A 52,641-nucleotide genomic window follows, 5' to 3' on the forward strand; every position below is an offset into this window, starting at 1 on the left:
ACGCGTTCATCATGGTGTTCCCGCCACCGCCAGTCAACGGCTTGGGTACCATCGGCGGCTTCAAGATGATGATCGAAGACCGCGGCAACCTCGGTTACGACGCGCTGTACAACGCCACCCAGTCGCTGGCCGCCAAGGCTTACCAGACGCCGGAACTGGCAGGCGTGTTCTCGGGCTACCAGATCAACGTGCCGCAGCTGTTCGCCGATGTCGACCGCGTCAAGGCCAAGCAGCTGGGCGTGCCGCTGGCCACCATCTACCAGACCTTGCAGATCAACCTCGGTTCGCTGTACGTGAATGACTTCAACCAGTTTGGCCGTACCTACCAGGTGCGCGTGCAGGCCGATGCCAACTTCCGTTCGCACGCCAGCGACATTGCGCAGCTGAAGGTGCGCAACGACAAGGGCGAAATGATTCCGCTGTCCTCGCTGATGCGCGTGAAAGACAGCTATGGCCCGGACCGCGTGCAGCGCTACAACGCGTATGCCGCAGCCGACTTCAACGGCGGCGCTGCGCCTGGCGTGTCGAGTGGCCAGGCGCAAGCCGCGCTGGAACGCATCGCGAAAGAAGTGCTGCCGCAGGGGATCTCGTACGAGTGGACCGAGCTGACCTACCAGGACATTCTGTCCGGTAACACGATGATCTATGTGTTCCCGCTGTGCGTGCTGCTGGTGTTCCTGGTGCTCGCTGCCCAGTACGAAAGCTGGACCCTGCCGCTGGCCGTGATCCTGATCGTGCCGATGTCGATCCTGTGCGCCTTGCTGGGCGTGAAACTGACCGGTGGCGACAACAACGTGTTTACCCAGATCGCGCTGTTCGTGCTGGTGGGGCTGGCGTCGAAAAATGCGATTCTGATCGTCGAGTTTGCCCGCGAACTGGAAGAGCATGGCCGCACCGTGGTGCAGGCCGCGCTGGAAGCGTGCCGCCTGCGCCTGCGTCCGATCCTGATGACGTCGATCGCGTTCATCATGGGCGTGGTACCCCTCGTGTTCTCGCACGGCGCCGGTTCGGAAATGCGCCATGCGATGGGTGTGGCGGTGTTTGCCGGCATGCTGGGCGTGACCTTCTTCGGCCTGTTCCTGACGCCTTTGTTTTATGTATTGCTGCGCACCCTGGCGCAGCGTTTCGAGAAAAAACCAGCCGTCATTGTCGCCAAGCGTCCCGCTGCGCCAGTGCTGGACCTGGAAGGAGATCTGTCGTGAAAAACACTATGATGATGCGTCATGCAAAACCGTTGTTGAGCGCCATGGCCGCCGCCGTGCTGCTGGCAGCGTGCGCCGCGCCCGACTTCAGGCAGCCGCAGATCGATACGCCGGCCGCCTTCAAGGAGACGCAAGTATCCACCGCCGTGCAGACGGCGCAGGACGGCACGCGCTGGACCCAGGCGCAGGTCAACTACGCCGAGCGCCAGGCGCGCGGCCAGTGGTGGCTGGCGTTCAATGACAGCACGCTGACCGGCCTGATCGACGAAGCCACGCAGGCCAACGCCAACCTGGCCGTGGCCGCTGCCCGCGTCAGGCAGGCCAGGGCGATCGCCGGCATTGCCGAAGCGGACCGCATCCCGCAAGTGGGCGTGAACGTCGGCGGCCAGCGCAGCCGCGCTTCCGCCGCCTCGCTCGGCCTGCCGAACGGCGCGCCGGTATCGGCCACGAATATTTACCAGGCCAACCTGACCGCCAGCTATGAAGTCGACCTGTTCGGCCGCGTGTCGTCGAATGTCAGCGCCTCGCGCAGCGATGCCCTGGCAGTGGAGGCGACGTACCGCTCGGTGCTGCTGTCGCTGCAGGCCGACGTGGCGCAGACCTACTTCCAGCTGCGCGCCACCGACGCCGAACTGGCGACGCTGGCAGAGACGGTGCGCCTGCGCGAAGAAAGCGTGCATGTCAACCAGAGGCGGTATGACCTGGGCGACATCGGCGAATTCGACCTGGCCCGTGCCCGCACCGAACTGTCGACGGCGCGCGCCGAAGCGATCGGCCTGCAGCGCCAGCGCGCCACCGGCGAGCATGCGCTGGCCGTGTTGCTGGGCAAGCCGGCGGCCAGTTTCACGGCGGTGGTCAACCCGCTGCAGGACAGCGCCTTTTTGCCGGCGATCCCCGCCGGCCTGCCATCGACGCTGCTCGAGCGCCGTCCCGATATCGCCTCGGCACAGCGCACCATGGAAGCGTCGAATGCCCGCATCGGCGTGGCAAAGTCGGCGATGTTCCCGTCGCTGGTCCTGAATGCCTCGGGTGGCGGCGCGGCCGATACGGTGTCCGACATCTTCAAGTGGAGCAGCCGCTCGTGGCTCCTGGGCGCCCTGATGTCGATGCCGATCATCGACGGCGGCCGCAACAAGTCGCTGGTGACGCGCAGCGAAGCGCAGCTGGAAGAATCGGTGGCCAGCTATCGCCAGAGCGTGCTGGTGGCGTTTGCCGAAGTCGAGGACAACCTGGCCGGCCTGCGCATCCTGTCGGGCCAGACGCAGCAGATCGACGAAGCGGTCGTTTCCGCGCGCCGTTCGGCCGACCTGGCGCAAAAGCTGTATGACGCGGGCCGTTCCAGCTACCTGGACCTGCTCGACGCGCAGCGCAACCTGTCGGCCATCGAACGCAGCGCGGTGCAGCTGCGCGGCAACCGCGCCGTCACCACCGTGGCGCTGATCCGCGCCCTGGGCGGCGGCTGGGGCGAGCCGGAGCAGGTGGCGGCCAACTGATGTTCAACTGATCCCGGCACTGCGGGCTGGCACAGGCCGGCCCGCAGCAAGGGATAGTCATTACCAAACGGCGCATTGCGCCGTTTTTCTTTTATCACATCAGACCGTAGGTCGGATTAGCGGCGGAACGCCGCGTAATCCGACATCACCACCAACGCGGATTTTTTGTTCGCTATAAGTTGAATCCAATCGCGCAATGGCTGCGTAAAACTTTCTGCAATCATGCACACGCAGTCCAAACCAGGAGATCACCATGCGCACCTTCGTTCCCGCAGTCTTGTTTGCCACCTCCATGCTGGCCACCGGCGCCAGCTTCGCCGCCGACATGAACACCATGGTGGGCGGCCAGAGCATGCTGCCATCCAAAGACATCGTCGACAACGCCGTCAACTCGGCCGACCACACCACGCTGGTCGCCGCCGTCAAGGCGGCCGGCCTGGTCGATACCTTGAAAGGCAAGGGGCCGTTCACGGTCTTCGCGCCAACCAATGCGGCCTTCTCCAAGCTGCCTGCCGGCACCGTCGACACGCTGGTCAAGCCGGAGAGCAAGGACACGCTGACCAAGATCCTCACCTACCACGTGGTCCCCGGCAAATACGACTTCAAGGCGCTGGCCAGGGAGATCAAAATGCACAACGGTAAAGCCACCCTGCCAACAGCCAGCGGCGGCAAGCTGATGTTCGCCATGAACGGCATGCACAATATCGTGGTGATGGACGAGAAGGGCGCCACCGCCAATATCAGCACCTATGATGTCTACCAGTCGAATGGCGTGATCAATGTGATCGATAGCGTGCTGATGCCGTAAGCCGGTACCGCTGTCGAAGCCAACAATGTTGTCGGGTTACGCGCGAAGCGCTAACCCGACCTGCGGCCTCGATGCCAGCGTAGGTCGGATTAGCGGCAAAGCCGCGTAATCCGACACCACCACCGCCCACAACCACATCGCCGCTGTCACTCCGCCGCCAGCAGTGCCTTGAGAATGTCCTCCGAGCGCCGCTGACCATATGGCTTGCCGTAAGCGCTTGAGGCCACCGCCACCACCATCCTGCGCGCCGCAATGACATAGATCTTGTTGCCGCCATTACCCGAGGCAAAAGACACGCCGATCTTTTTGCCGGCGACGTCATACGTTTTCCCGTACCAGAAATAGCCATACTGATCGGCATAACGGTCCACGTCGCCGATCGCCACGCGCGGCGCCAGCGCGGCAGTGATCCAGTCGGCAGCAATTACGCGCTGGTCGCGCACCATTCCTTTGTCCAGCACCAGTTGCCCGATCTTCGCCATGTCGCGCGGCGTCAGCGACAGGTTGCCCTGTCCCTTGGCGCGTCCGTCCACGTCGCGGCCCCAGTGCCAGCGCGTGATGTCCAGCGGCGCAAACAAGGCCATGGAAGCGTAGGCATCAAGATCGCGTCCGCTGGCGCTTTCCACGACTCGCCCGGCGATATACGAGCCCAGCGAGTTGTAGCGGTAGACCGTGCCGGGCGCTGTTGCCGCAGGTACGCCGCGCACGAACGCAGCCGGATCGGCCGCTTCATCAAGCTTGTCTTCATTGCCGGGCGATGCGGCATCTTCATCAAAGGCTGCCAGGCCCGAACGCATGGTCAGCAGGTCGTCAAGCACCACCTTGCCCGCTGCGCTGCCGGCTGCGTCTGGCCAGTACTGTCCTACTGTGCCGGTAACCTTCAGCTTGCCCTGCGCCACGGCCGCGCCCACCAGCAGCGCGGTGACGCTCTTGCCGGCCGAGCGCATATCGTGCAGGCCATCGTGCGCCTGTCCGTTGTAATAGCGTTCGGCCACCAGCGCGCCATCGCGCAGTATGACCACGGCGCGCAGGTCGCCGTGGCCATCGCTGTCGAGTTTTTGAAGTACCTGCTCCAGGGACGCGGCGAGAGCGCAGGGAGCATAAAGGGAAACGAGCAAGAGAAACGGCTGGGACAGACGGCGCATGGCGGACTTTCAAAGCGATGGACAGGATTGCAGTGTCGCTTATTTACGCCGCCGTAACGAAAAAAAGACAGCCGAAGCTGTCTTTTGGTTTGGTGCATGGGCTGATTATTTTGCGGCCACTGGTTCAGCCGGTGCGGCTTCCACGGCTTTTTCGTTCGCTTTTGCCTTGGCTTTGCTGGCCTTGTGATGGGCCTTGGCTTTCTTGACCTTGGCGTCGGCTTTGGCGCCGGCGACATCGGCCTTGGCATCGGCGACGACGGCGGCTTCCTTGGCGTCGGCTTTCACGACAGCCTTGGTTTCCTTCGCATCGGCTTTCGCCACTTCCTTGGTGTGGGTGGCTTCGGCTTTGGCGGCAGCCGGCGCGGCTGGGGTCTGGGCGAAAGCGGCGGTGGCGAAAACGGTGGCGATCAGGGCGGCGATAGTGTTTTTCATGTCAGTTCCTCGGTAAGTGGTATGCGGTAAAAGCGATGGTTTTTGTACGTGCGTGATTACTTGGCTGGTGCCGCTTCGGCGCTGGCCGAGGCCAGTTTTTCATCGGCCTTGGCCTTGGCTTTCTTGGCTTTGTGATGCGCCTTGGCCTTGGTGGTGGCGGCATCTGCCTTGGCTTCTGCCACGTCGGTTTTCGCGCCCATTTCGGCCTTGGTTTCTTTCGTGTCGGCTTTCACGACAGCGGCGGTTTCCTTGGCATCGGCCTTGGCGACGGCTTTGGTGTGGGCCGCTTCGGCTTTCGCTGGTGCTGAGGCCGCAGGAGCAGCAGGAGTCTGGGCAAAAGCTGCGGTAGCGAACAGGCCGGCGATCAGGGTAGCAATTACTTTTTTCATGGTGCAGTCCTCGGTGGTGGTTGTCTTTGGTGCCGGGATGATTCCCGTGTCACTGAGGAGAAAACGCGCCCCGAGGCCTGCCCGTTGACGAGCATTACAATCACTTACAACTGGATCGCCTTTACCACGCGCGCGCGCCGCTTGCGCAGCCAGATAATCAGGCCCGTTGCGCTCAGCATCGCTACCAGCAAGCCCATCACGGAGATCATGATGCGTCCCGGCAGGCCCAGGATGCGGCCCGAATGCAGCGGAAACTGCGCCTGCAAAAAGATGTCGCCGGCGCTGCCGGTGCCGGGAATCACGCCGCCGGCCGCACTGCCGTCGCGGCCATCGAAATACAGCCAGGCGTTGCCCAGGCCGCCGTCGCCATGGTCGTTGTCCGCTTCGAAAAAACCCACGCCATACAGGCCGTAGCTGGACGAGTAGAACACGCCGCCGGCCGGCAGCGTCCAGCCCCGTTTTGCCGCTTCGGCCTTTGCCAGCACGACCGCCTGTTCGCGCGTGAGCAATGGCTGCACCGGCTTTTCCGGCGGCTGCGGGGTGCGGCTGTCAAAGGCGTTCGGACTCAAGGTGGAGAACTTGGCCACCAGCGGCCGCATCACCTGCGTCTGCAGATTCATCGAAACCGATGTCACGGCCAGGATCAGCAGCAGCAGCCAGACCCACACGCCGCCCGAGCGGTGCAGGTCGAAATTGAGCTTGTGGCCTTTCTCTTTCCAGCGGAAGGCCAGCGACTTGCGCCAGCTGCGCAGGTTCGGAAACGACAGATACAGCGCGATAAAGCAGTCGACAAACCACACGATGCCGATAATGCCCATCAGCCAGACACCGAACTCGATGCCCCAGCCGTCGGGGATATGCATGGTGTAGTGGAGCTTGTACAGGAACGGCAGCAGGTTTTCGCGCGCCAGCGAGACTTCGCCCCACTGGCGCGTGCCTTGCAGCTTGCCGCTGACGGGATCGACGGCCACCTGGTTGTAGCCCAGTTCATATGGCTTGCCGATGGCGGGATCGATCTTGCCTTCGACCGACATCAGCGCCGTGTGGCCCGGCTCCAGCGCGGTCAGCGTGTAGTTGACGCGCACGCGCGGGTCGCGCGCCTCGACCTGCGCGGCCAGCTCCAGGCCGGACCTGGCCGCGCCCGTGTCAGGCGCGCTGGCGGCATGGAACAGCTGCGGATTGAGCCAGGCGTCAAGCTCGTGGTCCCACGAGATCACGGCACCCGTCAGGCCGGAGATGAACAGGAACAGCGCCACCGCCAGGCCGAACCAGCGGTGCAGCAGTACCAGCGGTGGACGCAGCCGCATCGCTTAGTACTTCCAGCTCAGGGTCGCGCTGCCGTTGCGGCCGGCCGCATACAGCGACTGGTCCCAGTACAGGCTGGTCAGGTGCTTCTTGTCCGTCACATTGTTCAGGTTCAGCGACAGGCTGACGTTTTTCGTCAGGTCGTAGCTGGCCATCAGGCCCAGTTGCGCATACGCGCCCTGGCGCAGGGTGACCGCATCGCTGACCGTCAGGTGGATCTCGTCCTGCCAGGTCAGGTTGGCACCCACCTTCAGTTTCGGCACGGCCGGCACCAGATAGGTGGTCGACACATGGAACTGCTTGCGCGGAATGAAGGTGCGCGCGTCATTGCCGTCATTGCCCTTGATGCGCAGTTGCGCGTAGCCGGCGCTGGCCTGCCAGCCGCGCGCCAGCTCGCCCGACGCTTCCAGTTCATAGCCTTTCGACTCCGAATCGACGCCCTGGTAGATGGTCTTGAAGTCGGCCGTGGTGCCGGCCGCTTCGGCCACGTTCTGCTGGCGGATCTTGAAGACGGCGCCGGACAGGTTCAGGCGCCCGTCGAACAGCTCGCCCTTGACGCCCAGTTCCATGCTCTTGCCGGTGGCCGCATCCAGCGTCTGGCGGTTGGCGTCGGTTTCGCTTTGCGGATTGAAGATCTCTGCGTAGCTGCCGTAGGCCGATACGTAGCGGTTGATGTCGTACACCAGGCCGACATACGGCGTGGTGTCGCTTTGCGACTTCGACTTGGCCACGCCATACGACTCGCCCGTGCCATCGACCTTGGCGGCATTGACGCCGGCTAGCAGCTTGGTGTTGTCGGCTAGGTTGAAGCGGGCCGCAACGAACGCGTTCTTGCGCTTGTCGCTGTAGGCGCTGCCGTCGGTCGAGGCGTCGAACGTCGGCAGCGGGTAGGAGCCGTCAAACGCGGTGCCGTTCGGCAGCGCGGTGCCGATGCCCTGGCCGTAGTAGGACACGTCGTGCAGTTTCGATTCGGACCAGCTGGCGCCGAACGTCAGGTCGTGCTGGCGCCCGCCCAGCGTGAACTTGCCCTTGGCCGAGATGTCGGCCAGGCTTTGCTCATTGGACGAATTGTATTTCGACGGGTAGCTGAACAGGCCGTCGCCGGTGGCGCGGTCGGGCGAGCCATAGACATAGAACAGCTGCGAGTTGGAGTTGGCCTTGGTGTAGGTCAGTGTCGATTTGACGCTCCAGTCGGCGTTGAAACGGTGTTCCAGTTCGGCGAAGGTGCTGTTGGTCTCCGTGTTCCAGCGCGACCAGTCGGCCGAGGTGGAAGTCGAGATCGGATAGCTGGTCTGCGTGCCGTCGCTGTAGTACATCGGCAGCGCGCCCCACATGCCGCCCTTGGCGCGGGTCTTCTGGTAGGTATGGCCGGCGGTGAGCGTAGTGTCATTGGTCAGTTTGGCTTCCACCACCGCATAGGCGATATCCTTCGATGGCGAATAGCGGTCGAGGTAGGAGTCGCCCTCCTGGTGCGCCGCCACGAAGCGCGCCGAGACCTTGCCATCGGCGGACAGCGGCGTCGACACGTCCGCGTCCAGGCGGCGGTTGCTCCACGAGCCGAGCGTCAGCGCGGCCGACGCGGCCAGGCCTTCGGTGGGGCGCTTGCGCACGAAGTTGATGGTGGCCGACGGGTTGCCGGTCGACGAGATCAGGCCGTTGGCGCCGCGCACCACGTCGACGCGGTCGTAGATCGCCGTATCGAGGTCGCCCATCACGTTGCCGAAGATGAATGGGATGCCCACGCCGTCGTACTGGAAATTGGTGATGTCATAGCCGCGCGCCGTGTAATAGGTGCGGTCGGTTTCCACCGCTTCGACCGTCACGCCGGTGGTCTGCGCCAGTACCTTGTTCACATTGTCGAGCCGGAAGTCGTCCATCTGCGCGCGCGTGACCACCGACACTGACTGCGGCGTTTCGCGCAGCGACAGATCGAGCTTGCTGGCCGAGGCGCTCTTGCGCGTGGTGTAGGCGTCTTCATGGGCGCCGGTGACGGTGATGACGGGCAGGGTGCTGTCTTCGTCAGGCGCGTCGGCGGCATGCGCCAGGCCGGCGCCCAGCATCAGCGAAATGGCCAGGGCCAGGGGGCGTAACTGCAGCGCGGAACGGTGGGATGGAATGGTTGGTGCGGATGAGGCGGACATTGAAACGGCTCCTGAAACTGAATGAGAATGATAATGGTTCTCACTATAAAGGAGCAGCACCTGATATGGCAATGACATCAGTAGTATGAAATCCACATTTTTTGCCGGATTTACCTTCTTTTACGTACGAGCTTGCCAATGCGAAAAGACAGCCGCAGCTGCCTTTCCGTCCCTGCAAAAAATCGTGATTACTTCGCTGGCGCTTCAGCCACGGCGGAGGCCTTGGCTTCGTCAGCCTTGGCCTTGGTTTTCTTGGCCTTGTGATGGGCTTTGGCCTTGGCGACATCGGCGTCGGCCTTGGCGCTGGCGACATCGGCTTTCGCATCGGCAGCAGCAGCGGCTTCCTTGGCATCGGCTTTGGCAACGGCCTTGGTTTCTTTCGCTTCCGCTTTCACCACTTCCTTGGTGTGCTTGGCTTCGGCCTTGGCTGGCGCAGGGGCGGCCGGGGTTTGAGCAAAAGCAGCGGTAGCGAACAAGCCGGCGATCAGAGTAGCGATTACTTTAGTCATGGTGCAGTTCCTCGAGAAGTGGGTGATGTGCAGAAGATGTTTCCCCTGTCACTGAGGCAAAAACGCGCCGTACGGCAACTTGGTTGACCGCCATACAAACTGTTACATATGCAGAAAAAGCTTGTCGGTTTGTTAGCTGGCGTACTGCGCGGCTTCGGCTGGCGGCCCACACTGGCGTTCACGATCACAGCATGGGCCCGCCATGAAAGACGCTCTGAAGACCTATCAAGCCAAGCGCAATTTCACCATCACGCCCGAGCCTGCCGGCGGCGACGAAGCCGAAGGCGAGCAGCTGACCTTCGTCATCCAGAAACACTGGGCCAGCCGCCTGCATTACGATTTCCGGCTGGAACTCGACGGCACCATGAAAAGCTGGGCCGTGCCGAAAGGCCCCAGCTACGACAGCAAGGACAAGCGCATGGCGGTGCAGGTCGAGGATCACCCGATCTCGTATTCGAGCTTCGAGGGCACCATCCCGGAAAAGCAATACGGCGCCGGCAAGGTGATTATCTGGGACAAGGGCACCTGGGAGCCGCAGCCGGCCACGCCGGACGCGCGCAAGGCGCTGGCAGCCGGCAACCTGAAATTTACTTTGCACGGCCATAAAATGCACGGCAACTGGGTGCTGGTGCGCATGAAAGGCAAGGGCGAAAAACAGCCTGCCTGGCTGCTGATCAAGGAAAAGGACGAGTACACGCGCCCGGCGCTCGAATACTCGGTGGTCGACGAATTGCCCGACAGCGTCAAGAACAAGGCCATGCCGAAGCGCAAGGCGGCTGCGAAGAAGGTGCAGGCAGAGGCGCCCGAATCCGCCTTGCCAGACTCCCTGGCGCCGCAGCTGGCCACGCTGGTCGAGGACCCGCCCGGCGACCCGAAAAACTGGATCTTCGAATTGAAATTCGACGGCTACCGCATCCTGGCGCGCAGCACTGGCAAGCAGATCGCCCTGATTACCCGCAACGGCAACGACTGGACCCGCAAGCTGCCCAAGCTGCACCAGGCGCTGGAAAAAATGCAGCTGCCGCCAGGCTGGTATGACGGCGAAATCGTCGTCAATGGCGCCGATGGCCAGCCCGACTTCGGCGCGCTGCAGCTGGCGTTCGACAAGGAAGCCACCAGCGAGATCGTGTATTACCTGTTCGACGTGCCGTATTTCGACGGCCACGACCTGCGCGGCCAGCCGGTGGAAGCGCGCCGCGCGCTGCTGCAGCAGTTGCTGGAAAAGTTGCCTGACTCTCCGCTGGTGCGTTTTTCCGCCGAGCTGGACGCTGCGCCAAAGCAATTGCTGGCCACTGCCTGCAAGCTGGGCCTGGAAGGCGTGATCGGCAAGCGGCGCGGCTCGGCGTATACGGCGCGCCGCAGCCAGGAGTGGATCAAGCTCAAGTGCGGTCACCGCCAGGAGTTCGTGATCGGCGGCTATACCGACCCGCAGGGCGCGCGCAGCGGCATCGGCTCGCTGCTGCTGGGCACGTACGATGAAGACGGCAAGCTGCGCTATGCGGGCAATGTGGGCAGCGGCTTCGACCAGGACATCTTGCTCGACCTGCGCCGCCAGCTCGACGCGCTGGCGGTCGAGACCAGTCCGTTTGCGAGCAAGGCCGGCGGCGTAAGGCGGCCGCACTGGGTCAAGCCCAAGCTGGTGGCGGAAGTGAGCTTTGCGCAATGGACCAGCGGCGGCTCGATCCGCCATGCCGTCTTCCATGCCCTGCGCAGCGACAAGCCGGCCAGCGCCATCGTGCGCGAGCGGGCGCAGGCGGTGACAGCCAAAAAGGAGAAAACGATGCCAGCAACACAGTCATCGGCAGCGGACAGCATTCTGCCGGCCGGCCTGAAAATCACCAATGCCGACCGCGTGATCGACAAGGACAGCGGCGCCACCAAGATCGACGTGGTGCGCTACTACGCGCTGGTTGGCCAGCTGATGCTGACGCATTTGCGCGGCCGGCCCGTGTCGCTGGTGCGCGCGCCGGCCGGCGTCGGTGGCGAGCTGTTTTTCCAGAAACATGCCGAGGTGTCGAAGATGCCTGGCGTCAAGCAGCTCGATGCCAGGCTCGACCCCGACCATCCGCCGATGCTGGCAGTGGCCAGCGCGCAAGGCCTGCTGTCGGCCGCGCAGTGGAACGTGGTCGAGTTCCATACGCAGAATGCGCTGGCCAGCAACTATGAACTACCCAATCGCATGGTGTTCGACCTCGATCCCGGCAAGGGCGTGGGCTGGCCCGCGATCCGGGAGTCGGCCGTGCTGCTGCGCGCGTTCCTGACGGAGCTGGGCCTGCCGGCGTTCCTGAAAACCAGCGGCGGCAAGGGCCTGCACGTGGTGGTGCCGATCCGGCCCAAACACGACTGGGATACCGTCAAGGCGTTTTCGCAGGCCATCGTCGCGCACATGGCCGAGCTGATCCCGAAACGCTTCGTGGTGAAAAGCGGACCGGCCAACCGGGTCGGCAAGATCTTTATCGACTACCTGCGCAATGGGCGCGGCGCCACCACCGTTGCCGCCTGGTCGGTGCGCACGCGGCCCGGTCTCGGCATCTCCGTGCCGCTGGCGTGGGAGGAACTCGACAAGCTGAAGGCGGCCGACCAGTGGAACGTCGCCAATGTGCACAGCCGGCTTGATGTGGGCAATACGCCGTGGGAGGGCTATGCGCGCAGTGCGAAGGGGATCGATGCGGCCATGAAGAAGCTGGGGTTTCGGATCAGCAGGTCGGATTAGCGCTTCGCGCGTAATCCGACAACATTGTTGGCAACGTCCCGTGTGTTGTCGGGTTACGCGCTTGCACGCTAACCCGACCTACGCCCGACCTACGCCCCAGTTGCGATCAGGCCGCCTTGCGTTTTGCGGCCGGTTTGCGAGCCGCTGCCTTTGCTGGCGCTTTCCTGGCCGGCGCCTTCTTGCCCAGACTCTGCTGCAGCAGCGCCACCAGGTCGATCACGTTATCCGGCTTTTCCTGTTCCTCGCTCTCGGGTTCGGGCGCGGTAATGGTCTTGGTCTGCTTGGCCTTGATCTTTTTCTTGACCAGCGCCAACACGTCGTTGCGGTAGGTATCCTTGTACTGCTCGGGCTTCCATTCCTCGCTCATGCCTTCGACCAGCGACATGGCCATTTTCAGTTCCTTGTCGCTGATGCCGGCCGCCTTCAGCGTGCTGCCGGGCAGTTCGAGGTCGTCCATCTCGCGGATCTCGTCGGCAAAGCGCAAGGTATTGAGCACGATGGCGTCGCCGATGCAGACCAGCGCGCACAGGTGCTGGCGCGTGCGTATCACCACATTGGCGATGCCGATCTTGTCCGTCTTGCGCAAGGTTTCGCGCAGCAGCGCATAGACCTTGTCGCCGCCCTTGCCGGGAATCAGGTAATACGGATGTTCGTAGAACGTCAGCGGCACGTCGCCGGCGTCGACAAAGGCCTGGATATCGATGGTCTGCGTGGCTTTCACGTTGGCGCGTTTCAGGTCCTCGTCGGACAGCACCACATATTCGTCAGGCTTGTATTCGTAGCCCTTGATGATGTCGTCCCACACAACCTCCTTGCCGGTCTGCTTGTTGTAGCGCTTGAAGCCGATCGGCGCAAAATCGCGCCGGTCCAGCATCGACAGGTCCAGCTCGTGATCCTTGCTGCCCGAAATCAGTTCGACGGGGATGTGCACGAGGCCGAAGCTGATCGCGCCTTTCCATAAGGCTCTTGGCATAAGTTGCTTTCCTATTCGCCGACGCTGCCGGTCACGGGCAGCACGATGCCGGTGATGTAGCTGGAGCAGGCAGGGGAAGCCAGGAACACATAGGCCGGCGACAGTTCCTCGGGCTGGGCAGGACGGCGCATGTCGGTGTCGGCGCCGAACTTGGCGATGTCCTCGGCGGACTTGTCGGCCGGATTCAGCGGCGTCCAGACCGGGCCGGGCGCAATCGCATTGACGCGGATGCCCTTTTCCAGCAGGTTGCCGGCCAGCGCCATGGTAAATGCGTGGATCGCGCCCTTGGTGGTGGAATAGTCGAGCAGGTTTTTCGAGCCCTTCAGGCCAGTCACGGAGCCCGTGTTGATAATGGATGCGCCTTTTTTCAGGTGCGGCAGCACCGCCTTGGCCATATGGAAGTAGCCATACACATTGGTCTTCATGGTCAGGTCAAAACGTTCTTCGGTCAGGTCCAGCAGGGACTCCGCATGTTCCTGGAACGCTGCGTTATTGACCAGCACATCGATATGGTTGAACTTGGCCATCACCTGGCTCACGGCTTCCTCGCAGAAACGCTGTTCGCGCACGTCGCCCGGGATCAACAGGCAGCTCTGCCCTTCGGCTTCCACATAGCGCATGGTTTCGTTGGCGTCTTCGTGCTCGTTGAGGTAGATGATGGCCACGTCGGCGCCTTCGCGCGCATACAGCACGGCCACGGCGCGGCCAATGCCCGAGTCGCCGCCGGTGATCACGGCCACCATGCCGGCCAGCTTGCCGCTGCCGCAGTAGTCGGGCGCCAGGAAACGCGGTTTGAGCTGCATCTGCGCTTCGATGCCCGGTTTGTCCAGGTGCTGCGAGGGCAGCGGCGTGCCGGGCTGCGTACGCTGGCCCGTCTGCACGGCTTCCTTGTTCTCCGGCGCGTCGGGCTTGGCGGCGTCGCGCGCATCCTGCTCCTGCTGTATGCTGCGCTGCAAGTTGCCGGCCGATTGGTTCAGGTTCTGTTTCTGATGATCGCTCATGCTGGCCTCCATAATAAGTGGCATCCAGTATCGAGCCGGTAGCCACGCGATACGGTGCGCTTCTTAACAGAGTGGAAAAATCCGCCGCAAAGATATATGATGGATGTCATTATTGTGGGAGGCAGCATGAAGGTGAGCAGAGAACAGGCGGCGCTGAACCGCGAGCGCATCGTCGAGGTGGCGGCCAAGTTGTTTCGCGAAAAGGGCTATGACGGCATCGGCGTGGCCGACCTGATGAAGAACGCGGGACTGACGCATGGCGGCTTCTACGGTCATTTTGCTTCCAAGGAAGATCTGATGATCGAGGCGAGCGAACTGGCGTTGAAGAAATCGCTGGAAGGGTGGCGCGGCAAGGTCGAGCAGCATGGCGCGGCAGCGTTGCCGGCCATCATCGAGAACTACCTGAGCCCGCGCCATTGCGATAACCCCGGCAACGGCTGCCCGGCTGCCGCCATGGGCACCGACGTGGCGCGCATGTCGCCCGGCGCCCAGTCCGCCTTTACGCAGGCGTCGCGCCAGCAGTTCGACCTGCTGGCCGGACTGATGTCCGAGGGTACCCCGGCGCAGCGGCGCCAGCAGGCAATCAGCACCTTTGCGTCCATGGTGGGCGCCATCGTGCTGGCCCGTTCGGTCGATGACGAGGCGCTCTCGGCCGAAATCCTGGCAGCCGTCAAGGCGCAGCTGCTTGGCTGATTGAGGGCTTTCCCCTGTCGGCCGGGCTCGCCGCATGATAGGCTTCGGTTTTCAGATTTTTGGGATCGCATCATGCTGCTCTGGCTCAGGCAATACCGGCGTCCTCTGTTGGCCGGGGACATTACTGCCGGTATCGTGGTGGCCATGATGATGGTGCCGCAAGGCATGGCCTACGCGCTGGTGGCCGGCCTGCCGCCCGTGGTCGGCATCTACGCCAGCATCCTGCCGCCCGTGCTGTATGCCTTGTTTGGCAGCAGCATGACCCAATCGGTGGGGCCGATGGCGATAGTCTCGCTGATGACGGCCGCCGCGCTGGCGCCGCTGGCCGATCCCGGCTCCACCCTGTATATCGTGCTGGCCGCGCAACTGGCCTTTATCAGCGGCATCGTGCTGCTGCTGTGCGGCGTGCTGCGCCTGGGTTTCATGGCCAATTTCTTGTCGCGTCCGGTGATCAGCGGTTTCAGCAATGGCGCCTCCATCCTTATCATGTGGGGCCAGGTCACGCCGCTGATGGGCGCCACCTGGCCGCATTGGCACGGCCCCAGCCTGGCGCTGGGCCTGGCCAGCCTGGGTTGCCTGTGGCTGGCCAAGCGCTATCTGTCGGGCCTGCTGCAGCGCTGCGGCCTGGGCAAGACCGCCGCCGACGTGGGCGCACGCCTGGCGCCGATGCTGCTGGTGCTGACCGGCATCGTGCTGGTCACCTATGGCGGCCTGGACCGCATGGGGGTGCAGGTCACGGGCCACGTGCCGAGCGGCTTGCCGAGGCTTAACCTGGCCACCTCCGGCGCCCACTGGCGCACCTTGCTGTCGCCGGCGCTGCTGATCGCCTTCATCATCTTCCTGATGAGCATGTCCGCCGCGCAGACGCTGGCGCAAAAGCGCGGCGAAAAGCTGCACACCAACCGCGAGCTGCTGGGCCTGGGTGCGGCCAACCTGGCCAGCGCGTTTTCCGGCGGCTTTCCCGTTACCGGCTCCATCTCGCGCTCGGCCGTCAATTTCCAGGCCGGCGCCAACACCCCGCTGGCCAGCATCATCACGGCCGGCCTGCTGGCGCTGGCGCTGGTGGCGCCCACCGGCTGGCTGGCGCTGCTGCCACTGCCGGTGCTGGCGGCCACCATCATCTTTGCCGTGGCCAACCTGATCGACTGGGATACGCTGCGCATGGCCTGGCGCTACGACCGCAGCGATGCGCTGGCGCTGCTGGCCACCACGGCCGGCGTGCTGGTGCTGGGCGTGGAGGCGGGCGTGGTGATCGGCGTGCTGCTGTCGATGGGTACGCTGATCTGGCGCGCCAGCCGCCCGCATATCGCGGTGCTGGGCCGTATCCCGAATAGCGAGCACTTCCGTAACGTCGAACGCTATGAAGCGCAGACCCTGCCCGCTATCCTGCTGCTGCGCATCGACGCCGGCCTGTTCTTCGGCAATGTCGAAGCGGTGACGGAACGTATTGAAGAAGAACTGCGCGGCCACCCGACAGCGCGCCACTTGGTGCTGGTGCTGTCCGCCGTCAACCAGATCGACAGCACGGCCCTGCTGGGCCTGATCGAGCTGAACAGCGCGCTGGCCAAGCGCGATATCAGCCTGAACCTGGCCGAAGTGAAAGGCCCGGTGATGGACCGGTTGCGCCAGAGCAGCCTGTTGAAGGACCTGAGCGGCAAGCTGTACCTGAGCACGGCGCTGGCCACGGCCGACCTGGGCGGAGGCAAGGCATGATGATGGAATTGAATCTGCACGGCGAACCTTGCGCGGTGGCGTCGCTATCTGACCTGCAGCAGGCGTTGACGCGCGCTCGTTCGTTAGCGCAATGCGAGCTGTGGCTGACCATGGCCGAGCATGCCGAGCAGGGGCCGGCCCTGTGCATGCTGCGCAACGGCGGCAGCGCCTGGCTGATGTACCTGCCAGGACAGGATGATGCGAGCTGTCACTCGCTGGGCGACGAGGAAGAAGAGGGCGACTGCAGCTACTGGCTGGCGAACGGCCAGGTCGATGAATATCCGGCAGCGTGGTGCGTGGAGGTGGAGCACTGCCAGCGTGCTTTTGTCGAGTTTTTCAGCACCGGCGGCGCGCGGCCGGACGCTATCGCGTGGCAGGCGGATTGAGATGGCGCAAACGATCAGCACCAATATCGACAGAGACCTGCTCGCCGCGCTCGATGCCAGGGCAGGCCTGCTCACCTTGCATGCCATCCTGCTGCGCTACAAGGCCAGCGGCGTGACGGCCGAACAAGTGGAAAGCTTGCTGCAGGAACTGCGCGGCGCCACCCACGATGAAGCGCTGGAAGACGCGATACTGGACGCGCTCGACATGGTGACGGGCTGGTGCGCGCCGCAGTTGAGAGTGTGGGGCTGAGCCTGAGCCATTGCGGCAAACCAAGCTGATTAATCAACTTTCAGCATCTTGACCATCGCCATGCACTCCAGCTTGAGTCCGCTGGGATGCGCATAGATATCTTCCCGCAAGGAGACAAAGCCAGCTGCCCGGTAGAACGGCTCGGCATTGAGCGACGCGGATAATGTCAAGCTGCTCATGCCGCGCGCGTGCGCCAGGTCCTCCAGCGCCGCCAGCAGCAGCTTGCCGATACCGAGCCCGCCATGGCCAGGATCGACAAAGACGGCGTCCACTTCCTGCTGGTCGATGTCCAATATGGCATAGCCGGCAATGGCGTCCCCGCGCATGGCAACCATACCGCCTCCGGCGGCAATCTTGCCTGCATAGCTCGCCGGCACGGGCGTGGCGCTCCAGGCAGCGATCTGTTCCGCCGAATAGTGCGTGGCGCAACTGACGCGCACGGCCAGCGTGCGCAGCGCCCACAGCGTGGCGATATCGGAGGAGAGGGCAGGGCGCAGGTGGATCATGATTGAATCCTCGGCAAATAATCATGCTAGCGCAATGGCGCGGGATGCGCCAGCATGCCAGGCCGTTACTGCGCCGGCTTGTCCGGATCGATATAGTAGGAGCCGGGCGGCGCCCCGGGCACCTTGACGCGGAATTTCAGGCCGGAGAGCAGCTTGTCCCACAGGGCGATGGCTTCGTCGTCGGTAATGGATGCGGCCTCGGCTGCGCCGACCATCTTATGGGCGACCTTGGTGTACATCTGACCTCCAGAACAGAGGGATTTGCGATGTCCTTAGGCTTGCCGACCAGGGCCCACTCGAAATCATGCGCGCCATCGGCTCGTCGTATCAGCGCTTCTTCCCTTTTCCAGTGCTGTACCGTGCGCTTGCCTTCGCGTAGCAAGGTACGTTCGGGATAGCTGCTGCCTTGTATATCTTTCGCACCTTGGATGCGATTAAGCAAGGACAATTCCTTGCGCATTTCTGTTTCAAACTCCGCAGGCGAATAGTCGCCGCAGGCATCCTTGTTTGAACTGATGGAAAAAGTCACATCTGGAAAACTTGCTAGGAACAGCCCCGCATTGTCAATTTCCTGACTTTTATATATTTGTTCCGCTAAAAATCCATGTTCCAGGCAGAGGCCGGCATCTGAAGGGACTTCATCAATATGACGGAGGCGAATATTTTTTGCAGTTAAATATTGTTGATGAGAGAGCCGTGGTGCCTGAATGTCATGCTGATCGCGCCAGTGGCACCCGGTGGCAGGCGCACGCCGGGCGGCGTGCCGGGCCGGCTGTCAAACATGGCGGCCTCCAGCGTCACGTCACCCACCGCCATGTCATAGACGCTGGTGAAGCGGCAGCGCACGCCGCGCACCGGCGCCGAATCCATCTGCGTGCCCCGGGCCACGCGGACAACCGTGCCGTCCAGCGCGGGGGCGGGCAGGCGCACGATGGCGCATGACGGAAACGGCCGCAGATAATGCGGCAGCAGGGTCTCGAACAGCGCTTCCGTAAATTGCGGGTAGTTGTCGTCGAGCCTCTTGGCTATGCGTGCCGCCAGCAAGGCCACCGATTCGATCAGATGCGCGACATGCGGATCTTCACACGATTCGCCGGACATCTGCAGCTTGCCGGCGATGCGCGGATAGCGCTCGGCAAATTCGCGGCAATCGCGCCGCAACAGCAGCAGTTCGCGTTCGAAATACGGCAGCAAGGTGTCCATGCCTGTCATGCGCCGCTCGGCGACGCCTTGCCCGGCGCGGTCAACCTGTCGCGCCTGCCGCCCGACGTACACAGTTTCACCTTTTATGCCGCGCTGCCCGCCATCAAGGCGCCTGGCGGCAACCTGGCGCCTGGCGCGCGCTATCTGCAGGCGGATATGGACACGCCGGATCTGTACGGCGAAGCGGTCAGCGTTGCCGTGGCCTGTCTGCACAAACGGGTCTGCCTGCTGTCGCAGCTCGATCCGCTGCGCGACTACCTGGCCATTCCGCTGGTGCGCCTGCGCCGTGGCGGCCGCGGCGGCTTCGAAATCGACGGCTCGTATCTGCCGCCGTGCCTGTCGATCCGGGCCGACCCGGCGCTGCGCAAGATGCTCGATGCGCTGATCGAACGCCTGGGCGCAAAAATCGAGTCGCTGTACAGCCGCCACCGGCAACCGGGCCAGCATGCGGTGGAATTTCACAGCGGCGACATGTCCTCGTTCCGGATGCTCAATACCCTCTGCACGGCGAGCGCCACGCTCGGCCACTGCGCCAGCTACGCAAGGCAGCATCCCGAGCAGTTGTTCCAGGCGCTGACGGCACTGGCCGGCGGCCTGATGACGTTCTCGCGCAAGTTTGCGCTGGCCGACCTGCCGGCCTACTGTCACGACGATCCCGCGCCCGGCTTTGGCAAGCTCGACTACATCATCCGCGACCTGGTCGATACCGTGCTGCTGTCGCGCTACTTTCCGATCGCGCTCGAGACCGATCCGTACAAGAGCATGCACTATCGCGGTACGCTCGACGCGGCGCGGGTCGACATGCAGACGGCGCTGTGCCTGGCGGTCAACGCCGACATGCCGGCGCTGGAACTGGTGGCCGTGGTGCCGCTGCAATTCAAGATTTCCTCGCCCGACCAGATCGACCAGCTGGTGGCGCGCGCCTTGCCGGGCGCGGGAGTGCGGCATATGGCGCAGGTGCCGGCCGAAGTGCCGGTGCGGCCCAATACCTATTATTTTGCGATCGAGAACAAGGGCGCCCTCCACCAGGCCATGATCAGGGCGCAGGCGATTGCAATCTATGTGCCGTCAGGCATCCGGGGGTTGAAACTGGAGCTGTTCGGTATTAGCGCTGCTGAAGCCGCTTGGGGCCTTGTGCGGGAATTGTTGATGAGTTGATACAAATCTGTTTCTTTAAGCAATGGACTTGCCTGCATTCTTGACGTTATCATGTTTTTGCAAGTGCCGCTGGCGGCAGCGCGGCACGGATGATGATGAACGGTATAGGCATGGACATGGGCGTAGCAGGCAATGCGCCGCGTGGGCTGATGCCTGGCGGTGGTATGAAACGGGCGGCGCTGGGGCGTTGCTGCCGCGCATGGCTGCTGGTGTTCGCCGGCGCCATCACTGTCGCCACCGCCGCGCCTGCCGCTCCCGCCGCTTCTCCTCCCGATAACCACGCTGCCTTGCACGGCAAGCGCGTGCTGTTTCTCAGTTCGTATGACTACGGCCGCGCCGGCATCGAATCGTACACGCGCACCTACATGAAGGCGATGATGGAAGGCGGCCTGGCCGGCGAGGACGTGGTGGTGGAGTTCCTGAATCTGAACACGCTGGGCGAGCCGGCGCTGCGCGCCAAGATGCGCGAACTGTTGCTTTTAAGGTACAGCGAGACCTCCGGGCACCAGACCGACCTGATCGTCACCCTGCAGCAGCCGGCGCTCGAGTATCTGCTGTCCGAGCTGGCGCCGCTGGCGCAAGCGACGCCGGTACTGGCGATCAATACCTCCGGCAAGCCGCTGCCGGCCGGCAGTCCGGCCGCCATCTGGCAGCAAAAGGCCAATGTCGATTTCGCCGGCACGCTGTCGCAGGCGATGGCGCTGTTCCCCGAAACGAAGCAGATCGTGATGGCGGTCGGCGTCAGCGAGGCCGACCAGAATCTCAAGCGCAGCATGCAGCAGGCGGCGCAGGCCTGGCAGGGCAGGGTGAGCATGCGCTATCTCGACGGCTTGACGCTGGCGCAGATGCGCCTGGAAGTGGCGCAGCTGCCGCCCGATGCACTGCTGGTGGCCGGCAATGTCAACCGCGATGTGGCAGGCAATCTCGCCACGCCGGTGCAGTTTGCGGCCCAGCTGGCGCGCCTGTCCAGCGTGCCGGCCTTTGGCCTGTACAACGCCAGCGTGGGCCAGGGCGTCCTCGGCGGCTCGATCCTCAATATCGAGAAGGCGGCGCAGCAGGTGGCGCAGTGGTCGCTGGCGCAGCTGGCAGGCAAGGCGCCGGCCGCGCCGGGCGCCTTGCTGCCGGCGTCGCCGCCGGTGCCCATGTATGACTGGCAGCAGATACAGCGCTGGGACGCCGATATCGGCCGCCTGCCGCCGCATGCCTTGTTCCTGAACCGGCCGCCGAATATCTGGCAGCAGCACCGGGTTGCGGTGGTGCTGGTCGGTGGCGTGTTCATGATGATGGCGTGTCTGCTGTCCGCCTTGCTGCTGCAGCAGCGCCGTCTGCGGCAGGCCGAACGCGAGGCACGCGACAGCGAGCAGCGCTTCCGCATCCTGGTCGAGCACGCGCCCGAAGCCATCCTGGTGTACGACCTGGACCTGGACCGCTTTGTCGACGCCAATACCAGCGCGCAGCAGATGCTGGGCATGTCGCGCGAAGCTTTGCTGTGCTGCGGCCCATTTGACCTGTACAGCAGCGAGCAGCCGGATCGCATGCCGCTGGCGCTGATGGTGGAAGAGCACTTGCGGCGCGTAATGCTGGGCGAGCCGATCCTGGTCGAACGCAATGTGCGGCGCTCCGACGGCAGCGTGTTTCCGTGCGAAGTGCGGCTGGTGCGCCTGCCGATGGAAGGGCGGCGCCTGGTGCGCAGCGGCATCGTCGACATCAGTGCGCGCAAGCACAGCGAGCAGGAGCTGCTCGGCTACCGCGATCACCTCGAAGAACTGGTGCAGCAGCGCACGGCCGCATTGTCCGTGGCCGTGACGCAAGCGCAGTCGGCGAACCGCGCCAAGAGCGCGTTTTTGGCCAATATGAGCCACGAGTTGCGCACGCCCTTGAATTCCGTGATCGGCTTTTCGCAGATGATGGTCGATTCGAGCAGCATGTTCGAGGAAGAAAAACATAACCTGGCGATCATCAACCGCGCCGGCCACCACCTGCTGACCCTGATCAACGATATCCTCGAACTGTCGAAGATCGAGGCCGGCCGCATGCAGCTGCAGGCAGGGCCGGTGGATCTGAACGGCCTGCTCGACGAAGTGCTGGAAATGGTGCGCATGCGCGCCAGCGACAAGGGCATCGCGCTGTGCCTGGAGCGCAGCGGGGTGCCGGCGCAGGTGCTGCTCGATGGCGCCAAGCTGCGCCAGGTGCTGCTCAATCTGCTGTCGAACGCCCTGAAATTCATCGAGCGCGGCAGCGTCACGCTGGCGCTCGACTGCCAGTTGCCGGGCGACGGACAGGCGCTGATGGCATTTGCCGTCAGCGATACCGGCAGCGGCATCGCCGAAGCCGATCTCGAACGCATCTTCGAGCCGTTCGTGCAGGCCGACAGCAGTGCCGCGCATGCGGGCACGGGGCTGGGGCTGACGATTTCGCGCGAATTCGTGCACCTGATGCAGGGCGAACTGCGCGTCGAATCGACCCTGGGGCAGGGCTCGACATTCAGTTTTGCGCTGCATGCGCCGCTGGTGCAGGCGCCCGCCGCCGCGGCCTCGCCGCTGGGCCGCGTGTGCCGCCTGCCGCCGTCCCAGCGCGGGCGCGCCGTGCTGGTGGTCGACGATGACGGCAATTGCCGCAAGCTGCTGGCCGGCTTGCTAACGCCGCTCGGCTTCGAGCTGCAGGAAGCGTCGGGCGGCGAACAGGCGCAGGCGATGCTGACGGCGCAGCGTTTTGACCTGGTGCTGAGCGACTGGCGCATGCCGCAGATGGACGGGCTGGCGCTCACGCGCTGGCTGCGCGCGCAGGAACAACTGGTGCAGCCACGGCTGGTGATCATGACGGCGTCCGCGTTCGAGGAGGAAAAGCAGGAAGCGCTGGCCGCCGGCGCGGACGATTTCCTGCGCAAGCCGATCGAGCAGGAACACCTGTACACCATGCTCGAGCGGCAGCTGGGCCTGCGCTTTGGGCGCGCCGAGGCCAGCACCGCGCGGGCCGTGGCGCTGGACGGCGGCGAGGCGGCTCCGCTGCTGCACGCCGAACTGGCGCTGCTCGATATGGGTGAACGCACGGCGCTGCTCGAGTCGGTGCGCGCGCTCGACCTGCGGCGCAGCAGCATCGTGCTGGCCAGCCTGGCCACGCGCCTGCCGCAGCTGGCCGCGCGCATCGGCGCCATGCTCGAAAGCCACCAGTACAGGCAGCTGCATCAGCTGCTGGCGCAACCCGAAGAACAAGGGCAGCCATGAGCGGCGAAGCAGGCAAGACCAGCGCGCCGCGCCTGGGCGGGGTCTCCATCGTGCTGGCCGTCAGCGTGGCGCTGACCTTTGTGGTGACTCTGCTGCTGCTGGTGTTTGCCGTGCTGTTCTACCAGTCCGAGCGCGCCCAGCGCTGGCAGCAGCTGCACCGCACCGTGTCGGTCAGCGCCGACCAGCTGGCCGTGGCGGTCGAACTGCCGCTGTGGAACCTCGATGACAAGCAGATGCAGGCCATCATGCGCAGCATCCTCGGCAACCGCGAACTGCATGCGATTGCGCTCACGCCGGCGATCGGCAAGGATCTCATCATCCTGCGCCGCGGCGCCGGCGGTTCCATCGAGAGCCTGGCTGCGGAACCGGAAGATGCATCGCTGCTGGCCGAGCGGCGCATGGTCACGCTGGGCGGGCAGATCATCGGCGCCGTCGCCGTGTTTGCCGAACCGTCGGTGCTGCATGCACAGCTGCGCCAGCGCGCACTGGCCATTGGCGCCATCATCATCGCGCTCGACGTGATCCTGGTGGCCAGCATCTGGCTGCTGATGTGGTGGCTGATGCTGCGCCCATTGAAGGCGATCGGCCAGTATGCGGCAGCCGTGCGCGCGGGCCAGCCGGTGGCGGCCGGCATGCCGCCCAAGACCTGGTTCCTGGGCGAACTGCGCACCTTGTACCGCTCGATCCGCGACATGGTGGCGCTGCTCGACAGCCGCTACCGCGCCCTGCAGCGCAGCGAGGAGCGCGTGCAGATGGCAACCGGCGCGGCCAGCATCGGCATCTGGGACTGGAACGTGGCAAGCGGCGAACTGGAATGGGATGACCAGATGTATGCGCAGTTCAAGGCCGATCCGGCCGACGGCCTGGCGCCGCCGGCGATCTGGCGCGCCGCGCTGCTGGCGCAGGACGTCGCCGTCACCAAGCAGGTGCTGCGCGCCGCGCTGCGCGAGGGGCACGCGTTTACGCACGAATACCGCATCGTGTGGCCCGACGGCACGATCCGCCATATCAAGGTCGACGCGGTGCTGTTCCGCGACAGCGGCGGCAAGCCGATGCGCATGGTCGGCTCGAACTATGACATCACGGCGCACCGCGCGGCCGAACTCGAATTGCTGCGCCACCGCCATCACCTGGAAGAACTGGTGGCCGAGCGCACCGGCGCGCTGTCGGTCGCCGTCAGCCAGGCGCAGGCGGCCAACCGCGCCAAGAGCGTGTTCCTGGCCAACATGAGCCATGAACTGCGCACGCCCTTGAATTCCGTGATCGGTTTTTCGCGCCTGATGGCCGCCTCGCCGCACATGCAGGCCGATGAAAAACGCAACCTGGCCATCATCCACCGTTCCGGCAACCATCTGCTGGCCCTGATTAACGAGATCCTCGAACTGTCGAAGGGCGAAGCGGGCAAGCTGCTGGCGCAAAGCGAGGTGGTGGCGCTGGCGCCGCTGCTGCAGGAAGTGATGGACATGCTGGAAATGCGCGCCGAGCAGCATGGCCTGCAGCTGCGCCTTGACTGCGCCGGCTTGCCGGCGGCGGCGCGGCTCGACGCCACGCGCCTGCGCCAGGTACTGCTGAACCTGATGTCGAACGCGGTCAAGTTCGCCGGCCACGGCACCGTCACGCTGCGCGTGCGCGGCGAGCATCTGGGCGGCGACCAGTGGCGGCTCGATTTTGCCGTCAGCGATATGGGCATCGGCATTGCCATCGAGGATCAGGAACGCATTTTCGAGCCCTTCGTGCAGGCCGACAGCGATGGTCCCAAGGACGGCACGGGCCTGGGCCTGGCGATCTCGCGCGAATTCGTGCGCCTGATGAAAGGCGCGCTGACAGTCGAATCGGCGCCAGGGCAGGGCGCCACCTTCCGCTTTGCGATACCGGCGCAGTGCGCGCAGCTACCGTTGCCGCCGCCAGCGCCGGCTGTGCCGGCAACGCTGGCGGCCTTGCCGCTGCCGGCTGCTGCCGGCACGCTGTCGGCGCACGACCTGGCCGTGCTGGCGCCGGGCGAGCGTACGGCGCTGCTGGCGGCGCTGCGCGAACTGAATCTGACGCGCGTGGCGCTGCTGCTCGGCGCCTTGCCGGCCGGCGCGCAGGCGCTGGTGGCGCCGCTGCAGGCGATGCTGGAACAGCACCAGTACCCGCAGCTGTGCGCGCTCCTGGACGAGGCGGCGCAAGTGGCATCGGCGTGATTGTGGACTGACAACATCGGATCGCATCAAAAAAATCGCGAAATACCGGCTATGGAGTGGTGCTAATTTGCAATGAAGATTATGATGATGGTACGTAGTTCACTGCAAAACGAGTCTTGTCCAGCGCGCAAGCTTCCGCTGCGCCTTATCCAGAGCTGAGAGAACTGCTACATGCATCGCGATTTTCCGGAATTGAATACCAAGGGCGAAGTACTGATCGTCGAAGATACCCCGGCGTCGCTCAAACTGTTGAGCGATCTGCTTGGCGGGGCTGGCTATGCCGTGCGCCAGGCGCCGAATGGCGAACTGGCCCTGTGGACGGCGCAGGCGCGTCCGCCCGACCTGATCCTGCTCGACGTGCGCATGCCCGGCCTCGACGGCTTCGAGGTCTGCCGGCGCCTGAAGGAGTCGCCCGAATTGTGCCAGGTGCCCGTGATCTTCCTGTCGGCCCAGCACGACACCGACGACAAGGTGCGCGGCTTTGCGCTGGGCGCCGTCGACTTCATCGCCAAGCCGTTCCAGGCCGAAGAGATCCTGGCCCGCACCGACGCCCATGTGCGGCTGCGCCGCGCGCAGCTGCAGCTGGCGCAGGAGCGCGCCACGCTGGAACAGCGCGTGGCCGAGCGTACGGCCGAACTGGAGCAGGTGGCCAGCACGCTGGCGCGCGAAGTCCAGATCCGGCGCGCCAATGAAGAACTGCTGCGCCTGTCGGGCCAGGTGTTCGAAGCGACCCAGGATGCGATCCTGATTACCGATGCGCGCGGCATTATCGTCGCCTCGAATCCTGCTTTCACGCGCATCAGCGGCTACACGGCGGCGGAGGTGCGCGGCCTCGACATCATGGACCTGCATGCCGCAGGCGAGAGCGACCTGCCTTGCCAGGCGATGCACCAGGGCCTGCGCAGCAGCGGCTGCTGGTCGGGCGAGGTGCAGACCCGGCGCAAGAGCGGCGACAGCTATCCCTGCCTGCTCAGCGCGACCACCGTCAATGGCCCGGATGGCGCCATCATCAACTACATCGGCGTGTTCCTCGACATCAGCGAGCGCAAGGCCGAGCAGCACCTGATCGATTTCCTGTCCTGGCATGACGCGCTGACGGGCTTGCCGAACCGCGCGCTGGTGCGCGAGCGCTTCGAGCAGCAGCGCCTGGCGGCTGCGCGCGACGGCCAGCAGATGGTGCTGATGTGCCTGGACCTGGACCGCTTCAAGAACATCAATGATTCGCACGGCCAGGCGGTCGGCGACAAGGCGCTGCAGGTGGTGGCACGCTTTCTCTCCAGCTGCGTGGGCGAAGGCGACACCGTGGCGCGCCAGGGCGGCGACGAATTCCAGATCCTGCTGCAGGACGACGCGCTGCTGGGCCGCACCATGGCGCTGGCGCAAACCATCCTGGCCGGCCTGCGCGAAGAACTGAACGTGGGCGGCGAGCACCTGGCGCTGACCACCAGCATCGGCATCGCCCTGTGCCCGGCCGATGGCGACACGCTTGACGACCTGCTGCGCCATGCCGATACGGCCCTGGTGCGCGCCAAGGAGATGGGCCGCGACCACTATGCGTTTTTCACCGAGCGCATGGGCAGCGATATCCGCGCCCGGCTGGCGATGCAGCAGCAGCTGCGCGGCGCGATCGCGCGCGGCGAATTCGAAGTCCATTACCAGCCGCAGATGTGCCTGAGCACGGGCGCCATGCTGGGCGCGGAAGCCTTGCTGCGCTGGGACAATCCGGTGCTGGGCAAGGTGCCGCCCAACCTGTTCATCGCGCTGGCCGAGGAATATGGCCTGATCACGGCGATCGGCGAATGGGTGCTCGACACTGTCTGTGCGCAGATCCGCGCCTGGCAGGGTGCGGGCCTGGGCAGCATCAAGGTGGCCGTCAACCTGTCGGGCAAGCAGTTCGCGCAGGACCGCACGGTGCCGTTTGTCGAGGCCACCCTGCGCAAATACGACCTGGCGCCGGGCTGCCTCGGCATCGAAATCACCGAAAGCACGGTGATGGGCGACCCGGACAAGGCGGTCGCCGCCTTGACCTGCCTGAAGGACATTGGCGTGAGCATCTCGCTCGACGACTTCGGCACCGGTTATTCCAGCCTGGGCTACCTGAAGCGTTTTCCGATCGACGTGCTGAAAATCGACAAATCGTTTGTCGACGATGTCACCACCAGCAGCAGCGACGCGGCGATCGCGCTGTCGGTCATCTCGCTGGCGCACAACCTGCACATGCGGGTGATCGCCGAGGGGGTGGAAACGCGCGAGCAGGTCGATTTCCTGCGCCGCCACGGTTGCGACGAAATGCAGGGTTATTATTTCAGCCGGCCGCTGGCGGTCGAGGCCTTCACGGCGCTGCTGCGTGAACACGGCCCGCTCTGCGCGACGTAAGCGCGGCTATGCTCAAGGGCTGCCGGCCGGCCCTTTGAAACCCATCGCGGCGCTGATGTCGCGCGCTTCCCTGACGACTGCCAGCCGGGCTTTGCCGCCCGGACGGATATCGAACATGCTGGCCGGATTGAGCGCCGTCAGCACTGCGCAGACGCGTCCCGCGTGGTCGAAGATGGGGGCGGACACGGCGCTGATACCCCGCAGCAGGGTATCGGTGATGCCCGCGCTGCCCTCGGCGCGTACTGTTGCCTGAAGGCGGGCGATGGGATCGCTGCCGCTCAGCGAGGCACGCTGTTCCGGCGTTGCACTGGCCAGTTCGGCTTCGGCCTGCCGGCGCATGCGCGCATCGTCCAGGTAGCCGAGGAATACCTGGCCGGTGGCCGACCACAGCACCGGCAGCACCGAGCCCTCCCTGACGTTGACCGTGACCGGCAAGCCCGGCTCTTCGAAACGCAGGATGGTCGGCCCCTTGTTGCCCATCACCGCCAGGAAACAGGTCACTTGCAGGGTTTCCCTGAGCCGCAGCAACGACCCTTCGCCCAGCCTGATCGGATGGCATTGGCGCAATGCCGCCAGTCCGATCTGGATCGCTTCCCTGGCCAGGTAATAGCGCTGGGTGGCAGGGTCCTGGGCAACCAGGCCTTCCTGGCTCAGGCTGGACATGTAGCGGTGCACCTTGGCCGTGCTTTCGCCGACTTCGGCCGCAATCGCCGTCAGGCTGGCCATGCCGTCGAGGCGCGCCAGCGCCTTCAGCACGCTCATGCCCATCTCGGCCGATTGCACCCGCTGGCGCCGTTCCGGTGTCTCGGACAAGGGATACTCGTTCTTCATGTATGTGCCGTGGCGCGAAGTCATAAAACCGCATTATGCCCGATCCGCAGCGCCAGTCGGAGCATGGCGGCCGCTGCGGCGCAGCAAAAAAAGCCATGTCAATATTACGGATAGCGTAGTACGATTACGCATTAAGGAGTAATTTGGACGACAAGGAGATCAATCTTGAGCAACGCTACTGTCAGCCCCAGTGCGGCGGTCTGCCCTTTCGGCCACGGCCCGGGCGCCGCCGGACAAACTCCCAACGGCGATCCGGTCAGCCCGCGGGCGGCGAACTTCGACCCGTTCTCGGACGGTTACCAGCAGGATCCGCCCGAATACGTGCGCTGGGCGCGCGAACAGGAACCGGTGTTCTACAATCCGGCCATGGGCTACTGGGTGGTCACCCGGTACGACAGCATCAAGGCCATCTTTCGCGACAATATCGCCTTCAGTGCGTCGATCGCGCTGGAGAAAATCACGCCGACCGGCGACGAGGCGAACGCGGTGCTGGCCTCCTACAGCTATGGCATGGGCCGCACCCTGGTCAACGAGGACGAGCCGACGCACATGGCGCGCCGCCGCGTGCTGATGGACCCGTTTACTCCCGGGGAACTGGCGCAGCATGAACCGCTGGTGCGCAAGCTCGCGCGCGAGTATGTCGACCGTTTCATCGACGACGGCAAGGCGGACCTGGTCGACCAGATGCTGTGGGAAGTGCCGCTTACCGTCGCCCTGCATTTCCTCGGCGTGCCCGAAGAGGACATGGATACCCTGCGCGAGTATTCGATCGCCCACACCGTCAATACGTGGGGCCGCCCCAGGCCGGACGAGCAGGTGGCGGTGGCGCATGCGGTAGGCAAGTTCTGGCAGTTCGCCGGCAAGGTGCTCGCCAAGATGCGCCTCGATCCTTCCGGTCCCGGCTGGATGAAATATGGCATCCGCAAGCAGGCCGGGTACCCGGACGTGGTGACCGACTCCTACCTGCACTCGATGATGATGGCCGGTATCGTGGCGGCGCACGAAACCACCGCCAATGCGACCGCCAATGCGTTGAAGCTGCTGCTGCAGCATCCACGCGCATGGCGCGAGATCTGCGACGACCCGGGCCTGATTCCGAACGCGGTCGACGAGTGCTTGCGGCACAACGGCTCGGTGGCGGCCTGGCGGCGCCTGGCCACCAGGGACGTGACCATCGAGGGCGTCGACATCCCGGCCGGCGCCAGGCTGCTGATCGTCACCTCGTCGGCCAACCACGACGAGCGCCACTTCCCGGACGCCGACCTGTTCGACATCCGGCGCGACAACGCCGGCGAACACCTGACCTTCGGCTACGGTTCGCATCAATGCATGGGCAAGAACCTGGCGCGCATGGAAATGCAGATCTTCCTGGAGGAGTTCACGCGCCGCCTGCCGCACATGACGCTGAGCGAGCAGACGTTTTCCTACGTGCCCAATACCTCGTTCCGCGGCCCGGAGCACTTGCATGTGCAATGGGATCCGGCGCGCAATCCGGAACGCGCGAACCGGGCCCTGCTCGACGTGCGGGTGCCGGTCCGTATCGGCGAGCCGTCGCGCCACGCGATCACGCGCCCGGTGCGGGTGGCCAGCGTGACGCCGGTTGCCGAAGGCGTCGTCAAGCTGCGTTTCACCGCGCTCGATGGCGCGGCGCTGCCACGCTGGACACCGGGCGCGCATATCGATATCGAGTGCGGCGCGCCGGGATTGACACGCCAGTATTCCCTTTGTGGCGACCCGGACGATACCTCGGCGCTCGAGATCGCGGTCCTGTGCGAGCCGGAGGGGCGCGGCGGCTCGGCCTGGGTCCACGCCAAGCTGCGCGCCGGCGATACGGTCCATATCCGCAGCCCGCGCAATCACTTTCGGATGGACGAATCGGCGTCCAAGGCGATCTTTATCGCCGGCGGCATCGGCATCACGCCGATCGGCGCAATGGCGCGCAGGGCCCGGACGCTCGGCATGGATTACGAGCTGCATTACAGCGGCCGCAGCCGCAAGAGCATGGCCTTTCTGGCCGAACTGGCGCAGTTGCATGGCGAACGGCTGCACGTCCATGCCGGCGATGAAGGGCGGCGCAACGACTTGCCGGCATTGCTGGCCAAGCCCGAACCGGGCACGCAGATCTATGCCTGCGGCCCGGCGGGCATGCTGCAGGCACTGCAGGACTGCTGCGCGGCCTGGCCTGGCGACGCCCTGAGAACCGAGCATTTCGTCGCCACCGCGACGGCGCTCGATCCCGCGCAAGAGCATGCCTTCGAGCTTGAACTGCGCGACTCGGGCAGGATCGTCGGCGTCAGGGCCGACCAGACCGTGCTGGCGGCGCTGCGCGCGGCCGGTGTCGCGGTGCGCAGCGACTGCGAAGAGGGGCTGTGCGGCTCGTGCGAAGTGCCGGTGCTGGCAGGCCAGGTCGACCACCGCGACGTGGTCCTGACACACTCCGAGCGGCAAGCCAGCGTGAAGATGATGGCTTGCTGTTCGCGCGCGGCGGGAAAAAAGCTGGTGCTGGCGCTTTGATGAGGCCCCTCTACGGCACTGCGATTGCTTCGCCTTGCAGCTTGCCTTCGGCGAGCAGGGCCCGGGTGCGGTTCAGGGTCGACAGCAGGGCGGTTTTGTAGCCCTGCTCGCTGTCCATCCAGGCCTGTTCCGCCTGCTCTTCCGGGCCGTTCGGCTGCTTGCCGCGCAAGCCGGTGTAGCAATAGAACTTCAGTTGCAGCGCGCCGGCGGCGTCCTCGAACAACTCATTGACGATCACGCCTTCGCTCGGTCCCGCCGCCTGGAAGAAGGACACCTTGCTGCCGGCGTCGAAACTGATGATTTCACGCAGGTCGGCACCGCCGATGGTGGCTTCCCGCACGATATGGCTTGCGCTTTCCTCGACAACGTCGCAGCGCGTGCACAGCCCGGGCGGCAGGAACAGGCGGGCATCGCGCGCTTTCCAGACCAGCCCGGCCCATGCCTGGGCGCGTGTCAGGGGAACTTCGCCTGCCGGATTGACCGGCACCGTAGCTGTCGAACAGATCATGATGGCACTCCTTCTCGTCAAATGGCTGGTGTCGTTTGGGTGGCAATCGCGGCGACGTAATCGCGGTAGTTGCGCAGCGGCCGACCCAGCATGGTTGTCAGGCGCGCCACGTCGCCGGCTTCCGGCAGCATGCCGTCGCTGAGGAAGCGTTCGGCCATCAGGCGCATGTCGTAGGCCATCCAGCCTGGCATGACGTTGCGCAGGTTTTGCTCGAAGCCGGCCGTGTCGTCGCCGGCATACGCGATCGGGCGCCCCAGCACCGCGGACCAGATGGCGGCCGCATCGGTGCCGGTCAGCGTGTCCGGGCCGACCAGGTTGATGCGTTCGATTGCCTGCGGGCCGTCCGCGTTGGCGCGGCGGAGCAGTTCGATGGCGGCGATTTCGCCGATGTCGCGCGGATCGACCATGGCCAGCCCTCTGGCGCCGATCGGCATCGGGTAGACACCGCAGGCCAGCACGGTGTCCCGTATCGTCAGCTCGTTGTTCATGAAGTAGGCCGGGCGCAGAATGGTGGCGGAAAAGCCCATCTGTTCGAGCATGCGTTCGACGCCGAACTTGCCGGCGAAGTGGGGCACGTTCAGGTAGCGGTCGCTGTGGAGGACGGACAGGTAGACGACGTGTTCGATTCCCGCTTCCCTTGCAAGGTTCAGCGCAATCAGCGCCTGGGTGAATTCGTCCGGTGTCACGGCATTGAGCAGAAACAGGGCGGAGGTGCCGGCGAACGCGCCGCGCAGTGAATCCGGATCCATCAGGTCGCCTTTGACGACGTCGACGCCGGCCGGAAAATCCGCCCTGGCCGGATCGCGCACGAGGGCGCGTACGCTGGCGCCGCGCTGGACGAGCTGGTCGATCACGTGGCGGCCGATGGTGCCGGTGGCACCGGTTACAAGCATGGTCATGATATTGCTCCTGGGGGGGTTGAAAAAGCAGATTCATCATAATCATTCCACCAAAGAGCCGAAAGCCAGTATATTTGGACATACTGTCTCGGAGGTGGAACATATGGATTTGCTGGCATTGGTCGATTTCAATCTGGTGGCCCGGCACGGCGGCGTGGGGCGCGCGGCGCGTGCCACCGGACGGCCCAAGGCGACGCTGTCGCGCCGCGTGGTCGAGCTTGAAAGCAGCCTGGGTCTGCGCCTGTTCGAGCGCGGCGCGCGCGTGCTGAAACTCACCGAGGAGGGCAAGGCCCTGCACCAACGCACCAGTGTCCTGCTCAATGAGATCGACGAGACGGCCGGCGCCATTGCCCAGGGCGGCACCCGTCCGCGCGGCCGGCTGCGGATCAGCGCGCCAATGCTGTTCTCGCAGGCAGCGATGGGCAAACTGGCGGCGGGCTTTGCGCTGCAATATCCCGAGGTCAGGCTGGAGGTGACGACCGAAGACCGGCCGGTCGACATGGTCGAGGAGGCTTACGACCTGGTGATCAGAGTCAATCCCGCAGCCGATGAAAACCTGGTCGGCCGCATCTTCCTGCGTGACCGGCTGCTGGTGGTGGCGCCGCCCGGCCTGGCAGCACCCGGCGCCGGGCATGCCGTGCCGGCCGTCATGCGTGGCACACGCCGTGAGCGCGCCGCCTGGAATGTGCTGACGCCAGCCGGCAAGGCGGTCATCGAGGTCGAGCCGGTGCTGTGCCTGGCGTCGCTGTTCATGGTGCGCGATGCGGTGCGGCTGGGCGTCGGCGCCGCGCAGCTGCCCTTGTCGCTGGTCAGCCATGACCTGGCCGCCGGCACCCTGGTCAGCTGGGGCGACATCGACGGCCCCGAGACCGCGCTGTGGGCGCTGTACCCATCGCGCCGCTTGCTCAGCGCACGCGTCTCGGCCTTCCTGGCCTACCTGCAGCAGGCGTTTCCGAGCGGCGCGCCCGATGAACTGGCCGCCTATATCGCCAGCTGAAAACCACGCGCCGTCGGCGCTTGCCGGCGCCACCGTGCAGCATGCGCACCACGGTGGTGCATCTGCTGCACGGTGGTGCGCCATTCTCACCCTTGCTTCGCCGCTGACGCTCCCGGCATTGGCATGCATCGTGCTTTGACAAGGCTTGTTGACCAGCCCACTCAAGCACCTGCCATGCCCGACTGCACCACCGCCGTTACTTCGACCGTTGCCGAGCCCTGCCATGGGGCATGGCAGGCGCAGCTGACGCTGGGCTTTGCCCTGCATGGCGGCGTCTCGCGCCTGCTCAAACGCCGCCACAGCGGCCCGCTGCGCGTGCAAAAGCCGCTGTATCCGGAAGGCGAGGCGGTCTGCCACGCCATCATTGTGCATCCCCCCGGCGGCGTGGTCGGCGGCGACCAGCTGCATGTCGATGCCGACGTCGGCGACGGCGCACGTGCATTCCTGACGTCGCCCGGCGCGGCCAAGTGGTACCGCGCCAACGGCCACGTCTCCGGCCAGCATGTGGTGCTGCGCGCGGGCGCCGGCGCCTCCATTGAGTGGATGCCGCAGGAAAGCATTTTCTTCGACCAGGCCTGCGTGCGCCTGCGCCATGAGGTGGAGCTGGCGCAGGACGCCAGCTATATCGGCCTCGATATCATCTGCCTGGGCCGCAGCGCCTCGGGCGAAACGTTTAACAGCGGCAGCATCAGCCAGCATACGCAGATCCGCCGCGGCGGCAAGCTGCTGTGGTGGGAGCAGGGCATGCTGGCCGCCGATGGCCCCCTGATGCACAGCGCACTGGGCATGGCCGGCCACAGCGTGTGCGCCACCCTGATCGCGGTCGGCGCAGCGCTGCCGGCCGCGGTGCTGGCGGCGCTGCGCGAGCTTGCCGTGCCCGATGGCGCACAGTTCGGCGCGACCCAAATGAAAACGGTGCTGGTGGTGCGATTGCTGTGCAGCGACAGCGAGGCGGCGCGCCGCGTGATGGTCGCGGCCTGGCAGCTGCTGCGGCCGGCCTTGCTGGGTCGCGCGGCCGTCATCCCCCGCATCTGGAATACCTGAATACGACAAGGAAAAACATGGATCTGACACCCCGCGAAAAAGACAAGCTGCTCATTTTTACCGCTTCGCTGCTGGCCGAGCGGCGCCTGGCGCGCGGCCTGAAACTCAATTATCCGGAAGCGGTGGCGCTGATCAGCGCGGCCATCATGGAAGGCGCGCGCGACGGCAAGTCGGTGGCCCAGCTGATGTCGGACGGCGCGCAGATCCTGACGCGCGACGACGTGATGGAAGGCATACCCGAAATGATCCCCGACATTCAGGTCGAGGCGACGTTCCCCGATGGCAGCAAGCTCGTCACCGTGCATAACCCGATACCGTAGTTTCACACTGCTAGCTACCAACACATTTTGACAGGAGCCGGACATGATCCCAGGCGAATACAGATTGGAAGAAGGCGAGATCAGCCTCAATGCGGGCCGTACCACGGCAACCGTGGTGGTCGCCAACCGTGGCGACCGGCCGATACAGGTCGGCTCGCATTTTCATTTTTTCGAAGTCAACCCGGCGCTCGCCTTCGAGCGCTGGCGCGCCTATGGCATGCGCCTCAATATCGCCGCCGGCACCGCCGTGCGCTTCGAGCCGGGCCAGCAGCGCACCGTGGAACTGGTGGCGCTGGCGGGCGAACGCAAGGTATTCGGCTTCAACGGCGAAGTCATGGGCGAATTGAAAGACACTCCACCCGGAAAGGAATGAGATGGCCAGTATTCCCCGCAGCGCGTATGCCGAGATGTTCGGTCCCACCACGGGTGACCGCATCCGCCTGGCCGATACGGAACTGTTCATCGAGATCGAACACGATTACGCCATTTACGGCGAAGAGGTGAAGTTCGGCGGCGGCAAGGTGATCCGCGACGGCATGGGCCAGTCGCAGCGCAATGCGGCCGAGGTGATGGACACCGTCATCACCAACGCCGTGATCGTCGATCACTGGGGCATCGTGAAAGCCGATATCGGCCTGAAGAACGGCCTGATCTTCGGCATCGGCAAGGCCGGCAACCCGGACATCCAGCCCGGCGTGACGCTGGCCATCGGCGGCGCCACCGAAATCATCGCCGGCGAAGGCATGATCGTCACGGCCGGCGGCGTCGACACGCACATCCACTTTATCTGCCCGCAGCAGATCGAGGAGGCGCTAATGAGCGGCGTGACCACCATGCTTGGCGGTGGCACCGGGCCGGCGGTCGGCACGGCCGCCACCACCTGCACGCCGGGACCGTGGCATCTGAACGCCATGCTGGCGGCGGCCGACGCGTTTCCGATGAACCTGGGCTTCATGGGCAAAGGCAACGTGAGCCTGCCGACACCGCTGGAAGAACAGGTGCGCGCCGGCGCCATCGGCCTCAAACTGCATGAAGACTGGGGCAGCACGCCGGCCGCCATCGACAACTGCCTGTCGGTGGCCGACCGCATGGATATCCAGGTGGCGCTGCACAGCGACACCCTCAACGAAGGGGGATTTCTCGAGCATACGCTGGCCGCCTTCAAGGACCGCACCATCCATACCTTTCATACGGAAGGGGCGGGCGGCGGCCATGCGCCGGACATTATTGCCGCCGTCGGTCAATCGAATGTGCTGCCATCGTCGACCAATCCGACCCGCCCATTCACCGTCAACACGCTCGACGAACACCTGGACATGCTGATGGTCTGCCATCACCTGGACCCGGCGATCGCCGAAGACGTGGCGTTTGCCGAGTCGCGCATCCGCCGCGAGACGATCGCCGCCGAGGATATCCTGCACGACCTGGGCGCGATCTCGATGATGTCGTCCGACTCGCAGGCCATGGGCCGCGTGGGCGAGGTGATCATGCGCACCTGGCAAACGGCGCACAAGATGAAGGTGCAGCGCGGATCGCTGTCGCCGGACAGCTCGCGCAACGACAACTTCCGCGTCAAGCGCTATATCGCCAAGTACACCATCAACCCGGCCATCACGCACGGCATCTCGCACGTGGTGGGCTCGCTGGAAGCGGGCAAGATCGCCGATATCGTGCTGTGGAAGCCGGCTTTTTTCGGCGTCAAGCCGTCGATGATTTTAAAGGGCGGCATGATCGCGGCGGCGCAGATGGGCGACCCGAACGCGTCGATCCCCACGCCGCAGCCGGTGCACTACCGCATGATGTTCGGCGCCTTTGGCGGCGGCCTGAAAAAATCGTTCACGTTTGTCTCGCAGGCGGCGTACGACCTCGATATCGCGCATCAGTTGAAGCTCAACAAATCGGTGATTGCGGTAAAAAACATGCGCGGCCTGCGCAAGCACGACATGATCCATAACGGCGCCACGCCGCAGATGGAAGTCGATCCCGAGACCTACGCCGTGCGCGCCGACGGCCAGCTGCTGGTGTGCGAAGCGGCGAGCAGCCTGCCGATGGCGCAGCGTTATTTTCTATTCTGAGCAGGAGACTTATGCTGACTTTGCATACCAAACTGGCGGCCACTGACGGTCACGCCGTGATAGCACAACTGGTGCTGCCGTACGACCAGCGCGAAAAATGCCGGCTGCGTGCCACCCTGTCCACCGGCGAGGAAGCGGCCGTATTCACCGTGCGCGGCACGGTGCTGCGCGACGGCGAACTGATGACGGGGCCGGACGGGCGCGTGGTGCAGATCGTCGCCGCGCGCGAGCCGACCTATCTGGTGCGCTGCGCGGACGCGCACACCCTGCTGCGCTGCGCTTTTCACCTGGGGAACCGGCACACGCAGGCGCAGGTGGGCGACGGCTTCCTGCGCATCCGCAAGGACCCGGTACTGAAGGAAATGCTGGAGGGGCTGCAGGCCAGCGTGACGGAAGAAAGCGCGCCGTTCGAGCCGGAGGCGGGCGCGTATGGCGGCGGCCACGGCCACCACGAGCACGGCCAGCATCTGCTGGCGCCGGTGCCGCTGCGCCAGAAAATCCACCGTCCCGGCGACGCCGCCTGATGCAGGCGGCGTCCCTGCTGCACCTGCTGCAGTTTGCCAGCCCGGCGCTGCCGATTGGCGCCTACAGCTATTCGCAAGGCCTGGAGGCGGCGCTGGAGACCGGCCAGGTGCGCGACGCAGCCACCGCCCGCCACTGGATCGCCGCACAGCTGGTCAATGTGGTGGCGCGCTGGGAAGCGCCGTTGTGCTGGCGCCTGATGCAGGCGTTCGAACAGCACGACGTTGAACGCGTGCGGCTGTGGAGCGAGCGCTTTATCGCTTCGCGCGACACGGCGGAATTTCGCGCGGAAACCATCCAGATGGGTTATTCGCTGACCAAATTGCTGGCGGAGCTCGGTGTGGCCGACGGACCGCTGATCGCCATGCTGCAAGCGCAGGATGAAGTGGCGCTGCCCACGGCCTACGCCTGCGCGGTGGCGGCGCTCGGCATTCCGCGCCAGGAAGCCCTGCTGGCGATGCTGTTCGCGTGGGCGGAAAACCAGGTGCTGGTGTGCGTGAAATCGGTGCCACTGGGGCAGGTGGCGGGCCAGCGCCTGCTGCTGTCGCTGCGCGCCGAGCTGGAAACGGCGGCCATCGCCGCGCAGACACTGGCGGACGACGAGATGGGCAACTGGACGCCGGGATTGTCGCTGCTGTCGATGCGGCACGAGGTGCAATACAGCCGGCTGTACCGGTCCTGAACAAATTTTAACGAGAGACTAGAAAACATGACATCGACAACCTCCAATCCGTTGCGCGTGGGCATCGGCGGGCCGGTCGGCTCGGGCAAGACGGCCCTGTGCGAAATGCTGTGCAAGGGCATGCGCGAACGCTACGACATGGCCGTCATCACCAATGACATCTACACCAAGGAGGACATGGAGATCCTGCTGCGCGCCGACGCCTTGCCGGCCGAGCGGCTGATGGGCGTGGAGACGGGCGGCTGTCCGCATACGGCGATCCGCGAGGACGCTTCGATCAACCTGGAAGCGATCGCACGCATGCAGGCCGATTTTCCCGACCTCGACCTGATCCTGGTGGAGTCGGGCGGCGATAACCTGGCCGCCACCTTCAGCCCGGAACTGTCGGACCTGACGATCTATGTGATCGACGTGGCCGGCGGCGAAAAGATTCCGCGCAAGGGCGGCCCGGGCATCACGCGCTCGGACCTGCTGATCATCAACAAGACCGACCTGGCGCCGCACGTGGGCGCAGACCTGGACGTAATGGCGCGCGACGCGAAACAGCAGCGCGGCAGCCGGCCATTCGTATTTACCAACCTGCGCAGCGGCGACGGCGTGCAGGCCGTGATCGATTTTATCCGCGAGCAGGGTTTGCTCGACCAACAAGGCAAGGAGATGCAATGAACAAGCGCTATCTGAAACACACGGCCGTGCTGGCCGCTTTTTCCCTGCTGGCGCTGCCGGCCATGGCCCACCCGGGCCACGGCGAGGCGGCCGGTTTCCTGACCGGCCTGGTCCATCCGTTCACCGGCATCGACCATCTGCTGGCCATGCTGGGCGTGGGCATCTGGGGCGGCCAGCAGCGGCGCGGCCTGGCGCAGCCAGCTATCTTTCTGGGCATGATGCTGCTGGGTGCACTGGCCGGCATGGCGGGCCTCGGCGTGCCGGGACTGGAAATGGGTATCGCCGCCACCGTCGCGCTGACCGGCATGGCGATCGCATTGGCCTTGTCGCTGCCTGCCTGGCTGGGCATGGGCCTGGTGGGCCTGTTCGCGCTGGCGCACGGCAATGCACACGGCCAGGAACTGCCGGCCACCTCGGCCGCGTTCGGCTTCATGCTGGCATCCGGCGTGCTGCTGCTGACAGGGCGCCTGATCGGCCAGGTGATGGCCGAACGCGTGGTGCGCGTGACCGGCGCGGCCATGACGGCGGCCGGGCTGGTGCTGATGGGGATGAATTAACGCGGCGGCTTGTCCGACAACACGATCGGGGCGGCATCTTCCGGATGCAGGCCCTGGTGTCCCGCATACACGGCGGCAATCGCCGCCATGTCGGCCTCCCTGTCGCCGGTCAGATATAAATGATCGACCACGCCCAGCACCTTGCTCGGGTAATCGATATACACCAGCAGCAGCGGCACTTTGGCCGCCAGCGCCAGGTGATAGAAGCCGCTGCGCCAGTTCGGGCGGTAGCTGCGCGTCGCTTCCGGCGTAATGGCCAGCCAGTACCAGTCGGCGGCCAGCATGCGCTGCGCCTGGCGTTCGATGGTGCCGCTGGTGGTGCTGCGGTCGACCGGTTCGCCGCCGAGGTAGCGCATCACTTTGCCCAGCGGGCCACGGAACAGCGAGTCCTTGGCCAGCCAGCGGAATGGCAGGTCCAGCGCCCATTTGGCGAACAGGCCGATCGGAAAATCCCAGTTCGAGGTATGCGGATATACCACCACGATGCCGCGCGGGCCGGGCAGGGGGCGAAAGCGCACGCGCCAGCCGAACAGCCGCAGCACGCGCAGGGCGCTGCGGCGGCGCCAGGTGGGCAGATCGTCAGGCTGTAAAAAATGCTGTTCCATGGAAGTCCTCCGTCCTTGAAGTCGATGTTTCGGGCTTGGGCGGCAGGCGCAGACACTTTCTACACAGCAAAAAAACCGCGCAGGCATTCTATCCGTGTAAAGCGGCCCCGACAAGCACGGCCGCACCTGTCCTTGCTTGCGCAGCATGCCGGACTCCACTGTGCAGCCCTTGCATCTGTTGTTTTTCAGTGCATGCGAGCAGGTCGTGCCGCACCAATTGCGCTGGCCGTTGTCTTACCAGAATCACAGGTTCGATGGAGGCAGAATGTTGGCAAAACAGCTGTTGTATATAGACTTGGGCGGTTCGGATTTTTTGCGCGACCTCGACATGGCATGCAAGGGCTGGCAGGTGCATGTTGTCAAGTCGCTGGCGGCGGCAGCGCGCGCCTTGCGCAGCCGGGCATATATGGTGGGCGTGCTGATGTCGTCGCTCGATGGACTGGAGCAGATCGACAGCTTCCTGCAGCAGCACTGGGCCACGCACTGGATCGGTGTATTTCCGCCGCGCATCTTGCAAACACCGGCCTGCCGGCGTCTGGTGCGCGACCATTGTTATGACTATCACACCTTGCCGGTCGATACGCTGCGCCTCCAGCATACGCTGGGCCATGCACACGGCTGGGCATCGCTGGGCATCATGGCCGATTCCGCGCCGTCCGAGGCACCGCAGTCCGACATGGGACTGAAGGGCGAAGGCGAGGCTGTCGGGCGCTTGCGCCGCCAGATCCGCAAGGTTGCGGGCGCCAGCGCGCCCGTGCTGATCTGGGGCGAATCGGGCAGTGGCAAGGAACTGACGGCGCAGGCCATCCATGCCTATTCTCCGCGCGCGCAGGGTCCTTTCGTGCCGATCAATTGCGGCGCCATTCCTCCTGGCCTGGCGCAGTCCGAACTGTTCGGCCACGAGCGCGGCGCGTTTACCGGAGCCGCGCGCGACAAGCCTGGCCTGATCGAGTCGGCCGCTGGCGGCACCATTTTTCTCGACGAGATAGGCGATCTGCCGCTGCCATTGCAAACCAATCTGCTGCGCTTCTTGCAGGAAAAAACCATACATCGCGTGGGGGCCACCCGCAGCATTGCGGTCGATGTGCGTGTCATTGCCGCGTCGCATGTGAATTTGCTGCGGGCAGTACAACAAGGCAGTTTCCGCGAAGATCTGTATTACCGGCTCAACGTGCTGGCGCTTGACGTGCCGCCCCTGCGCGAGCGCAAGGAAGACCTGATGCTGCTCGCACATCATTTTTTTTCCGCCTACATGACGGAGCGCGCACCGCTGGTCAAGGGGTTCAGCAGCGCCGCCACGCAAGCCATTGTCGAACATGGCTGGCCTGGCAATGTGCGCGAGCTGATCAACCGCGTGCGGCGTGCCATGGTGATGGCCGAAGGGCGCCTGATCGTCCCGCATGACCTGGGCCTGGCGCCGCAGCACCGCACGGTCGACGGACTCGATGGCTTGCGCCTGCGTGCCGATCGCGAGGCCGTGCAAGCCAGCCTGGCCAAGTCGGGCCAGAACATCAGCCAGGCGGCGCGCGAGTTGGGCGTATCGCGCATGACGCTGTATCGCCTCATCAAGAAACTTGACATTGCCGTATGACCTGGTGACAGATGGTAGCAGGGACAGTGTCACCACGTTGTCACATTTGCAGCCCTTCGTCACAAAGTTGTGACACCTTGCCGATGGCTTGAAATTCTCTGCAAGCCATTGATTAGGCAAGCTATTTTCAACGCGGAAAACATGCCTGGCAAGCGTGCTGCTGTCACAGTAACGAGACAGTCGCCATCGCTACTGCCGCCGGGCCAGTTGCTCGCTGCTCCCGCTACCGCCATCCGCCGAGAAAAATTCCTTTCAGATCAATCACTTGAACTTGAGTTGCCATCATGGCACCAAGTTTGCATTGCAACCGTTGGCCTGACCGTGACAGTTTGGCGCCAGCCTCCAGATCAACTTCAAATAGGGAACTGCAATGAAAAAAACTCTCCTCGCAGCCGCGATAGCGCTGGCCTTCGGCCTCAGCGCCCACGCGCAAGAAAAAGGCACGACCGTGGCCAACGATGTCTATGGCACCCAGACGGCCAGCAATGCATCGACCCAATCGGGTGCCGGACCTGCCGCTTATGACAACTCCAGTGCGACGCAGGACAATTCCTCCGATCAAAACAACGACAAGAGTACCAACCAGAACAACAGTACCGGCGAAGCCTCGGCCAGTGCCCTGGGTTCGGCTGCGGCCAACAATGGCGCAACCAGTACTGCCACCCTGACCAACGCCTTCAATACCTCGACCGCCACGGCGTCCAGTGAGCTCAGCGGCACGGTCTCGGGCAATACCGTCAGCAATATCGGCAACTATGCCACCAATAACGGCAATACCAATGGCGGTACCGGCAATGGCGGCGTGGGCGGCACGGCACAGGGCGGCACGGCCTCCGGGGCGGGCGGCCTCGGTGGCGCCTCCACCGGCGGTGCGGGCGCCAGCGGCGCCATCGGTGGCAACGCCACCAACGGCAGCGCCACCAATGGTCCTGCCTCGGTCGGCGCCAGCACGGCCGGCGCGGGCGGCGCCGGCGGCTATGCCCAGGATGCGGTCAGTGGTCCGGCAGGCGCCGGTGGCGCTGGCGGTGCCGGTGGTGCCGGCGCATCTGGCGGTGCCGTCAATGGCGGCGCCGGTGGCCAGGGCGGTGCGGTTGGCGATGCCACGGGCGGGCGCGGCGGTGACACCGGCTATGCGGCAGGCGGTTCTGGCGGCAGCAGCGGCGCCGGTACCGGCGCCAGCGGTGGCGCCGGCGGTGCCAGCTCCGGCGCGGCCGGCGGTGGCGGCGGCATCGGTGGTGCGGGCGGCGCGGCCAGCAATGGCCACACGGGCGCGCTGAGCGGCGCCGGCGATGGCACGTCGGGCGACGCCACCGCCAGCGGCGGTACGGTGACGGGCGGTGCAGGCGCCACCGGCACGGCGGGCGCCGGCGGTACCGACACGGCGGGCGCCGGTGCGGCAGGCGGCGCCGGTACCTCGGGCGATGGCGGGGCAGGCGCCACGGCGAGCACCACGGCAGGCTCTGGCGCCACGGCGACAGGCGGCACGGCGGGCGCAGGCGGCGCGGGCGCCGCGGGCACCAGCACCGGCGGCAATGGTGCTGACGGTGCAACCGGCGGCGCCGGCGGCAGCACCGGCACGGCGCAAAACACCGCTGGCGCAGGAGCGGCGGGCGGCGACGCCAGCAATGGCAGCGCCAGCAACGGCTCGCCAACCAACGGTAGCGCCACGGCAGGCAATGGCGGCGCCGGTGGCGCTGGCGGCGGCAGCAATACCGGTGGCGCAGGGGGCGACGGCGGCACCAATACGGCCGGCACCGGGACCGGCGGCGCGGGAGAAGGCGGCACCGGCGGCGCGGGCGGCACGGTTACCGTGGACGCGGGGACCTTCGACATGTCCAACACCATGACCGGTACGGCGCAGTCGGCGGCCGGCCTGCTGGTCATCAGCCAGAACAGCGGTATCTCCTCGCTGATTCAGCAAAGCGTGACGGTGCAGGCCAATCTGGCAGTGGGGCAATAAACACCTGAGCATCCGATGTTTCAGGTAGATAAGCTCCGCCTCGGCAGCGCTGCGGCGGAGCGTCGCAAGTCATAACAAGGAGTAACAGCATGCGACTTTCCTTGCACCCACTTTCCTTTGCCGGTCTCGTTTGCCTGTCGTCAGCGGCCCTGGCCGGGCAGGGCCAGTTGGCGATGTCCGTTTTTGCCGAGCCTGTCCGTGGCGTAACGGTTGCCGCTGCGCCGGCATCGCTCACGGACATGATGCCGTTGGCGACGGCATGGATCGATACCGGCACATTTGGCCTGCAGTCCGGCGAACAGGAGCTCGACCAGCAGCGTGGCGGAACGGACACCATTACCAACGAAGCCAAGCTGAACGGTTTTGTCACTGGCAATTCGGCCGCCTATGTCAACACGGGCGCCAATACCATCGATGGCGGGGCGTTCGCCAACGCATCCGGCATTCCGATCGTGATCCAGAATTCAGGCGCCAACGTCCTGATACAGAACGCCACCATCATCCATCTGCAGATGCGCTAGCCATGATGCCATCGACTCACCGCCTGCGCATCCACGCATGGCTGATACTGGCTGGTGCGCTCGGCTGTGCGTGGCCCGCGGTGCAGGCCACGGAAATTGCGGCCCTCGCTGGCGCGCGGTTCAACCTGCCTGTCGTCAGCATGCGCGAGGCGCGCTTCCAGCGCACCTTGCACCAGCAGTATGATTTCAGCTGCGGCTCGGCTGCGGTCGCCACCTTGTTGACACACCATTACAACGATCCCGTGACGGAACGATTTGTTTTTGAGCAAATGTTTATGCGCGGCGACCGGCAGAAAATACGCCGCGAGGGCTTCTCCTTGCTCGATATCAAACGCTTTCTTGCGGCGCGCGGCTTTGTCGCCGATGGATTTCAACTACCCTTGGACAAGCTCGCCGAGGCACGCTTTCCCGCCATCGTGCTGGTGGCTGAACGCGGCTACCGGCATTTCGTCATCGTCAAGGGCTTGAGTGCCGGCCGCGTGCTGATCGGCGACCCAGCCAGCGGCACGCGTGCCATGCCGCGTACCAGTTTCGATGCCATCTGGCAAAACCAGCTGCTGTTCGTGATACATGGCCGGACCAGCGGCCCCGGCGCGGCCGCCGCCAGCGGGCAAATGCAGGCGGCTCATTTCAACGATGCCGACGACTGGCGCGTGTCGCCGGCGGCACCTCTGGCGCAAGCGATCGGCCGTGGTGGACTGGATATGGTAACCCTGCCCAAGCATGAAGCGGGCGGCTTCTAGCGGTGCCGGGCGGGCGCCAGTGAAACATGAACAGGGAGTAGGCATGAACAAACGAATTGTGTCTGTCGCTGCAGTTTGCCTGGGCTCGCTTGCGGCGATGCTGCCCGCTGCTGCCGTGCCGCAGGCTGGCTGGGTGCCTGTCGGCGATGCGATGCTGGAAGAGGCGCGCGGCGGATTCGAGATGCCTGGCGGGCTGAACCTGTCACTGGGCGTCGAGCGCCTGGTCAGCGTCAATGGCAACGTGGTGTCCAGCGCCTCGTTCATGATTGCCGACGTGGCACGCCTGAGCGTCGAGGAAGCGATCCTGGCGCGCGCTGCGGTGGCGTCGATGAATGTCCTGCAGAACGGCGCTGGCAATGTATTTCTGCCCGGCGCGCTCGAGCAGACGATGGCCGGCACCGTTATCCAGAATACCTTGAATGACCAGGTGTTGCGTACGCAAACCATCGTTCATACCAGCGTCAATAGCCTGGAACTGCTGAAAATGGCAAATTTCCAGGATACCTTGCAGCAATCACTGGGCAGCGCAGCCGGTTCCCGCTAAGCCAGCGGCCATCACGCACAAGTGGTAGTGCGTTCACGTCAGGAGAAACGATGGGCCATCTTTATTTATTGCGATTGGGATCTGTCGGCGCCTCGGCGCTGCTGTTGAGCGCGGCGGCGCATGGCCAGCAAAATGCATCTCCCGGCGAACAGGCACTGCTGCGGCAGCTCGACGACATGAAGGCCCAGCTGGCCGAGCAGCGCCGCCTGCTCGACGTGCTGCGCGGCTCCGTGCAGGCACAGCAGCGGCGCATCGACACGCTGCAGGGAGCATTGCCCGACAGTGCGCCAGTCGACAATGCATGGCTGGAGGCGCAGCGCGGCCTGGGTTTGCAGGACGCCGCCGGCCAGAACCCTGCCGCGCCGGTTGTGCCTGCACCGGCTGGGCCAGGGGTTGCTGCGCAGGCCGCAGCAACCCAGGCCCAGCGGCAGCCGGAAGCGCCCGGCGCACCGCCATCGACACCGGGACCGGGACCGGTGGCGGTGGGCCGTCCACCCGGGCGCGACAGCCGGCCGCCGGAAGTGGCGCCCATTTTCGAGCAGCCCGGCGTGCTGACGCCCAGACGCAAATATGTGCTGGAGCCATCCGCCCAGTTCGGTTATTCGTCGAGCAACCGCGTGGCGCTGGTCGGCTATACCATCATTCCTGCCTTGCTGATCGGGCTGATTGATGTGCGCGAGGTCAAGCGCAACACCTTCACGGCCGCTCTGACGGGGCGCACGGGACTTACCAACCGTTTCGAAGTCGAGGCGCGCATTCCCTACGTCTACCGTTCCGATTCCACGGTCAGCCGCGAACTGTTTACGGGCACCGCCGTGGAGCGGGTGTTCGATACCAGCGGCAAGGCGCTCGGCGATGTGGAGCTCGCTGCCCGCTACCAGCTGAACGATGGCGGTGCGGACAAATCGTATTATGTGGCGGGCCTGCGTTTCAAGTCGCGCACGGGGCGCGATCCATTCAGCGTCGTGACCGATTGCACGCGTCGCTGCATCGGCGAGAATGCCACCGGCACCGGCTTGCCGCTCGACCTGCCTACCGGCTCAGGCTTTTATTCGCTGCAGCCGAGCCTGACCTGGCTGTTCCCATCGGACCCGGCCGTGTTCTTTGGCAGCATCAGCTATCTGCACAGTTTCAAGCGGCATGATGTCAGCCGGCTGCTGCGCGACGGTGTGCGCGAGCCGCTGGGCACGGTCGAACCGGGCAAGATCTTTGGCGTAAACTTTGGCATGGGCCTGGCACTCAATGAAAAAGCTTCGCTGAGCCTGGGTTACGATCACAGCACCATCGGCCGCACGCGCCAGAATGGCGTCGTCGTGCCTGGCGCAGTACGCACCCAGCTGGGTACTTTATTGATGGGCTATTCGTACCGGCTTGCCAAGGACCGGACCCTGAACATTTCGGTTGGCGCCGGCCTGACGCGCGATACGCCCGATGTATCGCTGTCGGTCCGGCTGCCGATGACCTTCTGAAGGTTGCGCCAGGCCGGCAACTGCAGGGCCGGCCTGGCGTATCTTGGCTGCGACTGCGGCCCGCGAAATCAGGCGAGGGCAGGGTAGTCGGTATAGCCGGCGGCGGCTGGCGCGTACAGCGTGTCGGCGTCGAGCGGATTGAGCGGCGCGTCCTGGCGCAGGCGGATCGGCAGGTCGGGGTTGGCGATAAACCACAGGCCAAACGCCACCGCATCCGCTTCGCCCTTGTCCAGCAACGCCTGGGCGGCGGCCTTGTCCATTTTTTCGTTGGCGATATACACGCCGCCGAACTGCTCTTTCAGGTACGGCCCCAAACGGTCGTCGCCCAGCGCTTCGCGGGCGCAGATAAACGCGATGCCGCGCTTGCCCAGCTCGCGCGCCACGTAGCCGAAGGTCTCGCGCGGGGTGGAATCGCTCATGTCGTGCGAATCGCGGCGCGGCGCCAGGTGCATGCCGACCTTGTCGGCGCCCCATACCTCGATGCAGGCGTCGGTCACTTCCAGCATCAGGCGCGCGCGGTTCTCGATCGGGCCGCCATAATTGTCGGTGCGATGATTGGTGCCGTCCTGCAGGAACTGGTCGAGCAGGTAGCCATTGGCGCCGTGCACTTCCACGCCGTCAAAACCGGCCTTTTTCGCGTTTTCCGCACCCTTGCGGTAGGCCGCGACGATGCCCGGGATTTCTTCCGTGTCGAGGGCGCGCGGCGTCACGTATTCCTGTTTCGGACGCACCAGGCTGACATGGCCTTCGGGCTTGATGGCGCTCGGCGCCACCGGCAGGTCGCCATCCAGGAACAGCGGCGCCGAGATGCGGCCCACGTGCCACAGCTGCAGCACGATCTTGCCGCCTGCGGCGTGCACCGCATCGGTGATCTTTTTCCAGCCCGCGACCTGCTCATCGGACCAGATGCCGGGCGTATCGGCATAGCCCACGCCCTGTGGCGTGACGGCCGTCGCTTCCGAGATGATCAGGCCGGCGGAGGCGCGCTGGACGTAGTATTCGACCATCAGGTCGTTCGGCACGCGGCCCGGATTGTTGGCGCGCGAACGCGTCAGCGGCGCCATGATGATGCGGTTCTTCAGTTGCAGGCTGCCGATGGTAATCGGGTCGAACAGAGTGGTCATGGTATTTTCCTTGTTGAGTGCCGGTAGGCAGTGTCGCTGCGGTGGATGGGATTACAAACCTTGCTGCAATTGCTCGAGAAACGCCTGGATGGCCGCTTCGTCACGCTTGAAAAAAGTCCATTGCCCGACTTTTCTGGTCGACACCAGTCCCGCTTTTTGCAAGGTGGCCAGGTGGGCCGAGACGGTCGACTGCGACAGGCCCAGCCGGCGGTCGATCAGGCCGGCGCACACGCCCATATCGAGCGGCAACTCCTGTTCGCTGAAATGCTGTTCGGGCTCTTTCAGCCATTGCAGTATCTGCCGCCGTACGGGGTTGGCCAGCGCCTTGTGGATGGCGTCGATGTCCATAATGTATCGGGTCTTTCGGATTTCAATATCGTCATATTACGATATAAATAAAAAGCCTGCTGGCCGCGCGTGCGGCCGCTTGAGTTCCCGCGAAATATCAGGCGAAATGGTGCAGCAGCAGGGCGATCACGGCCGGCACGGTCTGCAGGTACAAAATGCTTTTCTTGACGGTGGCCGCGCCCCAGATGCCGGCCACGGCGATGCAGGCCAGGCCATACATGGTGAACGCATGGGCAATCGCGGCGTCGGGATGCAGAAAGCCCACGGCCAGTGCCGCCACCAGGAAGCCGTTATAGCAGCCCTGGTTGGACATGGCGGGGCGCACGATCTCGGCCTTTTCCTTGCTGAGCGCAAAGGCCCTGCGCCCGCGGCTGTCGAACAGCACGGTTTCAAGCAGCACGATATACACGTGCAGCAGCAGGATCAGGGCGGTAACGATCTGGGCCAATATCAGCATGGTGTCTCCTGGATGATAAAAGATTGATTATCGGGCAAGCCGGCCGGCGACGGGATTTTTTTGCATAGAGCAACAATACTAGCCGGTGCTATACTGCTACCTCATTTTTTGCTCCTGTGGGGACGACCCCGCTCGATGATGGGGCTGCATGGCGGGGACGACCCTGCCACCCTCGGGAGAAAAAACATGTCGTGGTTTATCTTGGTATTGGCCGGTTTGCTGGAAGTGGGCTGGGCCATCGGCCTGAAATACAGCGCGGGCTTTACCCGCTTGCTGCCGTCCGCATTGACACTGGCCGCCATGCTGGGCAGCATTCTGATGCTGGGCCTGGCCCTGCGCAATTTGCCGCTTGGAACCGCCTATGCGGTCTGGACCGGCATCGGCACGGTCGGCACGGCCATTTTCGGCATGATGGTGCTCGGCGAGCCGGCCAGCGCGGCGCGCATCACCTGCATCGCGCTGATCGTGTTCGGTATTCTGGGCCTGAAATTTCTCAGCCCGCACTAAATATTCTTCAAGGACGCCTGCATGAGCCTGGCCATGACTTATTGTTACCTGGCGGTCGCCATCGTTGCCGAAGTGATTGCCACCAGCGCACTGAAGGCGTCCGAAGGATTCAGCCGTTTGTGGCCCAGCGTGATCACGGTGATCGGCTATGGCATCGCGTTCTGGTGTTTGTCGCTGACCCTGAAAGTCATTCCGACCGGCATTGTATATGCGATCTGGTCGGGCGTCGGCATCGTGCTGATCTCTGCCGTCGGCTGGTTCTGGTTCAAGCAGAGCCTCGATGCGCCGGCGCTGATCGGCCTGGGGCTGATTATTGCCGGCGTGCTCGTCATTAACTTGTTTTCAAAGTCGGTCGGGCATTAAAACGACGGGCTGACGCGCGCCAGGTAATACCACTCGGCATTGGCCGCTGCGTTGACATCCGGGAACAGGATATACGCGTCAAACTCGGCCGTCACCGGCGTGCCGTTCGCGCGCACGCCGATCTGCTCGCCTTGCGCGACCTTGTCAAAGCTGGACCAGGTCTTGATGAAGCGGTCGCCGGCAGCAAGCTTGTCGTGCACCACCACCATGTTCAGCGCTTCCATGTCCGCGTCCGCAATCGGCTGCGGCTGCGGCGCATCGATCAAACCCAGGAATGCCAGCGTATTCATGATGGCGCGGTAGGCCACGTCTGGCGCGGCCGGGTCCGCATGCTGCCCGCATTCCAGGGTCAGCGCATAGCCGCCCGTCGAGCGCATGTATTCAGTGGTGCCCACGCCATAGCGCAAGACCATGCCGACCTGGTCGCTGCTGCCCAGGCGGCGCTGCACGCCGGCGCCATAGGTTTGCAGCCAGCCATCGACAAAGCGGCGCACGCCCAGGCGGCGCGCCAGGGCCCGTTCCTTGTCCTCATGCTGGAACGGCTGCAGCGGGCCGTCGTTGTTGCGCGGGCCGACCATCACGAAGGGCTGGCTGTCGGCATTGAACGAGTGCAAGTCCAGCAGCACGTCATGCTGGCCCAGCAGCGGGCACAGCCAGTTGGCGATGCGGTCTTCGAAATCCTGCGGATTGTCGTTCGGGAACAGGTTGCGGTTCAGGTTGCGGTCACCGCTGCGCACGCCCTTGGCATAGGCCAGCGGATTGGTGACCGGCACGAACGTCACGCTGCCAGCCAGGATGGCCAGCGCGCCGCTGTCGATGTCCGCCATCACGCGCTGTATGCCCTTGGTGCCGCAGGTTTCATTGCCGTGCACGGCGCCGGTAACGATCAGGCGCGGGCCGCTGCCCTGGCCCGTATAGTTGATGGATCTGAAGTGGAGTGCGCTGCTCATGGTCATCCTATGGAGAAAAAACGGGTCGCCATATTTTAGCGGCAATCACGGCAGCGGCCGCTGAAAAATGTGGGCAGGCGGCGCCTGCGCATGGCATGATCGGCGCCATTGTTGGCTTTTGTTGCGATTCTTCATGACCGGTTCTCCCCTGACTGCCCGCCTGTATGGCCTCGACACCCTGCGCGCGCTGGCCATCGTGCTGGTATTTACCAATCACTATGAATTGTTTGTCACGCCCGGCGCCTTCGGTTTCTGGGGGCAGGTGGGCTGGACCGGCGTCGACCTGTTCTTTGCGCTCAGCGGCTATCTGATCGGCAACCAGATTTTCGCGGCCATGCGCAGCGAGCACGGCTTTTCCCTGCCACGCTTCTATGCGCGCCGCTTCCTGCGTACCTTGCCGAACTTCTACTTCGTGCTGGCGCTGTATTACCTGTGGCCGGCATTTCGCGGCGACTTTGCGCTGCTGCCAGTCTGGAAGTTCCTCACCTTTACGCAGAATATCAACCTGACGCCAGGCACGGCCTTTTCGCATGCCTGGTCGCTGTGCGTGGAAGAACAGTTCTATGTGCTGTTGCCGGCCGTGGCGCTGTTGATAGCTGCCTGCCGCCGTTCCTTGGTCTGGGCGTGGATCGCGGTGGCCGCCAGTTTTGCCGCCGGCATGCTGGTACGCGCGTATCTGTGGGAGGAATACGTGCACCTGCCGCGGGGTGGCATGGGCTACTACAAATATATCTACTATGCCTCGTGGTGCCGCTTCGACGAGCTGGTAGCGGGCGTGGCGCTGGCGCTGCTGAAGAATTATCATCTTGCCGCGTGGTCGCGCATCACCTCGCATGGCAACCGCAGCCTGCTGGCCGGCCTGGCCGGGGCAGGGCTGATGCTGGCGCTGTTCTACCACCATCACTTCGACTACTGGGTCACCGTGCTCGGCTATCCGGCGCTGGCCATGAGCTTCAGCCTGCTGCTGGTGGCCGCCATGAGTCCCGGCAGTGCCTTATATAGACTGCGCGTACCCGGTGCGGCCAGCCTGGCGCTATGGTCGTACGCGATCTACCTGCTGCACAAGCAGCTGTGCATGCTGCTCGCTCCCGTGCTGCAGCGCCACGGCTATGCGCTCGATGGCTTGCCGGCGCTGGCGATCATGATCGCCATGAGCATCGGCACGGGCTGGCTGTTGTATGCACTGGTGGAAACGCCGTTCATGTACTTGCGGGCGCGCTTCGTGCCGGCCAATCACCGCTAACGCGGCATATCGATCACGTCGAGCCCGCGCGGCGTGGCTGTCAAGAGTTCCAGGATGGCGTGCGCGCGCAGATTGGTCTGTTCGTGTTCGGTATCGTGGATCAGCTGGCGCAGGCCCGGTACCACTTCGGTGATATGCGGGCTGGCATAGGCATGGATCAGTAACAGGATCAGGTCGGTGGCGCCCACTCCGGGCTGGCGGCGCAGCCGTTCGTGGATGACATTGAGCAAGGCGCGCTGCATGCGCGGCGTGGGATTGACGATATACGCAAATACGCTGGGCGTATTGGCAATCGCTGCGCACAGGCGCCGTTCGATCTCGTCCGGCTTCACATCCGAGGCGATATCGAAATAGGCCGCTTCCCAGCGCGTTCGCGCGTACGGGTGGCCGGGCGGAAACGAGTCGGCCGTTTCAAAACCGCAAATGCGGCTCAGGGTTTTCAGCCAGTCTAATAGGGTAGAGTTCATGCGGCGATTTTAACGGCATTGCGTGCCTGCCGTGATGCCGCCGCCCAAAACTGGCTGACGCCCGGAGAATGTTAAAGTTTCCTGTAAAACAGCCCTTGTCATTCTCGAAAAGCCTCTCTATAATGCTGGTCTTCGGGGCGGTTAGTTCAGCTGGTTAGAATACTTGGTCGACATCCAAGGGGTCGGGGATTCGAATTCCTCACCGCCCACCAGAATTTGGCAAGTGCAGTATTTGGCAGGTGATCACGCAGCAAGTGGTCGATAAAAAAGTTTTACGGGCGGTTAGTTCAGCTGGTTAGAATACTTGGTCGACATCCAAGGGGTCGGGGAT

At 64.5% G+C, this 52,641-nt stretch carries 51 protein-coding genes, 2 tRNA genes and 1 pseudogene (1 of these 54 only partly in view); 33 read left to right on the top strand and 21 right to left on the bottom strand.

Going from position 1 to position 52,641, the window contains the following annotated elements; genetic code table 11:
* The 3 genes from RTQ46_RS11825 to RTQ46_RS11835 form a co-directional block, all read left to right on the top strand.
* Positions 1 to 1,202, top strand: a 1,202-nt coding sequence (locus RTQ46_RS11825; protein ID WP_312436768.1) for an efflux RND transporter permease subunit, incomplete at its 5' end; no start/stop codon positions are given.
* Positions 1,203 to 1,216: 14 nt separating this feature from the next.
* Entirely contained in the window at positions 1,217 to 2,695 is a 1,479-nt protein-coding gene (locus tag RTQ46_RS11830; protein WP_409518322.1) for an efflux transporter outer membrane subunit, read from the top strand.
* 253 nt (positions 2,696 to 2,948) lie between these two features.
* Complete coding sequence (locus RTQ46_RS11835) at positions 2,949 to 3,503, top strand: fasciclin domain-containing protein (RefSeq protein WP_409518320.1); 555 nt, start codon at positions 2,949 to 2,951, stop codon at positions 3,501 to 3,503.
* A 146-nt stretch (positions 3,504 to 3,649) separates the two neighbouring features.
* Here RTQ46_RS11835 and RTQ46_RS11840 read toward each other — a convergent pair whose 3' ends face one another.
* The 6 genes from RTQ46_RS11840 to RTQ46_RS11865 form a co-directional block, all read right to left on the bottom strand.
* Positions 3,650 to 4,648, bottom strand: a complete 999-nt coding sequence (locus RTQ46_RS11840; RefSeq protein ID WP_312436769.1) for a serine hydrolase — start codon at positions 4,646 to 4,648, stop codon at positions 3,650 to 3,652.
* A 105-nt stretch (positions 4,649 to 4,753) separates the two neighbouring features.
* Positions 4,754 to 5,080 carry a hypothetical protein gene (locus RTQ46_RS11845; protein WP_312436771.1) on the bottom strand — a complete coding sequence of 109 codons (327 nt, stop codon included), beginning with the start codon at positions 5,078 to 5,080 and terminating at the stop codon, positions 4,754 to 4,756.
* 56 nt (positions 5,081 to 5,136) lie between these two features.
* Positions 5,137 to 5,469: a hypothetical protein gene (locus RTQ46_RS11850; RefSeq protein WP_312436773.1), complete on the bottom strand. Its 333-nt coding sequence runs from the start codon at positions 5,467 to 5,469 to the stop codon at positions 5,137 to 5,139.
* Between the two features lie 104 nt (positions 5,470 to 5,573).
* Positions 5,574 to 6,770, bottom strand: a complete 1,197-nt coding sequence (locus RTQ46_RS11855) for a PepSY-associated TM helix domain-containing protein (RefSeq protein ID WP_312436899.1) — start codon at positions 6,768 to 6,770, stop codon at positions 5,574 to 5,576.
* 9 nt (positions 6,771 to 6,779) lie between these two features.
* Positions 6,780 to 8,915, bottom strand: coding sequence for a TonB-dependent siderophore receptor (locus RTQ46_RS11860; RefSeq protein ID WP_312436775.1), 2,136 nt, complete (start codon positions 8,913 to 8,915; stop codon positions 6,780 to 6,782).
* A 188-nt stretch (positions 8,916 to 9,103) separates the two neighbouring features.
* Positions 9,104 to 9,424 carry a hypothetical protein gene (locus RTQ46_RS11865; RefSeq protein WP_312436777.1) on the bottom strand — a complete coding sequence of 107 codons (321 nt, stop codon included), beginning with the start codon at positions 9,422 to 9,424 and terminating at the stop codon, positions 9,104 to 9,106.
* A 202-nt stretch (positions 9,425 to 9,626) separates the two neighbouring features.
* Between RTQ46_RS11865 and ligD the strand changes: the two genes are divergently transcribed.
* On the top strand, positions 9,627 to 12,137 hold the full coding sequence (gene ligD, locus RTQ46_RS11870) for a DNA ligase D (protein ID WP_312436778.1): 2,511 nt from the start codon (positions 9,627 to 9,629) through the stop codon (positions 12,135 to 12,137).
* A 106-nt stretch (positions 12,138 to 12,243) separates the two neighbouring features.
* Here ligD and RTQ46_RS11875 read toward each other — a convergent pair whose 3' ends face one another.
* Positions 12,244 to 13,110, bottom strand: a complete 867-nt coding sequence (locus RTQ46_RS11875; protein ID WP_312436780.1) for a Ku protein — start codon at positions 13,108 to 13,110, stop codon at positions 12,244 to 12,246.
* Between the two features lie 11 nt (positions 13,111 to 13,121).
* Positions 13,122 to 14,111: an SDR family oxidoreductase gene (locus RTQ46_RS11880; RefSeq protein WP_312436782.1), complete on the bottom strand. Its 990-nt coding sequence runs from the start codon at positions 14,109 to 14,111 to the stop codon at positions 13,122 to 13,124.
* Positions 14,112 to 14,237: 126 nt separating this feature from the next.
* On the opposite strand from RTQ46_RS11880, the gene RTQ46_RS11885 reads away from it, so the two are divergent.
* From RTQ46_RS11885 to RTQ46_RS11900, 4 genes are all read left to right on the top strand, one after another.
* A complete protein-coding gene (locus RTQ46_RS11885; RefSeq protein ID WP_312436783.1) occupies positions 14,238 to 14,804 on the top strand; it encodes a TetR/AcrR family transcriptional regulator in 567 nt (188 codons plus the stop codon).
* Between the two features lie 72 nt (positions 14,805 to 14,876).
* Positions 14,877 to 16,517: a sulfate permease gene (locus RTQ46_RS11890; RefSeq protein ID WP_312436785.1), complete on the top strand. Its 1,641-nt coding sequence runs from the start codon at positions 14,877 to 14,879 to the stop codon at positions 16,515 to 16,517.
* The gene (locus RTQ46_RS11895) at positions 16,514 to 16,903 is read left to right on the top strand and encodes an Imm1 family immunity protein (RefSeq protein WP_312436786.1); all 390 of its coding nucleotides are present in this window, start codon (positions 16,514 to 16,516) and stop codon (positions 16,901 to 16,903) included. Before RTQ46_RS11890 ends, RTQ46_RS11895 begins: the two co-directional genes overlap by 4 nt.
* A 1-nt stretch (position 16,904) precedes the next feature.
* Positions 16,905 to 17,153 (top strand): hypothetical protein, encoded by a 249-nt coding sequence (locus tag RTQ46_RS11900; RefSeq protein ID WP_312436788.1) that lies wholly within the window; start codon positions 16,905 to 16,907, stop codon positions 17,151 to 17,153.
* Between the two features lie 29 nt (positions 17,154 to 17,182).
* Here RTQ46_RS11900 and RTQ46_RS11905 read toward each other — a convergent pair whose 3' ends face one another.
* The 4 genes and pseudogenes from RTQ46_RS11905 to RTQ46_RS11920 all read right to left on the bottom strand — a co-directional run bounded on the left by RTQ46_RS11905 (position 17,183) and on the right by RTQ46_RS11920 (position 18,862).
* On the bottom strand, positions 17,183 to 17,659 hold the full coding sequence (locus RTQ46_RS11905; RefSeq protein ID WP_312436789.1) for a GNAT family N-acetyltransferase: 477 nt from the start codon (positions 17,657 to 17,659) through the stop codon (positions 17,183 to 17,185).
* Positions 17,660 to 17,724: 65 nt separating this feature from the next.
* A complete protein-coding gene (locus RTQ46_RS11910; protein WP_312436791.1) occupies positions 17,725 to 17,898 on the bottom strand; it encodes a T6SS immunity protein Tli4 family protein in 174 nt (57 codons plus the stop codon).
* A gap of 71 nt (positions 17,899 to 17,969) precedes the next feature.
* Positions 17,970 to 18,368, bottom strand: a pseudogene (locus RTQ46_RS11915) (T6SS immunity protein Tli4 family protein); the annotation flags it as partial.
* Positions 18,332 to 18,862: a type VI secretion system baseplate subunit TssF gene (locus tag RTQ46_RS11920; protein WP_312436792.1), complete on the bottom strand. Its 531-nt coding sequence runs from the start codon at positions 18,860 to 18,862 to the stop codon at positions 18,332 to 18,334. The pseudogene RTQ46_RS11915 and the gene RTQ46_RS11920, both read right to left, overlap by 37 nt.
* Here RTQ46_RS11920 and tssK point away from each other — a divergent pair.
* The 4 genes from tssK to RTQ46_RS11940 all read left to right on the top strand — a co-directional run bounded on the left by tssK (position 18,842) and on the right by RTQ46_RS11940 (position 27,803).
* Entirely contained in the window at positions 18,842 to 20,020 is a 1,179-nt protein-coding gene (gene tssK / locus RTQ46_RS11925; protein ID WP_312436900.1) for a type VI secretion system baseplate subunit TssK, read from the top strand. The genes RTQ46_RS11920 and tssK overlap by 21 nt on opposite strands.
* Positions 20,021 to 20,184: 164 nt before the next feature.
* A complete protein-coding gene (locus tag RTQ46_RS11930; RefSeq protein WP_312436793.1) occupies positions 20,185 to 23,244 on the top strand; it encodes a response regulator in 3,060 nt (1,019 codons plus the stop codon).
* On the top strand, positions 23,241 to 25,427 hold the full coding sequence (locus RTQ46_RS11935) for an ATP-binding protein (RefSeq protein WP_312436794.1): 2,187 nt from the start codon (positions 23,241 to 23,243) through the stop codon (positions 25,425 to 25,427). Before RTQ46_RS11930 ends, RTQ46_RS11935 begins: the two co-directional genes overlap by 4 nt.
* Positions 25,428 to 25,598: 171 nt before the next feature.
* The gene (locus RTQ46_RS11940; RefSeq protein WP_312436795.1) at positions 25,599 to 27,803 is read left to right on the top strand and encodes an EAL domain-containing protein; all 2,205 of its coding nucleotides are present in this window, start codon (positions 25,599 to 25,601) and stop codon (positions 27,801 to 27,803) included.
* Between the two features lie 12 nt (positions 27,804 to 27,815).
* Here the strand turns inward: RTQ46_RS11940 and RTQ46_RS11945 are convergent, their stop codons facing one another.
* Complete coding sequence (locus RTQ46_RS11945) at positions 27,816 to 28,634, bottom strand: IclR family transcriptional regulator (RefSeq protein ID WP_312436797.1); 819 nt, start codon at positions 28,632 to 28,634, stop codon at positions 27,816 to 27,818.
* A gap of 165 nt (positions 28,635 to 28,799) precedes the next feature.
* Here RTQ46_RS11945 and RTQ46_RS11950 point away from each other — a divergent pair, with 165 nt between their 5' ends.
* Positions 28,800 to 31,148 (top strand): cytochrome P450/oxidoreductase, encoded by a 2,349-nt coding sequence (locus RTQ46_RS11950; RefSeq protein ID WP_312436798.1) that lies wholly within the window; start codon positions 28,800 to 28,802, stop codon positions 31,146 to 31,148.
* 10 nt (positions 31,149 to 31,158) lie between these two features.
* Here the strand turns inward: RTQ46_RS11950 and RTQ46_RS11955 are convergent, their stop codons facing one another.
* Positions 31,159 to 31,656: an AtaL-like protein gene (locus RTQ46_RS11955; protein WP_312436800.1), complete on the bottom strand. Its 498-nt coding sequence runs from the start codon at positions 31,654 to 31,656 to the stop codon at positions 31,159 to 31,161.
* A gap of 17 nt (positions 31,657 to 31,673) precedes the next feature.
* Positions 31,674 to 32,555: an NmrA/HSCARG family protein gene (locus RTQ46_RS11960; protein ID WP_312436802.1), complete on the bottom strand. Its 882-nt coding sequence runs from the start codon at positions 32,553 to 32,555 to the stop codon at positions 31,674 to 31,676.
* Between the two features lie 103 nt (positions 32,556 to 32,658).
* On the opposite strand from RTQ46_RS11960, the gene RTQ46_RS11965 reads away from it, so the two are divergent.
* The 9 genes from RTQ46_RS11965 (at position 32,659) to RTQ46_RS12005 (ending at position 39,418) form a co-directional block, all read left to right on the top strand.
* A complete protein-coding gene (locus RTQ46_RS11965) occupies positions 32,659 to 33,552 on the top strand; it encodes a LysR substrate-binding domain-containing protein (RefSeq protein WP_312436804.1) in 894 nt (297 codons plus the stop codon).
* Between the two features lie 174 nt (positions 33,553 to 33,726).
* On the top strand, positions 33,727 to 34,596 hold the full coding sequence (locus RTQ46_RS11970; RefSeq protein WP_312436806.1) for an urease accessory protein UreD: 870 nt from the start codon (positions 33,727 to 33,729) through the stop codon (positions 34,594 to 34,596).
* Between the two features lie 17 nt (positions 34,597 to 34,613).
* Positions 34,614 to 34,916 carry an urease subunit gamma gene (locus RTQ46_RS11975; RefSeq protein ID WP_312436808.1) on the top strand — a complete coding sequence of 101 codons (303 nt, stop codon included), beginning with the start codon at positions 34,614 to 34,616 and terminating at the stop codon, positions 34,914 to 34,916.
* 43 nt (positions 34,917 to 34,959) lie between these two features.
* Positions 34,960 to 35,289, top strand: coding sequence for an urease subunit beta (locus RTQ46_RS11980; protein ID WP_312436809.1), 330 nt, complete (start codon positions 34,960 to 34,962; stop codon positions 35,287 to 35,289).
* Between the two features lies 1 nt (position 35,290).
* The gene (ureC, locus tag RTQ46_RS11985; RefSeq protein WP_312436811.1) at positions 35,291 to 36,991 is read left to right on the top strand and encodes an urease subunit alpha; all 1,701 of its coding nucleotides are present in this window, start codon (positions 35,291 to 35,293) and stop codon (positions 36,989 to 36,991) included.
* An 11-nt stretch (positions 36,992 to 37,002) separates the two neighbouring features.
* Positions 37,003 to 37,515, top strand: a complete 513-nt coding sequence (gene ureE / locus RTQ46_RS11990) for an urease accessory protein UreE (RefSeq protein ID WP_312436812.1) — start codon at positions 37,003 to 37,005, stop codon at positions 37,513 to 37,515.
* Positions 37,515 to 38,195 carry an urease accessory protein UreF gene (locus tag RTQ46_RS11995; RefSeq protein ID WP_312436814.1) on the top strand — a complete coding sequence of 227 codons (681 nt, stop codon included), beginning with the start codon at positions 37,515 to 37,517 and terminating at the stop codon, positions 38,193 to 38,195. The genes ureE and RTQ46_RS11995 overlap by 1 nt, the downstream gene beginning before the upstream one ends.
* A gap of 27 nt (positions 38,196 to 38,222) precedes the next feature.
* Complete coding sequence (ureG, locus tag RTQ46_RS12000) at positions 38,223 to 38,861, top strand: urease accessory protein UreG (RefSeq protein ID WP_312436815.1); 639 nt, start codon at positions 38,223 to 38,225, stop codon at positions 38,859 to 38,861.
* Positions 38,858 to 39,418, top strand: a complete 561-nt coding sequence (locus RTQ46_RS12005) for a HupE/UreJ family protein (protein ID WP_312436816.1) — start codon at positions 38,858 to 38,860, stop codon at positions 39,416 to 39,418. Before ureG ends, RTQ46_RS12005 begins: the two co-directional genes overlap by 4 nt.
* Here RTQ46_RS12005 and RTQ46_RS12010 read toward each other — a convergent pair.
* Complete coding sequence (locus RTQ46_RS12010) at positions 39,415 to 40,023, bottom strand: 1-acyl-sn-glycerol-3-phosphate acyltransferase (protein WP_312436817.1); 609 nt, start codon at positions 40,021 to 40,023, stop codon at positions 39,415 to 39,417. The two genes, RTQ46_RS12005 and RTQ46_RS12010, sit on opposite strands and share 4 nt — an antisense overlap.
* Positions 40,024 to 40,288: 265 nt before the next feature.
* On the opposite strand from RTQ46_RS12010, the gene RTQ46_RS12015 reads away from it, so the two are divergent.
* From RTQ46_RS12015 to RTQ46_RS12040, 6 genes are all read left to right on the top strand, one after another.
* A complete protein-coding gene (locus tag RTQ46_RS12015; RefSeq protein WP_312436818.1) occupies positions 40,289 to 41,614 on the top strand; it encodes a sigma-54 dependent transcriptional regulator in 1,326 nt (441 codons plus the stop codon).
* Between the two features lie 370 nt (positions 41,615 to 41,984).
* Complete coding sequence (locus RTQ46_RS12020) at positions 41,985 to 43,574, top strand: hypothetical protein (RefSeq protein ID WP_312436819.1); 1,590 nt, start codon at positions 41,985 to 41,987, stop codon at positions 43,572 to 43,574.
* Between the two features lie 101 nt (positions 43,575 to 43,675).
* Positions 43,676 to 44,095: a hypothetical protein gene (locus RTQ46_RS12025; protein ID WP_312436820.1), complete on the top strand. Its 420-nt coding sequence runs from the start codon at positions 43,676 to 43,678 to the stop codon at positions 44,093 to 44,095.
* 5 nt (positions 44,096 to 44,100) lie between these two features.
* The gene (locus RTQ46_RS12030) at positions 44,101 to 44,838 is read left to right on the top strand and encodes a C39 family peptidase (RefSeq protein WP_409518323.1); all 738 of its coding nucleotides are present in this window, start codon (positions 44,101 to 44,103) and stop codon (positions 44,836 to 44,838) included.
* Between the two features lie 43 nt (positions 44,839 to 44,881).
* Positions 44,882 to 45,382 carry a hypothetical protein gene (locus tag RTQ46_RS12035; protein ID WP_312436821.1) on the top strand — a complete coding sequence of 167 codons (501 nt, stop codon included), beginning with the start codon at positions 44,882 to 44,884 and terminating at the stop codon, positions 45,380 to 45,382.
* Between the two features lie 50 nt (positions 45,383 to 45,432).
* Positions 45,433 to 46,851: an acetate kinase gene (locus tag RTQ46_RS12040; RefSeq protein ID WP_312436822.1), complete on the top strand. Its 1,419-nt coding sequence runs from the start codon at positions 45,433 to 45,435 to the stop codon at positions 46,849 to 46,851.
* Between the two features lie 68 nt (positions 46,852 to 46,919).
* Here the strand turns inward: RTQ46_RS12040 and RTQ46_RS12045 are convergent, their stop codons facing one another.
* The 3 genes from RTQ46_RS12045 to RTQ46_RS12055 all read right to left on the bottom strand — a co-directional run bounded on the left by RTQ46_RS12045 (position 46,920) and on the right by RTQ46_RS12055 (position 48,780).
* Complete coding sequence (locus RTQ46_RS12045; protein WP_312436823.1) at positions 46,920 to 47,975, bottom strand: alkene reductase; 1,056 nt, start codon at positions 47,973 to 47,975, stop codon at positions 46,920 to 46,922.
* A 51-nt stretch (positions 47,976 to 48,026) separates the two neighbouring features.
* Positions 48,027 to 48,323 (bottom strand): helix-turn-helix transcriptional regulator, encoded by a 297-nt coding sequence (locus tag RTQ46_RS12050; RefSeq protein WP_312436825.1) that lies wholly within the window; start codon positions 48,321 to 48,323, stop codon positions 48,027 to 48,029.
* 97 nt (positions 48,324 to 48,420) lie between these two features.
* Positions 48,421 to 48,780, bottom strand: a complete 360-nt coding sequence (locus tag RTQ46_RS12055; RefSeq protein WP_312436827.1) for a DUF1304 domain-containing protein — start codon at positions 48,778 to 48,780, stop codon at positions 48,421 to 48,423.
* A 186-nt stretch (positions 48,781 to 48,966) separates the two neighbouring features.
* Between RTQ46_RS12055 and sugE the strand changes: the two genes are divergently transcribed.
* Together sugE and RTQ46_RS12065 are read left to right on the top strand one after the other, a co-directional pair.
* Complete coding sequence (gene sugE / locus RTQ46_RS12060; protein ID WP_312436828.1) at positions 48,967 to 49,287, top strand: quaternary ammonium compound efflux SMR transporter SugE; 321 nt, start codon at positions 48,967 to 48,969, stop codon at positions 49,285 to 49,287.
* A gap of 33 nt (positions 49,288 to 49,320) precedes the next feature.
* The gene (locus tag RTQ46_RS12065; RefSeq protein ID WP_312436829.1) at positions 49,321 to 49,650 is read left to right on the top strand and encodes an SMR family transporter; all 330 of its coding nucleotides are present in this window, start codon (positions 49,321 to 49,323) and stop codon (positions 49,648 to 49,650) included.
* Here the strand turns inward: RTQ46_RS12065 and RTQ46_RS12070 are convergent.
* Entirely contained in the window at positions 49,647 to 50,606 is a 960-nt protein-coding gene (locus RTQ46_RS12070; protein WP_312436830.1) for a succinylglutamate desuccinylase/aspartoacylase family protein, read from the bottom strand. The two genes, RTQ46_RS12065 and RTQ46_RS12070, sit on opposite strands and share 4 nt — an antisense overlap.
* A gap of 127 nt (positions 50,607 to 50,733) precedes the next feature.
* On the opposite strand from RTQ46_RS12070, the gene RTQ46_RS12075 reads away from it, so the two are divergent.
* The gene (locus RTQ46_RS12075; RefSeq protein WP_312436831.1) at positions 50,734 to 51,843 is read left to right on the top strand and encodes an acyltransferase; all 1,110 of its coding nucleotides are present in this window, start codon (positions 50,734 to 50,736) and stop codon (positions 51,841 to 51,843) included.
* On the opposite strand, the gene RTQ46_RS12080 is transcribed toward RTQ46_RS12075, so the two are convergent.
* Complete coding sequence (locus RTQ46_RS12080) at positions 51,840 to 52,310, bottom strand: hypothetical protein (RefSeq protein WP_312436832.1); 471 nt, start codon at positions 52,308 to 52,310, stop codon at positions 51,840 to 51,842. The genes RTQ46_RS12075 and RTQ46_RS12080 overlap by 4 nt on opposite strands.
* 135 nt (positions 52,311 to 52,445) lie before the next feature.
* Between RTQ46_RS12080 and RTQ46_RS12085 the strand changes: the two genes are divergently transcribed.
* Together RTQ46_RS12085 and RTQ46_RS12090 are read left to right on the top strand one after the other, a co-directional pair.
* Positions 52,446 to 52,522 (top strand) — tRNA-Val (locus tag RTQ46_RS12085).
* Positions 52,523 to 52,586: 64 nt separating this feature from the next.
* Positions 52,587 to 52,641: transfer RNA gene (locus RTQ46_RS12090), tRNA-Val, on the top strand; it runs 122 nt beyond the window's last position.

It is taken from the genome of Janthinobacterium sp. (assembly GCF_031995485.1).
Classification (GTDB): Bacteria; Pseudomonadota; Gammaproteobacteria; order Burkholderiales; family Burkholderiaceae_D; genus Janthinobacterium.

Bases quoted from the DNA above. Each gene is read 5' to 3' on its own strand.
- RTQ46_RS11830 (WP_409518322.1), top strand. From the start codon at position 1,217: ATGCGTCATGCAAAACCGTTGTTGAGCGCCATGGCCGCCGCCGTGCTG.
- RTQ46_RS11835 (WP_409518320.1), top strand. From the start codon at position 2,949: ATGCGCACCTTCGTTCCCGCAGTCTTGTTTGCCACCTCCATGCTGGCC.
- RTQ46_RS11840 (WP_312436769.1), bottom strand. From the start codon at position 4,648: ATGCGCCGTCTGTCCCAGCCGTTTCTCTTGCTCGTTTCCCTTTATGCT.
- RTQ46_RS11845 (WP_312436771.1), bottom strand. From the start codon at position 5,080: ATGAAAAACACTATCGCCGCCCTGATCGCCACCGTTTTCGCCACCGCC.
- RTQ46_RS11850 (WP_312436773.1), bottom strand. From the start codon at position 5,469: ATGAAAAAAGTAATTGCTACCCTGATCGCCGGCCTGTTCGCTACCGCA.
- RTQ46_RS11860 (WP_312436775.1), bottom strand. From the start codon at position 8,915: ATGTCCGCCTCATCCGCACCAACCATTCCATCCCACCGTTCCGCGCTG.
- RTQ46_RS11865 (WP_312436777.1), bottom strand. From the start codon at position 9,424: ATGACTAAAGTAATCGCTACTCTGATCGCCGGCTTGTTCGCTACCGCT.
- ligD (WP_312436778.1), top strand. From the start codon at position 9,627: ATGAAAGACGCTCTGAAGACCTATCAAGCCAAGCGCAATTTCACCATC.
- RTQ46_RS11875 (WP_312436780.1), bottom strand. From the start codon at position 13,110: ATGCCAAGAGCCTTATGGAAAGGCGCGATCAGCTTCGGCCTCGTGCAC.
- RTQ46_RS11880 (WP_312436782.1), bottom strand. From the start codon at position 14,111: ATGAGCGATCATCAGAAACAGAACCTGAACCAATCGGCCGGCAACTTG.
- RTQ46_RS11885 (WP_312436783.1), top strand. From the start codon at position 14,238: ATGAAGGTGAGCAGAGAACAGGCGGCGCTGAACCGCGAGCGCATCGTC.
- RTQ46_RS11890 (WP_312436785.1), top strand. From the start codon at position 14,877: ATGCTGCTCTGGCTCAGGCAATACCGGCGTCCTCTGTTGGCCGGGGAC.
- RTQ46_RS11895 (WP_312436786.1), top strand. From the start codon at position 16,514: ATGATGATGGAATTGAATCTGCACGGCGAACCTTGCGCGGTGGCGTCG.
- RTQ46_RS11900 (WP_312436788.1), top strand. From the start codon at position 16,905: ATGGCGCAAACGATCAGCACCAATATCGACAGAGACCTGCTCGCCGCG.
- RTQ46_RS11905 (WP_312436789.1), bottom strand. From the start codon at position 17,659: ATGATCCACCTGCGCCCTGCCCTCTCCTCCGATATCGCCACGCTGTGG.
- RTQ46_RS11910 (WP_312436791.1), bottom strand. From the start codon at position 17,898: ATGTACACCAAGGTCGCCCATAAGATGGTCGGCGCAGCCGAGGCCGCA.
- RTQ46_RS11920 (WP_312436792.1), bottom strand. From the start codon at position 18,862: ATGGACACCTTGCTGCCGTATTTCGAACGCGAACTGCTGCTGTTGCGG.
- RTQ46_RS11930 (WP_312436793.1), top strand. From the start codon at position 20,185: ATGAAACGGGCGGCGCTGGGGCGTTGCTGCCGCGCATGGCTGCTGGTG.
- RTQ46_RS11935 (WP_312436794.1), top strand. From the start codon at position 23,241: ATGAGCGGCGAAGCAGGCAAGACCAGCGCGCCGCGCCTGGGCGGGGTC.
- RTQ46_RS11940 (WP_312436795.1), top strand. From the start codon at position 25,599: ATGCATCGCGATTTTCCGGAATTGAATACCAAGGGCGAAGTACTGATC.
- RTQ46_RS11945 (WP_312436797.1), bottom strand. From the start codon at position 28,634: ATGAAGAACGAGTATCCCTTGTCCGAGACACCGGAACGGCGCCAGCGG.
- RTQ46_RS11955 (WP_312436800.1), bottom strand. From the start codon at position 31,656: ATGATCTGTTCGACAGCTACGGTGCCGGTCAATCCGGCAGGCGAAGTT.
- RTQ46_RS11960 (WP_312436802.1), bottom strand. From the start codon at position 32,555: ATGACCATGCTTGTAACCGGTGCCACCGGCACCATCGGCCGCCACGTG.
- RTQ46_RS11965 (WP_312436804.1), top strand. From the start codon at position 32,659: ATGGATTTGCTGGCATTGGTCGATTTCAATCTGGTGGCCCGGCACGGC.
- RTQ46_RS11970 (WP_312436806.1), top strand. From the start codon at position 33,727: ATGCCCGACTGCACCACCGCCGTTACTTCGACCGTTGCCGAGCCCTGC.
- RTQ46_RS11975 (WP_312436808.1), top strand. From the start codon at position 34,614: ATGGATCTGACACCCCGCGAAAAAGACAAGCTGCTCATTTTTACCGCT.
- RTQ46_RS11980 (WP_312436809.1), top strand. From the start codon at position 34,960: ATGATCCCAGGCGAATACAGATTGGAAGAAGGCGAGATCAGCCTCAAT.
- ureC (WP_312436811.1), top strand. From the start codon at position 35,291: ATGGCCAGTATTCCCCGCAGCGCGTATGCCGAGATGTTCGGTCCCACC.
- ureE (WP_312436812.1), top strand. From the start codon at position 37,003: ATGCTGACTTTGCATACCAAACTGGCGGCCACTGACGGTCACGCCGTG.
- RTQ46_RS11995 (WP_312436814.1), top strand. From the start codon at position 37,515: ATGCAGGCGGCGTCCCTGCTGCACCTGCTGCAGTTTGCCAGCCCGGCG.
- ureG (WP_312436815.1), top strand. From the start codon at position 38,223: ATGACATCGACAACCTCCAATCCGTTGCGCGTGGGCATCGGCGGGCCG.
- RTQ46_RS12005 (WP_312436816.1), top strand. From the start codon at position 38,858: ATGAACAAGCGCTATCTGAAACACACGGCCGTGCTGGCCGCTTTTTCC.
- RTQ46_RS12010 (WP_312436817.1), bottom strand. From the start codon at position 40,023: ATGGAACAGCATTTTTTACAGCCTGACGATCTGCCCACCTGGCGCCGC.
- RTQ46_RS12015 (WP_312436818.1), top strand. From the start codon at position 40,289: ATGTTGGCAAAACAGCTGTTGTATATAGACTTGGGCGGTTCGGATTTT.
- RTQ46_RS12020 (WP_312436819.1), top strand. From the start codon at position 41,985: ATGAAAAAAACTCTCCTCGCAGCCGCGATAGCGCTGGCCTTCGGCCTC.
- RTQ46_RS12030 (WP_409518323.1), top strand. From the start codon at position 44,101: ATGCCATCGACTCACCGCCTGCGCATCCACGCATGGCTGATACTGGCT.
- RTQ46_RS12035 (WP_312436821.1), top strand. From the start codon at position 44,882: ATGAACAAACGAATTGTGTCTGTCGCTGCAGTTTGCCTGGGCTCGCTT.
- RTQ46_RS12040 (WP_312436822.1), top strand. From the start codon at position 45,433: ATGGGCCATCTTTATTTATTGCGATTGGGATCTGTCGGCGCCTCGGCG.
- RTQ46_RS12045 (WP_312436823.1), bottom strand. From the start codon at position 47,975: ATGACCACTCTGTTCGACCCGATTACCATCGGCAGCCTGCAACTGAAG.
- RTQ46_RS12050 (WP_312436825.1), bottom strand. From the start codon at position 48,323: ATGGACATCGACGCCATCCACAAGGCGCTGGCCAACCCCGTACGGCGG.
- RTQ46_RS12055 (WP_312436827.1), bottom strand. From the start codon at position 48,780: ATGCTGATATTGGCCCAGATCGTTACCGCCCTGATCCTGCTGCTGCAC.
- sugE (WP_312436828.1), top strand. From the start codon at position 48,967: ATGTCGTGGTTTATCTTGGTATTGGCCGGTTTGCTGGAAGTGGGCTGG.
- RTQ46_RS12065 (WP_312436829.1), top strand. From the start codon at position 49,321: ATGACTTATTGTTACCTGGCGGTCGCCATCGTTGCCGAAGTGATTGCC.
- RTQ46_RS12070 (WP_312436830.1), bottom strand. From the start codon at position 50,606: ATGACCATGAGCAGCGCACTCCACTTCAGATCCATCAACTATACGGGC.
- RTQ46_RS12075 (WP_312436831.1), top strand. From the start codon at position 50,734: ATGACCGGTTCTCCCCTGACTGCCCGCCTGTATGGCCTCGACACCCTG.
- RTQ46_RS12080 (WP_312436832.1), bottom strand. From the start codon at position 52,310: ATGAACTCTACCCTATTAGACTGGCTGAAAACCCTGAGCCGCATTTGC.